The organism is Burkholderia sp. MSHR3999, assembly GCF_000833595.1.
In the GTDB taxonomy this organism is placed as follows: Bacteria; Pseudomonadota; Gammaproteobacteria; order Burkholderiales; family Burkholderiaceae; genus Burkholderia; species Burkholderia ubonensis.
On the sequence record NZ_JRFO01000005.1, the window covers coordinates 57,672 to 115,342 of the forward strand.

Genomic DNA, 57,671 nt, shown 5'->3' on the forward strand with positions numbered 1-57,671 from the left:
GCAGCGCGAGCGTTGCTGCGCACGCTTCCGACGGCGTCGCTCCGAAGCGGGACATCCACGCACGCACACGCGTGCGCTTTCCGCTACGGCACGAATGGTGCGGAACAGTACAGGAGCGGTAAGGGCGTGTCCAGTTCGGCATGATCCCGACCGCGGTGGTCAAGCCGACGCTTCCGGACGACGCATCACCGATGTAGTCACACGCCCGCTCGGCCGGACTCCTGACGGTGCGACCGGCGTGGGCTATCGGCGTGGGCGACCGGGTTGCCAGCGGCGTGCTATGCGTGCGCGGACGACTCGAACGGACTCCGCAACACGATGGTGTCGTCGCGTTCCGGCCCGGTCGTGATCAGCGAAACCGGCACGCCCGCGATCGCCTCGACGCGTTCGACGAAGCGGCGCGCCGCTTGCGGCAGGTCGCCGAGCCGCCGTTTTCCGGCGACCGTGCCGGCCCACCCGTCGAACTGCTCGTAGACCGGCTTCGCGCGGGCCAGCGCAGCGAGGCTCGCGGGCAGATGATCGATGCGCTTTCCGTCGAGCTCGTAGCCGACGCCGAGCCGGATCACGTCGAAACCGTCCAGCACGTCGAGCTTGGTCAGCGCCAGCGAATCGATGCCGGACACCTTGACGGCCTGGCGCAGCTGGACCGCGTCGAGCCACCCGCAGCGGCGCGGCCGGCCGGTATTGACGCCGTACTCGCGCCCGCGCTCCCGCAGCCGCTCGCCGGCCTCGTCGGCAAGCTCCGTGACGAATGGCCCGCCGCCGACGCGGGTCGCATAGGCCTTGGTCACGCCCAGCACATGACCGAGCTTCGATGCGCCGAGACCGGTGCCGGCGGCCGCCGCCGACGCGACCGTGCCCGACGAGGTCACGAACGGATACGTGCCCCAGTCGATGTCCAGCATCACGGCTTGCGAGCCTTCGAACAGGATCTTCCTGCCCTGGTCGTGCGCGTCGTTGAGGTCGGCCCACACCGGCCGCACGAACGGCAGCACCTTGGGCGCGAGGTCGGCGAGCATCGGCAGCATCGCGTCGCGTGACCACGAGTCGAGGCCCAGGCCACGAAACCACGCATTGTGATGATCGAGCAGCGCGTCGAGCTTGTGAGCGAGTCCGTCCGGATCGGCCAGATCGCAGACCCGCAGCCCCCGGCGGCCGACCTTGTCTTCATAGGCGGGGCCGATCCCGCGCAGCGTCGTGCCGATCGGTTCGCGGCGCAATTGCTCCTGTGCACGATCGACGGCCCGGTGAATCGGCAGGACCAGCGTGGCGTTCTCGGCGATCGACAGGTTGTCCGGCGTCACCGCGACCCCGAGCTCCGCCATGCGCGCGATCTCGGCGAGCAGCGCTTCCGGGTCGAGCGCGACTCCGTTGCCGATCACGCCCGGCTTGCCGCGCACCAGCCCGCTCGGCAACAGCGCAAGCTTGTAGGTCTTCCCGTCGACGACCAGCGTATGTCCCGCGTTGTGGCCGCCGTTGTACCGCGCGACGATGTCGGCCTGCCCCGCGAGCCAGTCCACCAGACGCCCCTTGCCCTCGTCGCCCCACTGCGCGCCCACCACCACCACATTCGGCATGCTTCGATCTCCATGTGAGAAATTTCGACACCTGGCGGTCTCCGCGAGCCGCCCGCATCGCATATTGGCGGCAGTGGTACTTGACGATCAAACGATTAAACCTGAGATACTGCGTGACATAAACTCACACGAACGGATGCAATGCGCCGAACCCTTCCTCCCCTGAATTCGCTGCGGGCGTTCGAAGCCGCCGCCCGGCTCGGCAGTTTCACGCTGGCCGCCGACGAGCTGTGCGTCACGCATGGCGCGATCAGCCGGCACGTCCAGCAACTGGAGGCCTGGCTGGGGCAGGCGCTGTTCGAGCGGTACAACCGGCGGGTCGAGCTGACGGAGGCCGGACGGGTCTACCTGGCTGAAGTCGGCGCGTCGTTCGACCGCATCGCGCTCGCCACCGCGCAGCAGCTTCAGCGAGGACGCCATGGGGTGCTGCGCGTCAGCGCGCCGGCGACCTTCTCGCTGCGCTGGCTGGTGCCGAGGCTGTCGTCGTTCCAGGTCGCCCATCCGCACATCGAGGTGCGGCTGTCGACGTCGAACGAGCCGATCGACAAGCTTCGCGACGTCGTGGACGTGATCATTCGCGGCGGCCCGCAGACGATCGAAGGCTACGTGGCCGAGGAGTTTCTTTCCGAGGTGCGGCTGCCCGTGTGTGCGCCGCGGCTTCTCGACGGACGGCCGCTGAGGCAACCCGCGGATCTCGAGCACTTCACGCTGCTGCATTCGGCGACCTATCCGGGCATGTGGCCGGAATGGCTCGCGGCGGCCGGGCACCCGCATCTCGTGCCGCGGCATTCACTCACGCTCGAGCACTTCTACCTGACGCTGCAGGGTGCGCTCGACGGGCTCGGCATCGCGATGGGCCCGATCGCGCTCGTCGCGGACGATATCGCCGAAGGCCGGCTCGTGCAGCCGTTCGACGCGCCCGTGCTGCCGCCGTGGCGCTATTTCATCTATGTGGCCGCGGCGCGCGCGCAAGACGGCGCGGTGCGCGCTTTCATGGATTGGCTGAAACTGGCGGGCGGCGCGTCGGCTCTGCGCGACGCCTGACGCAGAGATGACGCTCGGCCATGCGCGGGCGGAGTCACGCTTTCACTTCGCATGGCGAGGGCAAGCGGCGCACCGTGCCGTCATCGCACGGCGCGCGCGCCCGGAGAATGCTTACTGGCTCGCGCCGGCAGCGGCCCCTGCCTTCTTCTCTGCGTCCTGCAGGTTCTGCGGATAATTCGGATCATTGGCCGCGGGCTTGTATCCCGCGTCTTCGAGTTTCTTCAGCTCGGCATTGTTCTTCGCGCGCGCGGCCTTGCGCTCGGCCTTGTGTTTCGCGCGAGCTTCCTTGCGTGCCTGCGCCTTCGCCGCCTTGGCATCCTGCGCCTGCGCCGCGGGTTCGCTGGCCGGCGCCTGCGCATACGACGGTGCCGCGCCGCCGATGAGGAGCGCCGCAGCGGCAGCGACGAGCGTGAGCCTTCTGGTTTGGATACGCATCAGTGAACTCCTTCTTCTGATTGATTACAGATTGAAGTGCGTCGAGATATCCCCCTGCGATCGAAACGCTGATACGTCGATCGGGGCCTGTGAATCATAACTGCGTCGCTGCGCCAGTGGCGATATGGAAACCGCAGCATGGTGCATCGTCATGGTGTGACGGCATCGTTGATCGCGGTCACGTTCCCTCGATTGACGTCTTCCCATAAACGACCACCCAAAGCTTTGGGACGATTGCTCGTCCGGCCTGTTTGTCCGGATCGCGACATTCGTGAGCGTCCATGGAGCGCAGGAATGGTGAGGATTTTCGGGAGCTGCGTGCGGGATCGCCTGTGGTGAGTCACGGACGTGCGTTCGTGTTCACGTTGGGCCGTATTGCCCGGCTGATTGGTGGACGTGTCGAGAATGGATGTCGGAGATGCAAAGGTGGAAATTTGCGGTGACCTTCTCGCAGATCCGTTGTGCGTGAACTTGCTCATGCAGCTTTATCCACCGATCACCCAGTTTCATCAGGTTGCCGGGTGCGACGTCTCATGGAACCCATCGCATTGCCACAGGACATCGACACAGCAGCTACTGTGCGTAGCGTCAGCTGCGGGAATACTGGGCTGGTAGCCTCGGGCGAACGTCGAAGTGTCTCCGTTGGCTGACGACACAGCGCACCATAGACGGGAACCTGTCGACAGAAAAACGGCGTTTCCCTTCGATTCGTTCCCATAGCTTTATACGTATCGATGAATGTGAGTATGTACTCACGTCGAAGTGACCTCTTCTATGCGGAAAGGCCCGCCAGACGGTGCGATGCACGTGTCAGCTCGGCAGGAACCCTCGACGGACGTCGCTTGACTGCACGCAGGCAGCTCGTCTGGTAGCGGTTTATGGGGGTGGCTTTTTCCGAAAGCACACAGTGTGTTTACATCTTTAGAAAGCAACGTTTACTTCTTTAACTACTTTTAGAGGCCACACAGGCTTGCCTGACAAGGGTTTGACCGGTGTTCGGTACCCATTTATGGGAGGGAAGGTAGAAGGGTTTGGGGTCTCAGGTCTGTGGATTTGGGGAATTAGGTACCTCGGAATGGGAAATCGGGGCTGTGGATATGGTGGGAGGGTTCCCGGTTATGGGAATTTGCCGGTGGAATGCCGTGGGTAGCCGCCTATGGGAAGCGGCAATGGTACCCATCCATGGGGAGATTCGGACATGCTGTCGCGCGACGAATGTCCACAAGGATGATCTTTGGTAGCCATTTGTGGGGCGCTTTGAAGGTATCCGTTTATGGGAGGCGGGCCAACGTATACCGAACAGGATTCGGATACCAGGCGAGTCCTGCCTTCCCATAAACAGGATCGCTTCGATGGAAAGGGAGCCTTTTATGGGAGTGTCAAAAGGTTGCCAGCTATGGGATCGATCTGGATGCGTTACGACCTGAGCTGCGCGAACATCGAAACACATGAGGATCGAAAGGTACCCATTCATGGGGAACCGTCAAGGTTGCAAGTTATGGGGGAAAGAATGCCGGGGTGCTGCACGGCACCACGAATTCGGCGGCCGATCGTCGTTCCGTCCGTCTGGTTCCCATAAAAGGTTACCTTCGATGAGGCTCAGGGCCGGCTCGATTCGGTCGGAACTCGCCAAAGGTAGCTGCTTTTGGGAAGGGACTCCGAGAAAAGGTAGATGCTTATGGGGGCTTGCGAGCATTGCTTCACAAAAAAATCTCCTTTGTGCTCGATGAGTTAGCCACGATTGTGCAAGTGACCTGCGAGCTGGGACATTGCCGGCGGCGGCGAAAAGGTATAAATTCCGCCCTCAACAAGGTCACCTTATCCGGACACCACGATGCCGCGAAAGCCCGCAAGCAAAGGCTCCGACAAACAGGTCTCGCTGTTCCAGACGCCCGAGCCTCCCGACTTGCTGCGCAAGGCGGTTCAAGCGATTCACATCGCACCCAAGTCGGGAAAGATCGGTCTGCAGCAGCGCAAGATGTTCAGTTCGCTGATCAAGAACGCGCTTCGGCAGGAAGCGTTCGAGCCGGGCCGCACGAGCTTTTCGATCTCGATTGCCGCGCTCTCGCACGAAAGCGGGCTGAACAGCAACAACACGAAGTACGTGAAGGACACGGTGAACTCGCTCATCAGCACCGTCGTCAACTGGGACTATCTGGCCGGGGACCGCTCGACCGTCTGGAAGGCGTCGGGCCTGCTGGCCGGCGCGGAACTCGAGCAATCGGTGCTGAAGTACAGCTTCTCGGACCAGATTCGCAGCGAACTGCTCAATCCGGAGATCTACGCGCTCATCGATATGCGGATCGCGCGCGAGTTCCGGCGCTCGCATTCGCTCGCGCTGTGGGAAAACACGGTGCGCTACGAAGGAATCGGCATAACCGCGAAGATCCCGTTGCCGAAATTCCGCGACCTCATCCTGGGGCAGGACAAGGCGTCGCAGTCGTACAAGGAATACAAGCTGTTCAAGAGCAAGGTCCTGGTGCCGTGCATTCAGGAGGTCAACGAAGTATCGGACCACACGCTCGAGCTGATCGAGCACAAGTCCGGACGCAGTGTGGAGGCGGTCCAGTTCAAGGTGACGCGCAAGCAGAGCGCGGATACCGTGGAGGACGGCGACGTCAAGAACGAAGCGCTGGTCGAGGAGGTGGCCAAGTTCGGCGTCCCGCGCTCGGAGGCTCGTCGGCTGATTTCCCAGTACGGCGTGCAACGCATCAAGGCCGCGATTGCCTATACGCTCAATCGGACTACGAAAAAGAACGCGGCGCCGATCGATAATGTCGGCGCGTATTTCCGCAAGGCGTTGACGCACGGTTACACGTTGTCGGACGGCCACGCGACGGAGACGGCGACGCCGGCGAAAGAGACGGCGCAGAGCAAGCAGGAGCAGATCCGCGACAAGTATCTCGCCGCCAAGATCGATGAGGCGGGCGCGTATTTCCGCGAACTGGAAATCGATGACCAGACCAAGCTTATCGAGCGCTACAACGAAACGGTGACCGGTTCGAAGGATCTGACGTTGTCGCCGAAGAAGAAGGCGAGCAAGCTTGCGCAAACCAGCTTCTTCAGATGGCTGGCGCTGGATACCTGGGGCGAACCGACTTCGGACGACCTGCTGGAATTCCTGCTCAGAAGCAGTCTCGCAGCAAACTGATAAAAAAAACCTCGCAGCGTCCCTGCGAGGTTTTTATTTGGGCAGCTTACTTTTGTGCGGTGGGCAGCTCGGCGACGTAGGCGTCGATCACGGCCTTGAGCTTGTCGGCGAGCGCTTCCTGATGAGTGGTGTCGACGCCTTTGAGCTGCAGGTCGACACGCCCGTCGGGATACGTCTTCAATTGCCCGATCGTCCGCGATTCGATTGCGAAATCGTGGCGCACGCTGTACCGAGTCCGTCCCGCCTTTTTGTTCCCGTCGTTCTGCGCACGCAGGAAGTTCTCGAGGTCTCGCACGGACTTTTTCCGGTCGATGACGGCAGAGAGCAGGCGGTCTGCGGTCGGTTCGCCCAGCCGCTCGAAGATCAGCTTCAGGAAATAGGCGGCCTGCAGGCCGACCACGTCGTTCGCGGCGGCCATCCGCTCGAGGAGCGTGGTCGACAAGGCATTGAGCGACAGCGTCTTGCTGATGGTCGCCTTGTCCTTGCCGATCTTTTCCGCCAGCGTGTTCTGGTCCGGGAACACTTTCTCGTCGAGAAGGCGCTTCCATGCGACTGCATCGTCGAAGATCGTCTGGCGCTCGTGATCGTGGTTCGCGCGATAGGCGATCGTATAGAGCTGCTCGGGCGTGTGATCCGAGCGGAAGGTGGCGTTGATGGTTTCGTCGCCGTTGATGCTCGTGGCGCGCAGCCGGCGCTGCCCGTCGATCACGACCAGCTTGCCGGGGAACTCCGGCAGCCGGGTCACCTTGATCGGCTCGATCTGCCCTTCCCGTTTCAACGTCAGCGCGAGCTCGTGCAGGCTCGATTCCGAATAAAACACCCGGGGATTGAACGGGTTCGGAATGCAGTCCTTCACGGCAACTTTTTGCGGGGCGCCGAGATCCTCCGCATCGGCGGGCAGCGTCACGACCGCTTTGACCGCAGGCGGCGCGACAGCGGTCAGCGGCGTGACGGGCGGTTCGGGCAGCCGCGTCTCCAGCGCCGCGTTTTCCTGCGCAAGCCCGCGCAGCAGACCGGCTGCGAGATGGAGATTGCCCGTCGCCTTCTTTTCTTTCGATGTGTCTTTAGCCATGAGCGGTTCCGGTAGCGCGCGTCGACGCGATGTATTGGGCCATTTCGGTGACCAGCCTCTCGATCTCCGCACGGGCCTCCTTGAGGCCTTTCAGGTACCGATTGTGATGGTGGATGGTGGTGCCGAGCGCGAAGGTCTGTCGGTAGACCTCGCGTTGGGCGATCTGGCTGTCCAGCAGATGCTCCCCTATTTCTTCTGCTTTTAGAATTTTTAAAATCTCTTCACGCATTTTAGTTTTTCCATTGACGCTATTGAGCATCAGTGCGGAAGAAAGACTAGGGTTACGTACCGCTCGCATGGATTCGATCATGCGAATCATGGCGACGGTGCTGTACAGATCCGCGGGCGACGGTGACAGCGGTACGAGACAGAAGTCGGCGACTTCGAGCACCGATGCGATGCGCGGATCCTCGAGGTTGCCGGGGCAGTCGACGACGATCACGTCGAAATGCGCGTCCTGCTTCTTGATCTCTCCACCGATTCCTCGACCGGCCGGGGCGAGCGAAAGAACGGTCATCGGGAGTGTGTTCTCGCCGCTTGTGACCCATCTGACGGATGTGCCCTGGGGATCGGCGTCGATGAGCGCAACCTTGTTTCCACCCGCCTCGAAGGCTGCGGCGATGTTGACGGAGATGGTTGTCTTTCCAGTACCACCCTTTTGATTGCTGACGGCGATCTTGAAAGCCATTAAATTCCTCCAAGGAGTTTTGCGCAATATATGCATTTTTTGGAGAAATGTCCAGACAAGATGTTCCGTTCGAGAAACGCAGACGAGCGATGTTGTTGTCACGTGACAAGTGGCAGAACGGCCAACGTTCTTGGGGGATATCCAACAAGAGTCATGCATCTAGAGCCAATAGCAATTCCGGCCGATCCATCTTCTCAATGGAGTGGACGATCAACGAGATGATTCAAGCGTGGTGCTTGTGACTAGATTTTGGAATTTCACTCGGCCGAACGATTTTTTCGAACACCTATAACAATGCGATGCCTTGTTCAGCCAAATGATGGCCGACAGAGGATATGCAGTTGTCACGTGACAATTTGCCATGTTGATGGACGACGCGAGGTGGGCAAGTTGGTCACTCATCGTGCAAATCTTAGCGATCGAGTCGATGGGCGGCGTCGCGACCAAGTAGCGAGTTGTCACGTGACAATTGCGGTGGTGAGCGTCAACAAGCTTCGCGCCGGTTGAAATCGGCTCATGCTGGGGAGGCGAGATATCTCTGAGAATGAGCGACAGGAGAACTTGCGATGGACCAGGGCTCATCGCTTGTGGATGAGTTGTCACGTGACAACGGGCGGCTGTATTGAGGATTTGTTGTTGCGCGAGGAATGTCAGCAGGGATCGACGGGTTGCTGACTTGTAGTGGAGGCAGATTGACGATCCGCAGCAGCGTTTAGGCGCAATGGTGTCACTGTGCTCAAGCCATTGCATTGCAGCGGCCTCGATGCGCGCCTTTCGTGTTCGTTGTGTATTCCCTTCCACGGATCATGGCACGAGGCTTTTTCAAAGCGAGGCGCAGCTAGCAGGGGCCTGGAAATATGTCTCCTTGCTATGATGTGGCCCCATTAATGGTGGGCATATCCACGAAGTTGATCAAACAGCTTCTTTGCGCATACGACGCTGTCTCGAGTACTCCCATGCCGGACGATTGAACATGCGCGTAGCTCGCGCAGTTGGCGTCAGTTGCTCGATCCGGGGTGTCATTGGGCGTATTGAGGCCATCCGAGATGGTCGGACGCAGGCATCGGATAGGCATCAATCCACATCGTGAAACATCTGTGTGAAATAGGGGTATGCTCGTAAAACCATGCCTGGCAAGGGTTTCCGGGCGATTCCTCATGTTGTTTCACGCATATTCGGTGGATTCGCTGCCGAAAACAGGGGCGCATGAAGATTCGTGACGCGCGCGCGCGTCATTCCCCTGGCGGTCTGCCGTCTCGCATTTCATTTGAAACGTATTTCGTAGTTATTGATACGTGCTCGGCCGACATATTCAAAATCCTGGCTTGAATGCGATGCGATACCGTATCTGGAGGCGGATGCGCGGCGCGTGAGTTGTCACGTGACAACGCGATACCCCGTTCCTCATCCTGAGCGGCAAACAGCGATGCTTGACGAAGTCGTGGACGAAGGAGTGCCAATAGCAATGTAGCTATTGCTAATGCGCGTTTGGAAAAGAAGCGCTCGAGGAACTCGAGCTATTGGATAGAGCAGGGCAGAGGGCTACGCGGTTTGCATATCGAACTTGCCGCTTTTATCGCGATTCGGGCTGCAGGACGGCCGATACCTCGACGAACATCCACGCCCGAATTCCGGCTTCGTTTGATTTGATGCAGATGGCTATTTCGATTGAGCAGTTGTGATGCGCCCTGCCAATCGCGCGCAAGGTTGTCGCCCTGCGCGAAGTTGTGCTCGTGCCCGAGTCCGCACTTTGTGGGCGACCACGCGAAGGACGAATATCGAATGATTTGTTTTTCGCGTGACGTCGGGAACCGGGCCGCACTCACACCAAAGCACTTGATTAGCGCGCTACGCGCTATCTCGTCGCGACGAAATGAAACGTGGAATGCGAGAGGCAGAGCGATGTGGAGGCAGCCAGTAGACGCGCTGAATGCTCCGATACCTAACAAGAATTACCCGCCCGCAACCTCAGTCCCTGCCTCCTGCGGAATCCGGAATTTCAAACGAAGAACGAGAATGTCCGTCGCCACGGTCGTCTGCCCCGAGGAGTGCGGTCGTCGGGGTGAGCACGCGCGGCCGTCCACGCGCCGCCAAGCCGTTCTCCGGCAAATGCACGACGCGTCGACCAGCACATCCGAACAAGCAACGCTCACCTGGCCGCCCGCGACGCACAAATCGCCAGCCTCAGCGACTTCGCCGCTTCGACTTTCTCGTCGACGCTGCGCCACCACCGCTCGCCGCGATGTGGCGCAGCCAGTGTCAGACGTTCGCCCATGCGCGGCGTCGACAGTTCGACGCCGCGTGCTGTCGCCAGCGCCGTCACACGCTCGAACGGCTCTTGCCAGCGGTGCATCGCCAGATCGAACGTGCCATTGTGAATCGGCACCAGCCAGCGGCCGCGCAGATCCACATGCGCCTGCACGGTCTCTTCGGGTTGCATGTGGACATACGGCCATTGCGCGTCGTACGCACCCGTTTCGATCAGCGTCACGTCGAACGGCCCGAGGCGTTCGCCGATGGTCCTGAAGCCGTCGAAGTAGCCGGTGTCGCCGCTGAAGAACACGCGTAGATCGTCGTCGACGATGACCCACGACGCCCACAGCGTGCTGTTGCCGTCGAACAGGCTGCGACCGGAGAAATGCTGCGCAGGCGTCGCGGTCAGCGTCAGGCCGTCTATTTCCGCGCTTTGCCACCAGTCGAGCTGACGCACCTTCGCCGCGTCGATGCCCCATTCGATCAGGCGATCGCCGACACCGAGCGGTGCCAGGAACACGCCGGTCGTCGCGGCCAGCGCGAGCACCGTATCGCGGTCCAGGTGGTCGTAGTGATCATGCGACAGGATCACGCCGCGCAGTGGCGGCAAGTCGGCAAGCGCGATCGGCGGTGCATGGAACCGCTTGGGGCCGAGGCGCCGGAACGGCGACGCACGCTCGGCGAACACGGGATCGGTCAGCCAGAACTGGCCGCGCAGCTTGAGCAGTAGCGTCGAATGGCCGAGCCGGTACAGACTGCGGTCGGGTGCCGCGTCGAGCTCGTCGCGGGTGAGCGTATCGACCGGAAGGGCGCCCGCCGGCACCGCGCCGCGCGGCTTGTTGAACAACATGTTCCACATGATGCGGAGCATCTTTCCGAGTCCTTCGCCCGGACGCGGCGCAACATTGAGGAAGCGTTCGCCGTCGTGTTGCGGCGATCCGGCGGACGATATGCGGCCGCGTTTCGCGGCGGAGAAGCCCAACGTGCGATGAACGAAATCGGGGAACGATGTCATGGAATCCATCCGGATTAAAAATACACTGCACAGTGTAGTTTATCTTCGAGAAAAGTAAACTGATGGGTATAAAATTCGGAAATGAATACGAGTGCCACTCATCAACGTCTGACCGATCGAAAGCGGGCGGCCATCATCAATGCCGCGATCGAGGAATTTCTTGCGGCCGGCTACGACGCGACCAGCATGGACCGCATCGCGGCGCGCGCGGATGTCTCGAAGCGCACGGTTTACAACCACTTTCCGAGCAAGGACGCGCTGTTTGCCGCGATCCTGCACCAGCTCTGGGACGCATGCCAGACAGGCAGCCTGCCCGCCTATTGCAACGACGCGCCGTTGCGCGGGCAACTGCTCGAATTGCTGGCGCGCAAGCTGCGCCTTCTCAACGATGCGTCTTTCATCGCACTCGCGCGGGTCGCGATCGGCGCCGCCATTCATTCGCCGGAGCGCGCGCGCGACATGGTCGAGCGTTTCGGCGAGCGGGAGGAAGACGTGACGGTATGGATTCGCGCGGCTGCCGCGGCCGGCCGGCTCACGGCGCCGGATCCGGCCTTCGCGTCGTTTCAGTTATTGGGTGCGATAAAGGCGTTCGCGTTCTGGCCGCAGGTGACAATGGGCCAGCCGCCGCTCGACGAAGCCGCGCAGAAGCGGGTAGCCGAGTCCGCAGCCGACATGTTTCTCGCGTACTACGAGCGCAAGCGGGACGACGGCGGGACCGATCGTTGAAGATATGTGGAACCGCACTTTCTCGAGACCCCGGCGTTTGATCTACATTGGAAGCGCGCCGATGCTGATACCGATGCCGCACGGATCGCGCGAGCGAGTGCCGCATCGCGTCGTCGCGAAATGGCCGGCGCCATGCATCGGGCGGGAGACACACGAACACCGATGAAAACGCTGCTGATCGTCTATCACACGATGACCGGAGGCACGCGGCAGATGGCCGAGGCGGCCGCGAGCGCGGCGCGCGAACAAGCCGGCGTGTCGGTCAGGCTGCAGCGCGCGGACGAGACGGGCCCGGACGACGTGCTGGCGGCCGATGCGTATCTGTTCGCGACGCCGGAGAATCTCGCCGCGATGTCCGGGTTGATGAAGGATTTCTTCGATCGTTGCTATTACGCGGCGCTCGACCGCGTGAACGGGCGCCCGTACGCGACGATGATCTGCGCCGGCAGCGACGGGCAGAACGCATTGCGCCAGATCGATCGCATCGCGACCGGCTGGCGTCTCAATAACGTGGCGCCGGGCCTGATCGTGTGCACCCATGCGCAGACGACCGAACGCATCCTCGCACCGAAGACGATCGGCGCGGAAGATCTCGCGCGCTGCGCCGAACTCGGCGCCGGCCTCGCGGCTGGTCTCGCGCTCGGCGTGTTCTGACGACAAGACGCAAGACCCGGCGGACCGGGGGCGAAGCCGGCGCGGGCCTCGCACTCCCATAAACGGCTACGTTGCGCGCCGAAGCAGCCGCGGCCGCGACTTCGGCCGCACAGCTCGCCATCGCGTCGGCAACGCCTGACCGCGCAACGAAAGAGATTCGCCAGTCCGTCAGACGTGACGCGCGCGGTATACTCCTGTCCTGCGTTCCATCCGGCAGCGAGGCCGGGTGCCCGAACAGATGCGTGTGACATGCTGCTCATGCCGTATCTTCCGTGCCGGTGACGGAGTGGCCGAAAGCCGCCATCCAGAACCGTTGCGCGATGCCCGGCGCGCGGTGGAAGCCACGCTCAATATTCCTGGTGGATTGAATTTATGGGTTTTGAACAACTTGCCGCTCTGCGGGATCAACTCGCGGCGAAGGCCAAGCAGGAGCGGAATGCGAAGCGCACGAAGGCGCAGCCGGATTCCGGAACCAAGCCGTCGTCCGGCGGCAAGCCGGCTTCGGGGGCCAAGTCACCGTCCGGTGCGAAGGCGGCTTCGGGCGTGAAGGCGTCGTCCGGTGCGAAAGCGTCTTCGGGCGCAAGACCGTCGTCCGGCGGCAAGCCGTCGGCGCCGGTCGATCCGGTCGTCGTCGCGATCGGCAAGCTGCAGAAACGCTTCCCGCTGGCGTTCCCGAAGAATCCGGCGCCGAAGGTGCCGCTGAAGGTCGGCATCTGGGCGGATCTCGCCGGCCAGGCGCAGGCAGTGGGGCTGACCGAAGCCGAGCTGCGCGACGCAATGTCGACCTGGTGCCGCGGCAACCGTTACTGGTCCTGCCTGGTCGAGGATGCCGTGCGTGTCGATCTGCAAGGCAACGAAGCCGGGCGGGTGTCGAAGGACGACGCGGCGCGCGCGCGACGGCTGAAGGCGCGCGGCCCGAAGAGGAAGGGGCCCGCACAAGCCGCAAAGGCGGATGCGCAGCCGGAAAAGGCCGAGGCTCAGGCTCAGCAGGCCGAAACCGCCGAGCCGCAAACGACGGACGCCGGGACGCAAGCGGCGCCGGTCGAGCCGCAAGCAGCGAAAACCGAGTAACGCGTCGACGCGATACCGCGACCGCCGGCGTGTCATGGGCCGTCGGCGGTGCAAGCAGGGTTTTCCGTGCGGGCAATGCGCGGCACTTCCGGACTTGTCCCCATCACGCGATCCCCGCGTGCACATTCCCCGTCATCTTCCGTCGGTTTGCGCGAATGCCGTCGCGACCGTGCGACGGCGGGTTCGAGTACCCGCTCTATGAGCCCGGACAGTCGACGCGCCGACGACTTCGCTCGCACCATCCGATTCGTTATCCTGATTGATCGTGAGAATTTCCCGGCGTCGCCGATACGTCGGGGGCGCGCGTCTGTCCAACGGAAGCCGTAGCCAGCAGGAACAGCGCGTCGCAGGTGGCGCACATCCCGGAGATGCCGCTCGCTACGATGGGGTAGTGTGTGGATCGACCTGGACGATTCGGATGACGAAGGGACGATTCAGCCTGCAATCGCGTGATGCCACGCGTTCCCGATGATATACCCCTGTACCCTATATTGATTTGAGCTTCCGAGGTATACTCCCCCTCCCTATCTGGAGGCCAATGATGAGCCACACCGTCCGCGAAAAACAGAAGCTGCTCAATCGGGTCCGTCGTATCAAGGGGCAGATTGAGGCGATCGAGCGCGCGCTCGAGGAAGAGCGCGGCTGCAACGAGATCCTGCAGCAGATCACGAGCTGCCGCGGCGCGATGAACGGGCTGCTGGCCGTCGTGCTCGAGGATCACATTCGCACGCACCTCGTCGATGCCGAGCACGATGGCGGCCATGACGAGGGCAGCGCGACCGAGCAACTGATCGAAGTCGTGCACAGCTACTTCAAGTGAGACACGGCATGAGCGATTTCAAGGACGCGGCATTCGGCGCGGGACACGACCACATTTTCCTGGGCGCGGCGCACGATCAGAACGAACGCAGGACGTGGGCGGTGATTGCGCTGTGCAGCGTGATGATGGTCGCGGAAATCGTTGGCGGAAGCATGTTCGGCTCGCTGGCGCTCGTCGCCGACGGCCTGCACATGTCCACGCACGCGGGGGCGATGCTGATCGCGGCGCTGGCCTATACGTATGCGCGCAAGCATGCGGGCGACCGGCGGTTCGTGTTCGGCACCGGCAAGCTCGGCGACCTCGCGGGCTTCACGAGCGCGATCGTGCTCGCGATGATCGCGCTACTGATCGGGTACGAGGCGGTGTCGCGTTTCCTGTCGCCGGTGCCGATTCGTTTCGGCGAGGCGATTCCGATTGCGGTGCTCGGCCTGCTCGTCAATCTCGCAAGCGTGTGGCTGCTGGGCGGCGACCATCACGGCCATCATCACGATCACGCTCATGACGATCACACGCACGACGATCACACGCACGACGATGCATCGAAAACCGCATGCGTCGAGCTCGATCACGATCATGGCGACGCGCACCCGCACGCGGTCACGACGCGCGATCACAACATCCGCTCGGCATACGTTCACGTGATGGCGGACGCGGCGGTATCGGTGCTCGCAATCGCCGGCCTCGTGCTTGCACGCGCATTCGGCTGGGTCTGGATGGACCCGCTGGCCGGCATCGTCGGCGCGCTGGTGATCGCGAACTGGTCGTACGGGCTGATGCGCGACACGGGCCGCATCCTGCTCGACATGGAATCGGATCCGCGCTTCGCGCAGCGTGTGCGCAGCCTGATCGAAGGCGGCGGAGACCGGGTGACGGACCTGCACGCCTGGCGTCTCGGGCCGGGCCACATGAGCGCGGTCGTGTCGGTGACCACACTTGACGGCAGCCGCGATGCGCGTTTCTACCATGACCTTCTCGATCCCGTCGCAGGCCTTTCGCACCTGACCGTCGAAGTCGTGCATCCGCGTTCGGCGGCGTAGGCGATGGCGGTCAAGTCACCCTGCATCGACGTCTGCTCGTTCGACCGCAGCACGGGCTTCTGCGTCGGCTGCTTTCGCACGCTCGAAGAAGCGCGCGCGTGGAAGAAGATGACCGACCATCGGCGGCATCAGATCGTCAATGACCGTGCGCGGCGGCAAGCGAAACTCAAGCGCGGCGGGCCGGCCGGACAGTAGCGCAATTCGGCCGCGCGTTCGAGACCGCATCGCCGGAAACACCTTCATGGAAAGCAATTTGTCAGGAACCGGAAATGTCGGTGCGATGAAACGCACCGTCTGACGCATGGCATGTTGCAAGCAGGCGACAGATCGGCATATTGATTAAAAACGCGAATCATTATCATTTAATATTTCGAGATATTTCAGGCCGCGGGTCGGACGCCGCGGCCTTTTTCATGTCTGCCGAAACCGATCCGTCGACCGTCTTCTTTCGTATCCGATGAAACTCAACAAGAATGCCTGCCGCGCGCTCCTGATCGCGACGTCGCTCGCCGGCGCAAAAACGTCGTTTGCCCAAGCAAGCGACACGCCGGCCACGTTGCCGACGATTTCCGTCAACGCCGCCGCCGAACGCGCGGCATACGATGCGAGCCGCTCGCGTTCGGCGACCAAGACCGACATGTCGCTGATGGACGTGCCGCAGACGGTGAACGTGGTGCCGCACGCGGTGATCGAAGACCAGAATGCGACGTCGATGCAGGACGCATTGCGCAACGTGCCGGGCGTCGGCTTCTCGGTCGGCGACGGCCAGCGCGACCAGATCACGATTCGCGGCTTCAACAGCATCACTGACCAGTACGTCGACGGCATTCGCGACGATGCGCTCTACTACCGCGACCTGTCGAACGTCGAGCGCGTCGAAGTGCTGAAGGGGCCGGCCGCCGTGCTGTACGGCCGCGGCTCGGCGGGCGGCATCGTCAACCGCGTGCTGAAGCGGCCGCAGGCGAACCCGGTGCGCGACGTCGGCGTGACGCTCGGCACGCGCGGCGAGCGGCGCAGCGACTTCGACCTCGGCTGGAATGCGAACGACGCGGCGCGCTTTCGCATCACCGGCGCGGTGGAGAACTCGAACAGCTTCCGCGATCAGTTCCAGCTGAACCGTCAGGCAATCGCGCCGTCCGCGCAGTTCAAGCTGAGCCCGGACACGGTGCTCAACGTCGAGTTCGACTACCTTCACGACCGGCGCACCGCCGACCAGGGGATTCCCGCGTATCTGGGCAGGCCGGTCGACGTGCCGATCAACACGTACTACGGCTCGGCCGATGCGGCGAACAGTTCGTACAACGATGTGTCGGCGAAGAGCGCAACCGTGTCGCTCGATCATCGCTTCAGCGATTCGCTGTCGTTCCACGGCGCGATCCGTGCGTACGATTTCTCGCTCGAGCGGAAGAACTACGTGACGTTCCAGCCGATCAAGACCGCCGCGCGTCCGACCGTGACGCTCGACCAGTCGACGCGGCAGCGCACCGATCACGGCGTCGACGGCGTATTCGAGCTGACGCAGAAGACGGCGCTGTTCGGCATGCGCCACGAGCTGCTGTACGGGCTCGAGCTGTCCCAGCAGCAGAAGTTCGATACGGTCTACAACACGTCGAAGGTGGCGACCTACGATCTCTACCATCCGCAGCTCGTGAGCCTGCCCGGCGTGCCGGCCGGCACGCCCGCGCGGACGAACGCGTCGACCGTCACCGGCCTCGTCGGCGTCTACGCGCAGGACCTGATCTCGCTGACGGAGCACTGGAAGGTGCTCGCCGGCCTGCGTTTCGACTACCTGAACCAAGTCCGCCACGACTACACGTCGTCGAACGTCAACCTCGACCGCACCGATCGCGCATGGAGCCCGCGCGTCGGCCTGATCTACGAGCCGCTCGACTGGCTCACGCTGTACGGATCGTTCAGCCAGTCGTTCTCGCCGCTCGCCGACACGCTGATCAGTTCCGGCGCGTTCGCGAACGGCGCGGCGCTGGCCCCGCAGAAAACCACCGCGTACGAGATCGGCTCGAAGTTCGATCTCGGCGGCAAGGCGCTGGCGAGCATCGCGCTGTTCGACATGCGCCAGACGAACCAGCAGATCGGTGATCCGGCGCACCCCGGCTATGCGCTGCCGATCGGCACGCAGCACGTGCGCGGGATGGAGCTGGGCTTCTCCGGCGAGATCGCGCCGAAGTGGTCGGTGTACGCCGGCTACGCGTATCTGAACGGCACGGTGGACGGCTCGCCGCAAGCGACGTCGGCCGGGCTGGCGCTGTCCAGCAACACGCCGGGACTGATGCCGCGTCATAGCGCGAACCTGTGGCTGAAGCGCGAGCTGCCGTATGGCTTCTACGCAGCGGCCGGCGCGCAGTTCCAGTCGGCGCGCTACGCGTCCGCGAGCGATCTCGTCACGCTGCCGTCGTTCACGGTGTTCAACCTCGGCGCCGGCTATCGCAGCAAGAAGGTCGACGTGACGCTGACGCTCGACAACCTGTTCGATCGCCGCTACTACATCTCCGCGCACGGCAATGCCGACATGTACAACATGCCGGGCGCGCCGCGCACGCTGGCCGCCACGGTCAAGTGGCACATGTAACGCACGTGCCGCACGCAGTCGGGCACGATCGCGCGCTCACTCGAGCGACGTCATGCCCGACTGCAGATAATTCTGGATGCCGACCTTCTTGATCAGGTCGAGCTGCGTCTCGAGCCAGTCGATGTGTTCCTCGGTGTCGTCGAGAATGTGCTCGAGGATTTCGCGCGACACGTAGTCCTGCGCCGATTCGCAGTACGCGATCGCCTCCTTGCAGGTGGCCTGCGACGCCCGTTCGAGCTTCAGGTCGCATTCGAGGATTTCTTCCGTATGCTCGCCGACGAGCAGCTTGTGCAGGTCCTGCAAATTCGGCAGGCCGTCGAGCACGAAGATCCGCTCGATGAGCGCGTCCGCATGCTTCATCTCGCCGATCGATTCGTCATACTCATGCTTGCCGAGCTTGTCGAGCTGCCAGTGCCGAAACATGCGCGCATGCAGGAAGTACTGATTGATCGCAGTCAGTTCGTTCTTCAGCTGCGCGTTCAGATAGCCGATGACCTTCTTGTCGCCTTTCATAGCGGTAGTCTCCCATCAGAGCAGTGTCCACTTGCGTTGCGTCGTGCCGCTTCAACGATAGTCAGTCGCGCGTCGAATCTCAATCGGACATGGGTGTATCGGTGACGAAACGGCAAGGCGAATCAATCGCATTTCGTATGCGGCGCGCCGGTGAAAAATGACGTCAGGCCGTCAAGCAGGTGAGATACTCTGCCCACGTCGCCGCAAGCCCTGCGCAACCCGCATTCCCCAATCCCATGCACTCGAGATTCAACGCGATCGTCGTCGCACTGACCGCGGCCGCCCTGTTCGGCGCCGCCACGCCGCTGGCCAAGGCGCTCCTTGGCGCGATGTCGCCGTTCATGGTGGCCGGCCTGTTCTACCTGGGAAGCGGGATCGGGCTGGGCGCCGGCATCGTGATCCGCCGGCTGCGCCGGCCTGCCGCCCATGCCGACACAGGTCACGCGCTGAAGAAATCGGAGCTTCCCTGGCTGGCCGGTGCGATCGCAGCGGGCGGCATCGCCGGGCCGGCGCTGCTGATGCTCGGCCTGGCGAGCACGCCGGCCGCCACGAGCGCGCTATTGCTCAATCTGGAAGGCGTGCTGACTGCAGTGATCGCGTGGGTGGTATTCCGCGAGAACGTCGACCTGCAGGTGTTCCTCGGCATGGTGGCGATCGTCGCCGGCGGCGTGCTGCTGTCGTGGAAGCCGGGTGCGGCGGGCGTGCCGACGGGCGCGCTGCTGATCGTCGGCGCCTGCCTGTGCTGGGCGATCGACAACAATCTCACGCGCAAGGTGTCGGCGAACGACGCGATGGTCATCGCGTGCATGAAAGGGCTGGTCGCGGGTCCGGTCAATATCGCGGTGGCCGTGGCGGCAGGCGCGGCCTGGCCCGCCGCCGCGACGACGGCGGCCGCGATGCTGACGGGCCTGGCCGGCTACGGCGTCAGCCTCGTGCTGTTCGTCATCGCACTGCGCGATCTCGGCACGGCGCGCACGGGCGCCTATTTTTCGGTTGCGCCGCTGTTCGGCGTCGCGCTGTCGCTGCTGATCTGGCCGGAGCTGCCGTCCGTCGCGTTCTGGATTGCCGCCGCGCTGATGGCGCTCGGCATCTGGCTGCACGTGCGCGAACGGCACGATCACGAGCATACGCACGAACGGCTGGAGCACACGCACCGGCATCGCCACGACGCGCATCATCAGCACACGCACGACTTTCCGTACGACGGCGACGAGCCGCATGCGCATCCGCACGTGCACTTGCCGATCACGCATTCGCACGCGCATTTCCCGGATATCCATCATCGCCACCGGCATTAGCAGTGTTCGGTCACCTCCTCTCCATTCACGCGGAATCGTTCAGCGCGTGACGACCAGCGCCACATGCATGCCGGCCGAATAGTGGCCGGGCTTGTTGCAGATCAGCGCGTAGTGGCCGGGCGCAAGCGTCAGCGCGAGACGCCTGCGCTTGCCTGGCGCGATGTCCTCGACTTCGCCGACCTTGTGCAGACGCTGTTCCAGCACCTGTCCTTTGCGGACGGGCAGCGCGCCGTCGGCGAGTTCCGTCTTCAGCACGACGAGTTCGTGCGTCGTGTCGCTGTCCGCTGAATTCACGACGTCGAACGTGACCTTGCCGGCTTTCACGTCACGCGGTTCGAGCTGGATCGAGTCAGAGCGCAGCGTCGCCTTGACGGTCTGCTGCGCGTGGCACGCCTGCGACGCAATGCCGAGCGCAGCCATGCCGGCGACGAGCGCGGCACGACAAGCGGGGTTCATGATTGCCTCCCTGTGCGGTGAAACTTGCGCCTGTCGAAACGGGCACAGCCTGTCGAGCGGCAAGAACGGGCAAGCCGGGGCGACGGTGCGTCTCTTTTCCGATGTGCGAAGTACGTGCAGTAAACGTTCGGCCCGGACGGCTTATTCCTGGGGGCAGGCATCGTTTTCCGGCGAGCGCGATCGCGTTGGGCGGAGCGGTGCAGTCGCGGAGCGAATCCGCATTCGTTATATTCTGCTGTATATTACGAGGCCATGGAGAAGCGACGCACCGTCGAGTGACGCGCGTTCGGTTGCAGCGAGGGCGGGATGGATGAACTGGTGCAGCAGGGTCAGGACGACGGCGTTGCACGCGGCAAGCAGTCCGCGAAAATCGTGCCGCTGAGGCGGCGCGAGGATGGGCAGCGTGCGGAGCGGATCGCGCACGTGGCCGATGCGTTTGCGCGATTGCGCGGCAGCGTGTTGCGTTTCATCGCGATGCTCGACGAGCGGCAAGACGTGGATGCACCGAACGCCGGCGCACCCGACGCGCGCCGTTTCGATGCGCTGCTGCAGTCGCTCGCGTCCAGTGCCGAACGTGCGGAATTTCGTCGCCTGCCCGAGCTGCGGCGCTGCATCGAACGCGTCGGGGCGGCGGAACGATACCGCGATGTGATCTTTTTGCATTCGCCGCCGGCGAGCGATGCCGAGCTCCGCGATGCCGCCACGGTGCTGGAGCTGCTCGACGCCGAGCTCGTCGGGCTGTGCGTCGCGCACGTGCTCGCGGGTCGCGCCGAGCACCCGTTGCCGCCGGATGCGGCGTCGATGCCGCGCAGCGGGCGCGAGCGCTTCGCCTGAACCGCCAACTGATCGAGGTCCGCGATGGAGATGCCCCCGTTTCGACTGTCCCGACTGGCACCCGGCCAACCCGGTGCGAAACAGCTGCATCCGCCGCATCCACCCGAGGACCGCTGCTGCGGCCCCGCGCCTGTCACCCGTGTGGCGTCGACCCGCCGAGCGCGCCTCGCCGAACTCGATCCGCACTTCCACTGCTCGGTGATCGGCACCTGCCTGACGACGGCGGAACTGCGCAAGCTCGTGCCTCGCCATGCCGCCGTTGATCGCGAGCAGGCCACCGACCTGCAGATCCATCATGCGGCGGTCGAGCTCGCGACGCAGGGCGGCGAAGGCGCAAAGGCGCTGCACAAGGCGCTCGATCAGCGGTACGCGCTCGCGATCAAGCGCTTCGGCGCCGCGACGGATGCCGACGCGTTGCGTGCGCTATGGGCCGATGCATTGAAGACCGGCGACGTGCCGCCCGCATACTGGGCCGTCGTCACGCATCCGGCCAGCACGCCGGAACTGCGCCAGCTTGCGTTCGGCGACGTGCACATGCTGTCGCATCTGGTGGGCGCGGCCAACCGGGCCGACATCCGGCGACTCGTCGCGCTCGAAGACGAGAACGTGACGCTCAGGAGCAAGATCGAGCGTCAGCAGCACCGGCTGCGGACCTTTGCCGTCGAACGCGACGCCGAGGTGCGCGGACTGCGGGCGACGATCGAATCGCTGAGCGCGGCGGCGAGCCGCCGTGCCGAGCCGGCCGGAGACGGCCTGCATGCGGAACTCGCACGGCTGCGTGAAGCGGTGAGCGGGCGCGATGCCGTCGTCGCGCTGCATGCGAGCCGCCGCGGCGCTGCCGAGGACCGGCTGCAGGAGGAACAGCTGCGGGTGCAGGCGCTGCGCGCGCAACTCGACGCGCAGCGCGACACGATCGAGACGATGAAGCGCGAAGCGCATGCGATCGAGCGGATGGTGCTGCGCACGCTTGCTGAAGCCGGGAGCGAGCCGACCGCGCTCGCGCGCGTGCAGGGCAAGCGCATCGTGTACGTCGGCGGCCGCCCCGGCGCGCATGCGGCGATCAGGCAGCTCGTCGAATCGGCAGGCGGCTCGCTGACGGTTCACGACGGCGGCATCGAAGACCGCAAGGGCAAGCTCGCGGCGTCGATTCCCGGCGCCGACCTGATCGTGTTCCCGGTCGACTGCGTCGATCACGATTCGATGAACACGCTCAAGCGCCTGTGCGAGCGGCACCGGATTGCTTATTACCCGCTCAGGACCGCGAGCGTCGCCAGTTTCGTCGATCTGATGACGGACGACCACGACGATACGGCGCAGTCGTCCCGCTGCAGCCGTGTATCGGCGTTCTGCCTGCGGCACGGCTAGCGCCGCATCAGGTCGTCAGGACTGCATGAGATGGGTGAGGGCCGCGATCTGTTTCGCGCAATGCTTTTGCGCTTGCAGCTCGATCGAGCGATAGAGGCGGACGATTTCCTCGCCGACCGGCGTGAGCGTGCAGCCGCCGCCGCTGTGCCCGCCTTGCTCCGACATGGTGGCGGGCGACGTCAGCGAACGGTTCAGTTCGTCGATCAGCAGCCACGCCCGGCGGTACGACATGCCGAGGCTGCGCGCGGCCGCCGAGATCGAACCGTGTTCGCGCACGGCTTCGAGCAGCGCGACTTTGCCCGGGCCGAGCGCGACCGTGTCGCCCTTGCGGATGCGCATGCGGAAACTCACGCTGGGTTCGTCGGCTGCGGGCCGCTTCGCGGCGGTGGAGGGCTTGGTCATGCGCGACAGGATACACGAACGGGCCGTGCGCGCGACGGCTGCGCGGCTGCTATTGCGTGTGCGGAAAGCAATGGGCGTAGTCGTCGCAACCGGGGCATCCCGGCGCGGGGGCGGGCGGTACGCCGAGGTTGGCCGCGATTTCGCGGGCAAGAAACTTCTTCCAGCGCAGATGCGCGACGTTGCGCGCCGCCAGCGCCGGGAAATAGCGCGCCAGCATGCCGGACACCGCATCGCGTCCGTCGAGCCCGAGGTCTCGCCACAAATGATCGGGACGCAGGCACGCGTGGGCGATGATCGCGGCGACGCATTCGGCGTCGTCGCGGCGAACCGCGCGACTGGCATCGCGCAACAGCAGTGCGCTGAGCGTTGCGACGAAGTCCGCATGCACGCTGTTCCAGAGCACGATCCTGGCAGGCGGCGCAGCGATCGCAGCCGGCTGCAGGCGCGGAAAGTGGCGGGCCAGCAGCGCGGCGAACTGTGCCTGCGAAAGGCCGAGCAGCGCGAGCTCGCCACGTCCGCCGCGTGCCGCGATGAGCGTCGCGAACAGGCGGGCGTCCGGCGCATCGGCATCGGCCGTGCCGGCCAGCAGCGTGCGCCGCTGCTGCTCGCAGGCGAGCGGCAGATTGGACGGATCGGTGCAGTCGGACGCGGACATCACGGCGCCAGCTCGCGAGGGCGTCACTCGACGCCGACGATCACGCTCGATGCCTTGAAGATTGCGGTGGCGGCCTTGCCGCTGGCGAGCCCGAGATGCTCGACGCTGTCGTTGGTCACGATCGCGACGATCTGCGCGCCGCCCGGCGCGGCGATCGCCACTTCCGAATTGACCGCGCCCTTCGTGACGGACGACACCGTGCCCGCGATGCAGTTGCGGGCCGATACCTTGCTGCTGTCGACGTCGACCATCACGACGACCGACGACGCCTTGACCAGCGCGAATGCCGCGGAGCCGGCGGAAAGGCCCAGCGACGCGGCGCTGCCGTGCGTGATGACGGCGACGATGTCGAGGCCGTCCTGCGTGCGCAGCGTGATTTCGTCGTTGACTGCGCCGGCCTTGACGGCGGTGACCTGACCGGCGAAGTGATTACGGGCGCTGGTTCGCATGGTGAATCTCCGGAATGAGGGTCGCTGCCCGGCGGGCAGCGATGGACGGAAGGGATGCGCCGGACAGTTTACCGCCGACGCGAACGGCCGGCGACGTCCGGTCGCGATGGTGCGGATCACGCATCCGCGTGGCCGCGATGGCCCGGCCGCCGTGACGCGCCGCGGAGGTCATTCCCGCGCCGCCGGGTTGGCCGACGCACTTGCGGCCGGCTGCACGGCACTTTGCGCGGCCGGCGCCGCGTCCGCTTCCCAGCCGCCGCCGAGCGCGAGGAACAGCCGCACCTGATCGGCCGCGACCTGCCCTTCGGCCGCCGCGACCTGCGCGCGCACGCTCGTCAGCGTGCGGGTCGCGTCGAGATCGGAGATGAACGACTCGCGGCCGGCCAGGTAGAGCCGGTGCGTTTCGTCGGCCGAGCTTCGCGCCGATTCATACGCCGTCAGCAACGCATCCGCACGCTGCGTGTCGGCCGCGTAGGTCGCGAGGCTCGATTGCGTTTCGCGCAGCGCGTTCAGCACGACGCCGTCGAAATGCGCGAGCGCGCCGGCGCTCGCCGCTTCGGCGTCGCGCACGCGCGCGCGCTGGCCGTTGACCGGGAAGGTCCAGCTGATCAGCGGTCCGAACGACCAGCGATTGGTGACCGGCGAGAACAGGTCGCCGGCGAGGCCGGTCGTGCCCGCCGTCGCGCCGATGCTGATCGACGGATACAGCGCGCCGGTCGCGACGCCGATCCGCGCGGTGGCGGCGGCGAGCTGCCGCTCGGCCTCGCGAACGTCAGGCCGGCGCCGCAGCAGCGCGGCGCCGTCGCCGACCGGAATCGGCTGGCGCAGCTTCGGCAGGCGTTCGCACGTGCCCACCGCCTTCGGCAGGTCGGCCGGCGCGCGCGCGAGCAGCGCGGCGAGCTGATACTGCGCGACCTTGCGGCGGCCCTCGAAGCGCGGGATGTCCGCGGCGAGCGTGCGCACCTGCGTCACGCCGCGCGTCACGTCGGTCTGGTTGCCGCGCCCCGCGTCGCGCAAGCGCTGCGACAGCGCGACCCGCTGCCGCTGCAGCGCGAGCGACTGTTTCGCGACCGCGAGCTCGTCGCCGGCCGAGCATGCTTCGACGTACGCGCGCACGACGTCCGCGACGACCGTGATGCGCGCGAGATCGCCGGCCGCCTTGACGGCCTCGCTGTCCGCGCGTGCGGCTTCGACGCCGCGCCGCAGCTTGCCGAACAGGTCGATCTCATACGACACGCTGATGCCGAGCGAGCCTTCGTTCACGACCGGCAGCTTCTTGTCGAGCAGGAACTGCTCGGCCGATTCCTGTGCGCGCTGCACACCGGCCTCCGCGCCGCCGGAAAACCCGCCCTGCGCGTTGGCGACGTCCAGCGCCGCGCGCGAGCGCGCGAGGTTCGCGGCCGCGACGCGCAGGTCGGTGTTCGACTTCAGCGCGTCCCGGACGAGCCCGTTCAGCACGGGGTCGTCGTAGAGCTGCCACCAGTTCCCGGGCAGCGCGTCGTGCGACACGAGCGTGCCGCCCGCGCCGTCGAGCGCCCCGTTCGCGAGGGGCGCATTGACGTACGCCTGCTGCGGCAGATGGTAGTCGGGGCCGACGGACTTGCACGCGCCGAGTGCGAACGCGAGCGGCGCGAGCGCCGCCGCGACATGGAGGCCGCGCTGCTTCATTGCGACGCCCCCGCCGCGCTTGCCGCGCCCGGCTTCGCATTGCCGGCGCGGCGCGTGTCCGCCTCGCGCATCGATACTGTCGCGGTGCGGCCCGCGATCATCCGGAAATCGTCCGGCACGTCGTCGAGCGCGACGCGCACCGGCACGCGCTGCGCGAGCCGCACCCAACTGAACGCCGGGTTCACGTTCGGCAGCAGGTTCGCGCTTTGCGTGCGGTCGCGATCCTCGATCGCGGCGACGATGCTCTGCACGTGGCCGCGCAACGGATGCGGCTCGCCCATCACCGTAATGTCGACGGCCTGGCCGATATGGATGCCGCGCAGCTTGGTTTCCTCGAAGTAGCCGTCGACGCGGAACGAATGCTGATCGACGACCGACAGCACCGCACGCCCGGCCGGCACGTATTCGCCGGCGCGCGGCGCGCGATCGTTCAGGTAGCCGTCGACCGGGCTCGCGATCGTCGTGCGCTGCAGGTTCAGGCGCGCGGTGTCGAGCGACACCTGCGCATCCTCGACGGCGGCCTCGCCCTGCTCGACGCGGGTGCGGCTTTCCTCGACCTGCTCGCTGGCGACGAGGTTGCCGAGCTTCAGGTTGCGTGCGTATTCGCGCTTCGCCTGCGCGAGCGTCGCGCGGCGCTGGTCGAGCGTCGCCCGCGCGAGGCGTTCGGCCAGCGCGTAGCGCGCCTGGTCGATCACGAACAGCACCTGGCCGCGCTTGACCGGCTGGTTGTCGACGACCTGCACCGACGTGATGAGGCCGGACACGTCGGGCGCGACCTGGATCACGTCGGCGCGCACGTGGCCGTCCCGCGTCCACGGCGAGAACATGTAGTAGTTGACGATCCGCCACAGCACGAGGGCGGCCACGACGACGACGATCAGCGTCAGCAGGATCTGTGCAGCGGAGAACCAGGTTTTTTTCACGTTAGGTAGCCACGAGACGGTGGGACACGATCACGACGGCGGCGAGCACGAACACGTAGATGCCGAGATCGAAGATCGAACGGTGCCAGACGAGGCGATAGAAGCCGACGCGCGCGAGCCCGGCGCGGATCACGACGTTGATCAGGTACGCGATCAGCATCAGCACGAGCGGGGCCGGCACGAAGACGCCGAAGATGTCGATTTCGCCGATCATGATCGCGGTGGCCGTTGCGTTGAAGAGAAACAGGTCATGGCTGCGCCGCTCCGGATGCCCGGGGCGCCTGCCCCGCCGCCGCGGGATACAGCGACAGCCGCAGGCCGACGAGTGCATGCAGCGTGTCGCGCAGCCGGCGATGCACGACCGGCGCCGCCCGCTGCGCGGCGACGCCGCTCGCCGCCGCGGCCGCCGGCAGCGTGCGGTCGGCCACGCGGCGCAGCGCGTCGTCGATCGTCGCGAGCAGCGCGGGCGGCGCCGGCTGGCGCGCGTTCGCTTCGGCGCAGCGCGTGAAGTGCGCGGTGACGCCGGCCAGCACGCTGTCGATCGCATCGGGCACGTCGCCGTCGAGCTTGCCGCGCCAGCGGCGCAGGTCGAGCGCGTTCAGCGCGATGCGCAGGTCGCGGAAGCTTTCGATCGACGGGTGCCGATGGTCGTCGGACGCGCCGAGGCGCGGCAGCAGCTGCGTCACGCGGTCGAGCATCCGCGACGCGTGGTTGCGCTGGTCGTCGAGCGGCTGCGTCGACGCGGATCGCGCGACGTCCTCCCAGCCCGAGCGCAACAGCCGCCGCGCGGCGAGCTCCGCGCCGAACGGCCGGGTCGCGCGGGTCCAGACGAACGCGAACAGCAGCCCGGCGACGCCCGCGAGGTTGCTGTTCAGGAACACGAAGAAATCGGCTTCGTATGCGCTCTGGATGCTGATGAAGGTCGCCGTGTTGACCGCGACGAGCATCGTCACCATATTGAACTGCGGGCGCGGCAGCAGCGTGCCGACCAGGATGAAGGGGCCTGCGAACATCAGCACGAGCATCGCGAAGTCGTGCACGTGCGGCAGCACGACGAACAGGTACAGGCCGGCGATCACGACGCTCGCGCAGGTCGCGAGGAAGAACCGGAACACCATCGGCGCCGGCTCGTCGAGCGCCGCGAAGAAGCTGCACGACACGGCCACGAGCGTGACGGCGCTCGCGCCGTCGTGCCAGCCGGAGCTGATCCACAGCGCGCACGCGACGACGATCGCGCCGACCGCCGTCAGCGTCGAGAACAGCATCATCCCGCGATCGAAGAAGCGCTCGGTGCCGCCGAGCCGCCAGTGCCGGTAGCGCGGCTGCCACACGCCCGACTCGTGCGCGATCAGCGCGCGCAGCGAGCGGCAGTCCTGCCATACGTCGATCACCTGCCGCAGCCGCCACAACGCGTTCGACAGCAGCGCGCCGTCCCAGGTCGCGAGCGCGCTGTCCGGCGGCTGCAGCGCGGCGATGCGCTCGCGCAGCCGGTCCGCGGCCGGATCGTCGACGCTGCCGGCGCTGTCGCCCCTGATCGACGGCAGCGGCGCATCGAACCATCTGGCCGCGTCGGCCAGCAGCGCGTCGAGCCCGGGCGGGCGCAGGTGCAGGTCGCGCATCAGCGCGATCAGCGGATCGGCGAGCGACGAGATCAGCGGCAGGAACAGCTGCATCCGGCCGCTCAATGCCTGTGCGCGCGACAGGATGCGCGGATGCGCGTGGTCGTAGCTGAGCTGGCTCAGCAGGAATTCGAGCCCCGTGATCGTTGCCGCGAGGCGCTGCCGGCACGCGGACAGCGCCTTGCCGGCGATGTGCCCGGACAACGTCTCGCGGCCGTAGAACGCGGCATCCTTGAACCACGCGTCCGTGCGCTCGATCAGCGTCGGCGCGAGCCGGCTCGGAAAGATCGTGCTGCCGACCACGCTCGCGCAGACGATGCCGAGCACGATCTCCTCGGTGCGCGCGATCGCGACGTCGAACACCGTGGTGGGATCGGTCACGGTCGGCAGCGCGATCAGCGGCATCGAATAGCCGGCGAGCATGAACACGTAGCTGCGCGCGGTGCGGTCCGAAATCGCGAGGTAGAGCAGCGTGCCGCACCACGCGCCGACGATGAGGCTGAACAGGAACGGCGTCTCGACGAACGGCGGCACGAAGAAGATCGCGGCCGCGGCGCCGAGCGCGGTGCCGAGCGCGCGGTACAGCGCTTTCGAGCGCGTCGCGCCGACGAACGGGTTCGACACGATGTAGACGCTTGCCATCGCCCAATACGGGCGCGGCAGCTGGAAGAACAGGCCGAGATAAAGCGCCAGCATCGACGCCGCGAACGTCTTGGTCGAGAACAGCCAGTCGCGAACGCTCGGATAGGTCATGGCGCGAGATCGGCCGGCGGGGCGTGGTGCGACGCGGTGGCGTCAGGGGCGTTGAGCGCGGCCAGCACGCCGTCGCTCGTCCGACGCCATTTGCGGGCGGCGAGCACGAGCGTGCTGCTGACGGCGAGACGGAGATCGTGCAGATTGGTCATGGCCGGGATGCTGGTGGCAAGCAAATTCGATAGCAAACTATCGGTTTGGGTCATGAGTACGCCGGGCGGGCGCGGGCCTGCAAACGGCAATGTAGGGTGGGAATCGGGAAATGGTCAAGGCGTCCCGTCGAGCGCCGGCCCACCGACAGCCGCATATTCGTCTGATGTAATGGATGGGATGAGCGACGCCGGGTCGCTCGGCCATTGGGTCAGAAGCCGCTTCTTATCGCGCGCAGGAAGTCGCCGGAGGATTCGTGCGTGTTCACGGCGTTGATGATGTCGGTGAGGAACCAGGGCAGAGTCAATTGCGTATCAGGGTCGCTCACGCCGACGCTGAGCACCGGCGGTTTCGGCGTGGCGGCATCGCGCGTCGCGCAGGGGCTGGCGCGCGAGGCGCAGGTGTGCGTGTCCGGCGGGATCTGCCGGGCGATCGGCTGGGTGGCGGGCACCGATGAGCAGCCGGCAACCAGCACGACCAGGGCGACGGTAGCGCGAAGAAGCTTCATGGGATGCGTTCCATTACGTTGCTTCGACAAAATGACCGGTGACGAGTTCGTCGCTGCAGGATTGCCTCGCGATCTATTGCGCCCGCGTCGAGTCGGTCAGTGCGTCGGCCTCGCGCTTCATTTCGTCGGCTTCGGCGGAACGTCCGGTTTGGCTCAGAAGAGTGCCCAGATTCCGCAAGGTGCGAGCCTGATCCTGTCGCCAGGTCAGCGGATCGCCGTATGCGAGCTTGCGGTACAGATCCAGCGCACGGCGCCACGCGTCTTCCGCTTCGCGCGGCCTGCCCGTGCGGCTGTAGAGCACGCCCAGATTGTTCAGTATTCTCGCCTCGTCGGGCTGGTACTCGGCAGGCGCATTGCGCGAGAGCGCGTGAACGATCTGCAGCGCCTGCCGATACGCCTGCAGTGCCTTGGCCGGCCGCCGTTCAATGCGGTACAGCACGCCCAGATTGCCCAGCGTACGCGCCAGGTCGGGCTGGTAAAGCGCGGGGCTTTCGCGGGCGAGTTGCCGGCGGATCGTCAGCGCTTCCCGGTAGGCATGTTCCGCTTCCGGCAGCCGCTCGTTTGCGATATCGAAGTTGCCGAGGTTGTTCAGTGTGCGCGCAAGCGCCGGACGCCACGCGGCTGGATTGTCATGCGCGAGTGCGCGCTGGATGCCGAGCGCTTCGCGATAGGCGCGTTCCGCGTCATGCATGCGCTGAGTCGCGCCGTAGAGGATGCCGAGATCGTTGAGCGTCGTCGCGATCGCGGGCCGGTACAGGGCCGGGTCCTGCCGGGCCAGCGCGCGGTCGAGGGCGAGGGCTTCGCGCCACGCGTCCGCCGCTTCCCGCAGGCGCTGCGTGTCGCGGTACAACGTTGCAAGGTTGTCGAAGGTTTGCGCCAGCGCGGGATCGTAGGCAGAAGCGTTCACGCGGGCGAGCGCCCAGTAGATTTCGAGCGCGTGCAGCCATGCGGCTTCGGCTTCCTTTTTCTGTTGCTGCATCGCATACAGACTGCCGAGCTGGCCGAGCGTACGCGCGACGGCGGGTTGCCACGCGGCAGGCTTCTGTTGCGCAAGCGTCCGATACTGGATCAGCAGCGCGCGATATACCGGCTCCGCGCGCTCGGGCTCGTGCTGCACGAGCAGTGTGTCGGCGTAGGCGGTGGCGATGGCCACATCGTCGGGCTGCAGTGCATGGGCTTTCTCCAGGTACGGCAGCGCGTTCCATGGCATGAAGCGAAGCAGTTCGATGCTGGCCGCTTCATAGTTGCGCGCTGCGGTCAGCTGGGCGGTGCCGGGTGCTTTGGCCGCGAGCCGCATGATCAGCGCAGACGCGGCATCCAGGTCGAGGCGCTTCGCTGCCGCGTCGAGTTGCAGTTCGGCGGGGTCCCCGCTGCGCGTGATCGACAACCTGCGCAGCAGATCGTCGTAGCGTGTGTTCCATTTCGACGCTTCGGCCGCAGGGTCGATATCGGTGCGGGTCCTGATCTGCGACGCGAGGCTTTCGAGGAGGGTTTCGAGGTTGACCAACGCGGCGTCGTCTGTCGGTTCGCCGTGGCCTGACCGGGAGAAGACCGCGTGCAGCATCACGTTGGCCGCTTTCGCCAGCGCAACCCGTTGCGCGGCGGCGAGTCCGTCGCGCTGCACCGCGCGGTTCAGGCGTTCGGTGACGCTGGCGAGCGCGGGCGCGGAGACAGCGCAGCGGTTCCGCACTTCGAATCCATGCGTGACGTCGACTTCGGAAAACGACGGCACACAGGTTCCAGCCACCCCCGCAGCGGCACATGCCGTGGACAGCGCGGCCATCGCGATGCCGGACAGCGTTTTGCCAGCACTCATTTCCAGTCAGGTCTGCAGGATCACCGGGACAGCGTTGCGCGGCGCATCGCTTCGCCCGGAAAGCTGCGATGCGATCATGTGTATTGATTCTAGAGGATGTTATGAACTTTGCCGCTGATAAGGCAATATGTCGGGATGAAAACCCGCAAGCCTTATCCGAGCGATGTAAGCGACGAAGAATGGTCGTTCGTAGTGCCGTATCTGGCGCTGGTGCGAGAAGACAGTGAACAACGCCGCCACGAGCTTCGCGAGGTCTTCAATGCGCTGCGCTGGCTGATCAGAAGCGGCGCGCCGTGGCGCATGTTGCCTAATGACCTGCCCCCGTGGGAAGCGGTCTATCAACAGACGCAGCGCTGGATGCGAGCGGGCTGTTTCGAGGCGATCGTGCATGATCTGCGAGAACTGTTGCGCGTGTGCGATGGACGCAAAGCGCAACCCAGTGCCATGATCCTGGACAGCCGCACATTGCAATCGACACCGGAATCCGGTGCACGCGCCGGCTACGACGGCGCGAAGCGCCGCAAGGGTTCGAAAGTGCATCTGGCGGTCGATACTCTGGGTCAGTTGCTGGCACTGCATGTGACACCGGCCAATGAGCAGGATCGCGAACAGGTCGAGCAATTGGCGCATGCGGTACAAGAATTGACCGGCCAGAGCGTGGCGCTTGCGTACGTGGATCAGGGCTATACCGGCGAAGCGGCTCGTCAGGCAGCACAAAGCCACGGCATTGAGTTGGAGGTGGTCAAGCACACCGAGGCCAAACGCGGTTTCGTGTTGCTGCCCAGACGCTGGGTGGTCGAGCGCAGCTTCGCATGGGCCGCGCGCTTTCGACGCCTCGCGCGCGACTATGAACGCTTACCTCACACGCTGGCCGGATTCCATTTCCTCGCCTTCGCCTGTCTAATGCTGCCCAAAATCATCGACCTCATTCATATAGGTTCATAACAGGCTCTAGTGAATACCGGACCCCGGCGGCACCGCACATCGATCGACTGCTGCTTTAAAGCTCGAGCGCCATGAATCGCGTGCCTTCGATCGGGTTCTCATAGAACGGCGCGATTTCCGCGAATCCCAATCGCTCGTACAGGCGCTGAGCGAAACGGGTTTGCGCAACGGCGTCGAGAACCAGCGAGGAGAACCCCAGGTCCTTCGCGCGCCCGACCACCGAGGTGACGAGCTTTTCGCCGAGCGACAAGCCTCGCCATGCTGCGCGGACATAGAGCCGCTTGAGTTCCGCGGTTTCGCTCGAATGGCGCAGCAGGCCCGCGCAACCGGCGATCTCGCCGTCGACCTCCGCGACGAAGAACATGCCGGACGGCAGCGTATAGATCCGCTCGAACGCCTCCATCTCGGCATCGAAGCCGCGATAGGAAAGATCCATGTCGAGCCAGCGAACGTATTCGCGGATCACGGCAACGAGCGCGACGGTATCCGCGGGGAACGCGGCTTCGCGGATGACGGGCGTGTGCGTCGGCATGGCGGCAGTCAGATCCACAGGTCGTTTTCGACCGTTCTTTCGCTGGCCGTGTCGCCCGTGTTGACGACGCCGCGCGGCTCGATCAACAGCAGTTTCACTTCGGACGCCGCGTACGGCTTGTGTTCGACCCCCTTCGGCACCACGGCCATCTCGCCCGGGCCCAGCACCACGGCGCCGTCGCGGAAGTCGATGCGCAAGCGGCCTTCGAGCACGATGAATGTCTCGTCGGTGTCGGCGTGATGGTGCCAGATGAAATCGCCGACGATCTTCACGACCTTGAACTGATAGTCGTTCATTTCGGCGACGACGCGCGGCTGCCAGTGGCCGTCGATGCGGCGAATCCTGTCGAGCAGGTCGATCGTCTGGCGCTGGCCGCGATGCGCGGGCGCCTGGAGAGAAGGGTGGGACATGCCGGCTCCGTTACGGTGATGGTGTAAATGGAGCTTAGGCCGGCCGCCGGCGGGCAGTCTTGAACGATTGTGCGTGCCGGCCGCCGTCAGTCGGCGCGCGGCTGGCCCGTCATCGTCAGCCAGCGCGCGGGCGAGATTCCGTATGCGCTGCGGAAATGCCGGGTCATGTGGCTCTGGTCGGAAAAACCCGCGGCGACCGCGGCGTCCGCGAGGGGCACGCCGCGCAGCATCATCGCGCGCGCCGCTTCGAGCCGGCGCATGGTCAGGTAGCGATACGGGCTCGTTCCGTAGAAGGTGCGGAAATCCCGCGACAGGCTCCAGCGGTCCCGCCCGCTGATGGCGGCGAGCGTGTCCAGCGTGACGGGCCCGGTGCATGCGTCCTGCAGATACTCGCGCGCTCGCTGCACCGCGGCGAAATCCGCAGGCTTGCGCGTCGGCCGGGCGCCGGAGGCGATATCCAGCGCAAGCGCGAGGTCGACGATCGCGTCGTCGCGTTCGAGCGGCTCCGCGCCGTCGCGCATCCGGCTCAGCGCGGCGCGGGTCGCGTCGAACAGGCGCGGGTCGGTCGTCACGCCGCCGTCGATGAACGGCAGCGGCTTGCCGCCCAGCACGGCCTGGATCGCGGCGGGCTGCACGTAGATCATCTGATAGCGGAACCCCTCGTGCGTGCCGGCCTGGCCGTCATGGGCCTCGTCGGGATGCAGGACCATCGTTTGCCCCGGCACGCTGCTGCGCAGGCTGCGCCGATAGTGGAAGCACTGGACGCCGGCGAGGGTCAGGCCGATCGCGTAGGTGTCGTGCCGGTGCATCGAGTACGCGTTGCCGCGGAAATAGGCTTCGATGCGCTCGATGCCCTGCGTGGCTTCCGAGCGGGAAATCCAGTCGGATCGGGTCTGCTTCGTACTGCCTGTCATTGCGCTCTCCCGGCTTTGCCTGATGCTTCGGTTTCCTTGCGAATTCGCTGCGCGAGCGGGCGTCAGCCGGCCCGGCCTGCGTCCGCTTCCTGATACAGCGTGCGGAGGATCTGCGCGAAGATCGTATCGATCTCGCGCGCCACGCCCGCGCGCGTGAACGCGGCAACCGGCGGCAGCGTCCAGTCGAGCGTATACGGCACGATCGCGACGCCGGCGATGCGCACGAGCTCCTCCGCGATATCGGCGGGGACGATCGACACGGCGTCTTCGTTGGCCACGATCACTTCGCCGATCAGGCGCGACGAGTAGCTTTCGACGATCGGCACGGGCGGCGCGACGCCGGCGTGCAGGAACAGGTCGGCGATCTGCTCGCGGATCGGCGTGTGCGGCGGGCCGAGAATCCAGTCGAGCTCCGCGAGCTTGCGCCAGTTGGGCCGGCTGCGTGCCAGACGCGCGGCGAGCCGGCGGCTCGCGATCAGGCGCGGCTTCTGCTGATGCAGCACTTCGAAGCGCAACTGCGCGAGATCGACGGTCGACGACGCGCGTCCGATCACGATGTCGAGCGTGTGGTCGCTCAACTGCGCCATCAGCGCATCGCTGGTGCCTTCGTGGATCGTCATCGTGAGCCGCTGCGGCACCTGCGATTGCGTGCGCCGGATCGCCGCCGCCAGCGTGCGTCCCGAAATGAACGGAATGACGCCGATGTGCAGCCGCATCGCATGGCCGGCGACGACCGCTTCGATATCGCGGGTGAGATGGTCGAGGTCGTGCAGCATCGCCTGCGCGCGTTCGAGCACGACGTTGCCGAGCGCGGTGGGCACCATGCCGCGCGGCGAGCGGTCGAACAGCGGCCCGCCGAACATGCTTTCCAGCTCCGCCAGCGCATTGGTGACCGCCGGCTGGCTGCTCGCGAGATGCTCGGCCGCGCGCGTCAGCGAGCCGTGCTGCCGGATCTGCAGCAGCAGCACGAGGTGCCGCATTTTCAGGCGGGCGCTCAGGCGCCGGCTCACTTCCTCAATATCGAATCGCACGACTCACGAACCTTGGCCATCACGTAAACATGATGGACGCATACTAATTCAAAATGGCGCGCCCGGGACGGCTGCCTAGAATGGCGTGCTTCGATGGTCGCCGGGACGGGCCCGGCGCGTGGATGCGAGACGACACATGAACAAGACCGAACGCCAGGCCGCCCTGGAATATCACGAATTTCCGACCCCGGGCAAGATTGCCGTGTCCGCGAGCAAGCCGCTCGTCACGCAGCGCGATCTCGCGCTCGCCTATACGCCGGGCGTCGCGGTCACCTGCGAGGAAATCGCCGCCGATCCGGCCCAGGCGTTCCGCTACACGAGCCGCGGCAACCTGGTCGGGGTGATCACGAACGGCACCGCGGTGCTGGGCCTCGGCAACATCGGGCCGCTCGCGTCGAAGCCGGTGATGGAAGGCAAGGCCGTGCTGTTCAAGAAGTTCGCGGGCATCGACGTGTTCGACATCGAGATCACGGAGACCGATCCCGACAAGCTGGTCGACATCATCGCGAGCCTCGAGATGACCTTCGGCGGGATCAACCTCGAGGACATCAAGGCGCCCGAGTGCTTCACGGTCGAACGCAAGCTGCGCGAGCGGATGAAGATCCCGGTGTTCCACGACGACCAGCACGGCACCGCGATCACGGTGTGCGCGGCGTTCATCAATGGGCTGGCCGTGGTGGGCAAGGACATCAAGCAAGTGAAGGTGGTGACGTCCGGCGCCGGCGCGGCCGCGCTCGCGTGCCTGGACCTGATGGTCGATCTCGGGCTGCCGCCGGAGAACATCTGGGCGACCGACATCGAGGGCGTCGTCCATGCGGGGCGCACGGTCGCGATGGACCCGGACAAGGCGCGCTTTGCGCAGGAGACGTCGGCGCGCACGCTGTCCGACGTGATCGAGGGCGCCGACGTGTTCCTCGGGCTGTCCGCCGGCGGCGTGCTGACCGCGCCGATGCTCGCGAAGATGGGGCCGCGCCCGCTGATTCTCGCGCTGGCCAACCCGACGCCCGAGATCTTTCCGGAAGCGGCGTGCGCGGTGCGCGACGACGTCGTGATCGCGACGGGCCGTTCGGACTATCCGAACCAGGTCAACAACGTGCTGTGCTTTCCGTACATCTTCCGCGGCGCGCTCGACGTCGGCGCCACCTCGATCACGCGCCGGATGGAGATCGCGGCCGTCCATGCGATCGCGGGGCTCGCGAAGGAGGAGCCGAACGACTCGGTCGCCGCGGCCTATGGCGCGTACGATCTGGCGTTCGGCCCGAAGTACCTGATTCCGAAGCCGTTCGATTCCCGGCTGATCGTGCGGATCGCGCCCGCCGTCGCGAAGGCCGCGATGGAGGACGGCGTCGCCACGCGCCCGATCGACGATTTCGCCGCGTACGCGGATCAGCTTCAGCAGTTCGTCTACCACTCCGGCGCGTTCATGAAGCCGCTGTTCGCGGCGGCGAAGCAGTTCGTGCGCGACGGCGGCAAGGCGCGCATCGTGTTCGCCGAAGGCGAGGAGGAGCGGGTGCTGCGCGCGGTGCAGGTGATCGTCGACGAGAAGCTCGCGCGGCCGATCCTGGTCGGCCGCCCGGAAGTGCTGCTCGCCCGCATCGAGAAGTTCGGGCTGCGGTTGCGGCTCGGTGAGGACGTCGAGGTCACCAATCCGGAATACGACGAGCGCTTTCACCAGTACTGGACGACGTACTGGGAACTGCGTTGCCGCGACGGCATCACGAAGGAGATGGCGCGCGTCGAGATGCGGCGCAGGCTGACGCTGATCGGCGCGATGATGGTGCGGCTCGGCGACGCGGACGGCATGGTGTGCGGCACCGTCGGCGCTTTTCATGACCACCTGCGCTTCGTCGACGAGGCAATCGGCAAGCGGCGCGGCGCGCACGTCTATGCGGCGATGAACATCCTGCTGCTCGACCGGCGCACGCTCGCGCTCGTCGATACGCACGTCAACGACAACCCCACCGCCGAGCAGATTGCCGAGTTCACGATCGCGGCGGCGGCGCAGATGGCGTGGCTGAACCTGACGCCGAAGGTGGCGCTGCTGTCGCGCTCGAATTTCGGCTCCGGCAGTTCGGCGTCGGGCGCGAAGATGCGCGAGGTGCTCGAACGCGTCAGCGAGCAGGCGCCGGATCTCGAAATCGACGGCGAAATGCATGGCGATTGCGCGCTGGACGAAGCGCTGCGGTTGCGCATCCTGCCGACGTCGCGGCTGAAGGGCGCGGCGAACCTGCTGGTGTGCCCGAACGTCGACGCGGGGAATATCGCGTACAACCTGCTGAAGACGGGCGCGGGCAGCAACGTCGCGGTCGGGCCGTTCCTGCTGGGCGTCAATGCGCCGGTCAACATCCTGACGTCGAGCTCGACGGTGCGGCGGATCGTGAACATGGCCGCGTTGACGGTGTTGCAGGCAAACCGCGATTGAGCGCGCGGACGTTCGATGTGCAACTAACGGTCTAACCCGCCAGCGCCCGCCCGATTCGGCGGGCCGGCGGCATGACGACTTCGTTCGGGAATGCGGCCGGCACGCGCAGTGCGCGCGCGCCGGCCGCCGTCGATGCGTCAGAACTTGTGGCGGATGCCGACGACCGCGAGCTCCTGCGTATCCGTGCCGGAGTTCACGCCGTACGAGCCGACCGTCGCCGCGGCCTTCACGATCGCGCCGCTCGCGTTCAGCGTATTGCCGCTCGCCTTCTGGTAGCCGAACAGCGCGTACAGGTCGGTGCGCTTCGACAGCGAGTAGTTCGCGCCGAGGTTGACCTGGTTGTAGTGCGCGGAGGTCGGGCCCGTCAGCGACGTGTAGTTGTAGCCGACGCCCGCGCGCAGCGCCGACGAGAACTGCCAGTTGAAGTACGCCGAGCCGTTGTTGAACTTCGCGGTCTGGCTGAACGCCGACAGCGTGTCCGCGCCGTACTGCGTGTTCGAGTACGCGAGGCCGAAGGTCGCCGCGCCGAGCACGTACTGGCCGGCGACGCGCACGATCTGAATCGACTTCGCGCTCGCGAAGCCCTGGTTGATCACGGTATTGAAGAGCGTGTCCGAGCTGCTCGTCCACGTGCGCGCGCCGCTCTTGTCCGTCGTCGTGCCGCCGTTCGCGAAGAAGTAGCCGGCGCCGAGCGACAGCGGACCGTTCGCGTAGCTCAGGCCGAAGCTGTAGGTGCGGCCGCTGCCGGTTGCGCCGGCCACGCCGCCGAAGCCGTACAGCGCGGCGAACTGGAAGCCGGAGATCAGCGGGCTCGTGTACTTCACCGAATTGCTGACGCGCAGGCTGTTGTCGTAGTTGTCGAGGTCGCCCGGCGTCGAGAACACGCCGCCGAAGTAGCCGTCCTCGGTCAGGCCCTGCACGAGATCGACGACCGGATCGTACTGGCGGCCGAGCGTCACGGTGCCCCATGTGTTGCTCGCGAGCCCGACGATCGCCTTGCGGCCGAATTCGCGCTGGCCCTGGCCGAGCGCGCCGGTGCCGATGTTGAAGCCGTTCTCGAGCTGGAACAGCGCGGAGAGGCCGCCGCCGAGATCCTCGATGCCGCGCAGCCCCCAGCGGTTGCCCGACAGGTTGCCGCTGCCGAACTTGACGAGACTCGACGCGTTTGCGCCATTGGCGTCCTGTGCGTTGTGCACGTATGCGATGCCCGCGTCGACGATGCCGTACAACGTGACGCTGCTCTGCGCATGCGCGCCGGTGGCGGCGAGCGCGGCCGGCAGCGCGAGAAGGGCGAGTCGCTTGAATGATTGCATCTTCCGGTTACCCCCGTGGTCGATTGGTGTGACGAATCGCTGAACGATACGGACCCCGGACCATCAAGGAAACCAATCATTTCTCGAATGGATATGAGGCGCGGCGATCGTTGCGATCGCCGCGTGGATGGAAGGCCGGCAGGGCGCGCCGGCTACTGCGCCGCCTCCGCCGTTTCGCCCAGGAACCCGCCGCTCTGATGCGCCCACAGCGCCGCATAGATGCCGCCCGCCCGCAGCAGCTGCTGGTGCGTGCCTTCCTCGACGATGCGGCCTTCGTCGAGCACGATCAGCCGGTCCATCGCCGCGATGGTGGACAGGCGGTGCGCGATCGCGATCACGGTCTTGCCGCCCATCAGGCTGCCGAGGCTGTGCTGGATCGCGGCTTCGACCTCGGAGTCGAGCGCGCTGGTCGCCTCGTCGAGCACGAGGATCGGCGCGTCCTTGAGCATCACGCGCGCGATGGCGACCCGCTGGCGCTGGCCGCCGGACAGCTTCACGCCGCGCTCGCCGACCTCGACGTCGTAGCCTTTGCGCCCGTGACGATCGCCCAGCCGTTCGATGAAGTCCGCCGCTTCGGCGCGCGCGGCCGCGTCCCGCATGTCCTTTTCGCTCGCGTCCGGGCGGCCGTAGAGAATGTTCTCCCGCATCGTTCGGTGCAGCAGCGACGTGTCCTGCGTGACCATGCCGATCGCGCTGCGCAGGCTGTCCTGCGTCACGTGGGCGATGTCCTGCCCGTCGATGAGGATGCGGCCGCCGCCCACGTCGTAGAAGCGCAGCAGCAGGTTGACGAGCGTCGACTTGCCCGCGCCCGAACGGCCGATCAGGCCGATGCGCTCGCCGGGCCGGATCGTGAGCGTCAGGCCGTCGAACACCGGCTTGCCGTTGTCCTCGTGCGAGAAGCGCACGGTGTCGAACACGATCTCGCCGCGCCGCACGACGAGCGGCCGCGCGTCCGGCCGGTCGACGACGGCGCGCACCTTCGTCAGCGTCGTGATGCCGTCCTGGATCGTGCCGACGTTCTCGAACAGCTCGGTCATTTCCCACATCACCCAGTGCGAATAGCTGGACAGTCGGAGCGCCATCGCGATCACCGCCGCGACCACGCCCGCGCTCGCCTCGCCCTGCGCCCACAGATGGAGTGCGAGACCGGTCGAGCCGATCAGCAGCGCGGTGGTCATCACGTGATTGGTGACCTCGAACGCGCTGACGAGACGCATCTGCGCATAGCCGGTGGCCTTGAACGCCTCCATTGCGTGTCGCGCGTGGTCGGCCTCGCGCCGCGTGTGCGCGAACAGCTTCACGGTCGCGATGTTGGAATACGCATCGGTGATGCGGCCCGTCATCATCGCGCGCGCATCGGCCTGCTCGCTGCCGACCTGGCCGAGGCGCGGCACGAAGTACCAGCACGCGGCGCCGTAGCCGATCGCCCAGACGGCGAACGGAATCATCAGCCGCCACTCGAAGCTGGCGGCCAGCAGCAGGATGCCGATCAGGTAGGCGGCCACGCCGACGAGCACGTCCACCGTCATGAACAGCGCATCGCGGACCGCCAGCGCGGTCTGCATGATCTTGGTCGTGACGCGGCCCGCGAATTCGTTCGCGTAGAACGACAGGCTCTGGTCGAGCATCAGCCGGTGAAAGAGCCAGCGCAGCCGCATCGGGAAATTGATCGCCAGCGCCTGGTGCTTCGCCATCGTGTGCAGGCCGATCAGCGGCACGCTGCCGAGCAGCACGCCGGCATACGCGAGCAGCGTACCGAGATGCCGGTTGCGGAAATCGGCGGGCGTCGGGGACGACAGCCAGTCCACCACGTGTCCCATCATCGCGAAGAGCGCCGCTTCGTACGCGGCCAGCGCGGCCGACGTCAGCGCGATCAGGAACACCCAGCCGCGCGCGCCTCGCGTGCACGCCCAGACGAATGCGAAAAACCCCTTGGGCGGGGTGGCCGGGTCCTCGAGGGGAAAGGTCGGCAGGCGCCGTTCGAACCACGAAAACATCCAGTATCTCCTTGGCGCGGCGCCGGGGCGTATGCCGGAGCCGCGGATGGGGAAAAGCGCCGGCGCGCTTCGTGAGCGACGCCGTGCCGGAAGTGAGCAGGGTACTGCAGAAGGCGCCGGTCCGTTGCCCGGTTGTCGGCCGGCGCGCACGCAAGCCGCCGCAGGCTCATTGCGCGTTGATCCAGCCGGCGATCATGCCGAGCGCACGGTTGTACGCGTTCGCGTCCTCGACCGGATCGACGTTGCGCTCGGGCACGACGCCGCGGCGAGCGAGCAGATCCGTCCGGTGATCGGCCTGCCGTTGCAGGCGATGTTCCATGCGCTGACCGCGGACGACCGGCCGGAGCCGGCAGACGAGTTCGCACGCCGGTTCGTGGCGCGGGCGGACGAGGTCATGGTTGCGTCGACGAAGATCTACCCGGAGGTGCCCGGCCTGCTCGCACGGCTGCGCGAGCGCGGCGTGGCGACCGCGATCGTTTCGAGCAAGTTTCGCTACCGCATCGAAGCGATCCTCGATGTCGCGGACTTGCGTGCGTCGATCGACGTGATCGTCGGCGGCGAGGACGTGCAACGTCACAAGCCGGACCCGGAGGGGCTCGTGCTGGCATTGTCGCGGCTCGAGGTGCCCGCTTCGTCGGCGCGGTGAGCGGCACGACGTCGTTCGACGCATGGTCGAGCCTGGGCAAGGACGCGGTCCGGCGCGACCTTGGCGAGCTGGCCGACATCGTCCGCGGGCGGGCGTCCTGACTTGCGGCGAATCTGTCGGCGAATGTGCGTGCTGCACGATGACGGCGGGGCGGGTGTATGTTCGCCGGGCAATTGCGTCGCGTCTGCGCGGCTTGTATAAAAGAAGACACGCGTATCGCCGCCCGCCGTTTGCATCCGCAGCGGCGTTCGAGCGACGATCGACTATCGACAAGGAGATTCGAGCATGAACAGGATTCGCATTGTCTCGGCGGCAATGGCGGCATCGATCGGCCTTGCGCTGGCAGGCGCGCCGATCGCGTTTGCGCAGGATGCGGCGACGCAAGCCGCACCGATGGCCAAGCCGACGCCCAAGGAACTCAGCAAGGCGCAGCGCAAGGCGGCGCGCAAGGCCGCTCGGGAAAAGCGCAACCAGGATCTGGGCGCCATCGAGAAAGACGGCTATCGGCTGACCGGCGACCGGTCCAGCTATCCGCAGAACCCGCAAAACGGCGCAGGCAAGGCGGACGGCGCAAAGGCCACCAACGGCGCCGCGCCGTCGCCGGGGCAGTAACGGCCGTCGCGCTGCGCGGCAGGCGTGTCGCGCAGCGCATGTCGCATCGCCGTCGACGTCTCGCGCGAATTGCCGCAGCGTGGCGGCGGGCAGACCGATCCATTTATAATCGCGGCGATCCCGGGTCCGGACTCTCTTGCCGTCAGCCCAGCGGAAAGGTCACACCCATGAGCACCAAGCGACAGGACATCATCGATACGGCGACACGCCTATTTGCAGAACATGGCTACCACGCCGTCGGCACCGACCGGATCATCAAGGAGTCGGGTGTCGCGAAGATGACGCTGTTCCGCAATTTCCCGACCAAGAACGACCTCATTTCCGAAGTCCTGACGCAGCGGGCGCATCAGGCGCTGGCCTCCATGACGCAGGCGGTGAGCACCAGGGGAACGCCGATCGAGCGCTTGCAGGAACTGTTCGACTGGCACGGCCGCTGGTTCAGGGCGCGTGATTTCGCGGGGTGCATGTTCGTTGGTGCGTTGTCCGAATTTCATTCCGACTCGGGCGAGATCATCCGCATCTCGGTCGCACAGAAGGCGAACTTGCGCCTGTTCGTCCAGGGCCTGATGATCGACCTCGTCGAGCCGGCCGCCGCGGAGCGCGTGGCCCGGCAGATCGTGATGCTCCTCGACGGGGCGACCATCGCGGCGGTGGCCGGGGATCGCAATCACGCCGCGCAGGATGCGTGGGAAGTCGCGAAGAAGCTGATCGAGGAGCACGGCGGCGCCGCGTCGAAGCCGCGCGGCGCACGGCACGCCTGAGCGCGGCCGTGCCCCGGTGCTTCGTCAGGCAGCCTGGCCGTGCAGCATCGGCAGCGCCAGCAATCTGGCGTGCAGCGCGCTGTAGTAGGCGTCGCAGCTCGACAGCCGCCACGCGGCGCCGAACAGGATGTCGCCGGCGATCGCCGGCGACTGGTCGACGATCGGCGTGATCACGTTGGTCAGCCAGCCGTCGCCGTGAACGACGTCGATCGTGATGTGCTCGTCGTAGTAGCTCAATTCGCCTTCGCTGCCCAGCCCGACCCGTTTGCACCCGTTGACGAGTTTTTCATACTGCGCGGGGTCGAGCAGCTCGGTGATCGCCATCACACCCAGCAACTTGAAGTAATGGGCGCGATTGACGCAGGCCAGCATGAACTGATTGTGGCCCGCGAGCCCTTCCCATCCCAGCACGCTCGCGTGGTTGTCGTCGGCCGGCCCGACGCCGACGACGTTCAGCAGATGCTGGAACAGGTTCACGTGGCTTTGCGCCGCATCGCCGCGCCCCGCTTCGTCCCAAAGGTTCTGCGCCAGTTCGGTGCGCGCCTCGCTGCGCGCGCCGATCATCGCATAGAGGAGCAGGTCGAAGAAGCGCAGGTTGAGCGCGCTGTCACTCCGAAAGAACGCGACGATCTGCTCGCGCGACGCCTCTTTCTCGAGGAAGTCGAACAGAGGATGCGACACGACCGCGTGCTGCGACCACATGCGCTTGATCGCCTCGACGATCGAACGGCCGTCGGGCGCGGCAGGGGCGGCGACAGCCAGACGCCGGCCCTCGCTGTCGAGCCATGCGCGTTCGATATGGCGCCGCACCTGCGTGAGCGTCGGGTTGAACTGGTTGATCGCACGCGGCTCCGTTCCATCGCACGTGTGCAGGTCGTAAAGCGCAAACAGCGCCCCGTGGACTTCCTCCAGCGCTTGCTCGTCGCGCTGCCCGAGCGCCTTGCCGAGTTCGGATCGAACCCGGGACAACAGGCGCTGGCTCCAGTCCGGATGGGCATCGACGCGCTCGTCGAGGTCCACGGTGTCGCAAAGCAGCGAAATCGCCTGATGAAGCGGAAGCGTCAACGCGGCGTCCAGCACATTTCCTCGACTTGCGTCTTCGCATGCCGGCCCGGCAGCGGTACGCGATACCACAATTTCCTCTTGCATGGTGTGATCGTCCTTGGATTTCTTTTTAATTACTGATTTTGCGGTTGATTTTATGATTGTAATTTATTTGATTGATTTTCGTAATTGTCGATCTAATATGAAGCGGGCCGATCATACACGACGCGTCGTAATGAAATAAAAAAGGTGGCGAAGTATTGGGGGCTGCACATCATCAGTCATGCAGAAGGATGCGAGCGGAAACCCGTTTCCTCATCACACAAATCGGGCGCGCCGAATTTGGATCGACGCCTTGGTCGATCATCTCGCGCTGCTGGCGCGGGCTCGGCGGGATTCGACGCCGGCAGGGGGCGAGGCTGTCATTGCTGACTTGGGCTGTGCCCTGTTGTTGTGTTGCCTCGCCCCTGACGCTGCCCGGTCTTGCGTCTTCTCTCAGGTTCTCACTGGGCCTGCGATGCGGCTGCTCACGAAGCATTCGTTGCTTGCCTTCCCGGGCCGCCGGAAATACGGCCGAAAAGACGAGTAATCGGGGATGCGCGCGCAGACAGAATTTTGTGTATTTAAATGATACGGAGGAGTATCACGCAAATAATCGTCGAACCCGCGCGGCTTGTCAAGCAGCCGGGCGATCGGCAAGACGATGCGCGGGGCGGTAGTGATCCGGGTTCAGTGAGTGGATGGGGTCTACTCATGTCGAAAAGGCCTGCGCGTTGGCCGGTACGCAGCGGGGTGACGCAAGCCGATTCGATTGAATGTGAATTACGGATTCCGTTTGGTATTTGTGAGCGGATACCAGGCGGTCTCATCATTTGGTTGATCCAGGGGAAATGATGCGTCATGCAAAGTCACGGCGATTCGTTGACTTACCGGTCCGCCACTGCTTGAAAACGGCTGTTGCGTAAAAAGATATCTTGATTCGCTGAATCAAGATTGACGCTCGAAGTTGCCGACGAATAGACTTTTTTACCCCATATACGAATCAGGAAGAGTCATGTCCGAACATGCTTCGACATCGGCACTCGAACAGGCCGGCAGCGCATGCACGGACGCATATCTGCGTGACATCTGGCAGGCGCTGAACGGAGATGCCGATCGTCTGAACATCCTGAAGTTCACCGGCACGGGCGTGTTGCCGTCCGCCTTTCCAGTCACGGATTTCGCGTCGGCCGCGGTCGGCGCGGCGAGCGTCGCGCTCGCGGAGCTCGTGCAGCAGGCACGCGGCGCGTTGCCCGCCGTCCAAGTTGACCGGCGCTACGTGTCACTGTGGTTCGGCACGTCCTTGCGTCCGCGCGGCTGGGAAATGCCGCCGCAGTGGGACGTGATCGCGGGCGACTACCGTGCGTCCGACGGCTGGATCCGGCTGCATACCAATGCACCGCACCATCGCGACGCCGTGCTCGCGGTGCTGCGCACGCCGCTCGACAAGGCGGCCGTCGCGCAGGCGGTCACGCGCTGGCGCAAAGACGAACTCGAGGCCGCGGTGATCGAACAGGGCGGCTGCGCGGCCGCGATGCACACGCAGGACGAATGGGCCCGGCATCTGCAGGGGCTCGCGGTGCGGGCCGAGCCCTTGCTGATTCACGACACGGTGAGCGTCGAAGGGCCGCGGCCGCTGTGGACCGTGCCGGCCGCGCGGCCGCTGCAGGGCGTGCGCGTGCTCGACCTGACGCGCATTCTCGCGGGGCCGGTCGCGACGCGCTTTCTCGCGGGCTTCGGCGCAGACGTGCTGCGCATCGATCCGATCGACTGGGACGAACCGAACACGGTTCCAGAAGTCGTGCTCGGCAAGCGCTCCGCGCGCGTCGACCTGAAATCGGGAGACGGGCGCGCGGTGCTGCGGCGCCTGATCCGCGACGCCGACGTGATGGTTCACGGCTACCGGCCCGATGCGCTCGATCGCCTCGGCTTCGACGCCGACGAGCGGCGGCGGATCAATCCGGGGCTCGTCGACGTGTCGCTCGACGCGTATGGCTGGAGCGGGCCGTGGCGTGGGCGCAGGGGCTTCGACAGCCTGGTGCAGACGAGCACGGGCCTCGTCGAGACGGCGATGCGCGTGAAGGGCGCAGATCGTCCCGTTCCGCTTCCCGTGCAGGCGCTCGATCACGGCACCGGTTATTTGCTTGCCGCAGCGGCGCTTCGCGGGCTGACGCGCCGACTGGCGACCAACGTGGGCACGCGAACGCGCGGATCGCTGGCGAGAACGTCGCTGCTGCTGTCGTCGGGCGGCCTGCAGGCGCCGGAGCGCGCGCTGCTCGCCCCCGAGGAGCCGGGTGACCTGGATGCATGGATCGAGGAGACGAGCTGGGGCAGTGCGCAACGCGTGCGGGCGCCGGCGCGGGTCGACGGCGCACCGATGCGCTGGGCACACCCGGCGCGCGCACTGGGTTTTTCCACCGCGACGTGGTAACCGCATCAATCGATACGGATCGCTTACTTTCAACGCGGAGCATGAACATGAGCCAGGTAGTCGTAGTCAGCGGCGGCGGTACCGGCGTCGGTTTCGCGGCAGCACGCCATTTCGCGCAACGCGGCGCGCAGGTGGCGATCGTCGGGCGTCGCGCCGACGTGCTCGCGCACGCGGCCGAACAGATCGGCAATGCATTTCCGGATGCGCCGGGCGTGGCGCCGCTGGTCGCGGATCTGGCGGTGCCGGAGCAGGTGGAAGCGATCGTGCGCACGCTGGCCGCGCGATTCCCGACGGTCGACGCGATCGTCAACGCGGCAGGCGGGCACGTGCTGCGGCAATCTCCGCCCGACGCCTATGCGAACGGCCTCGCGGGCGTCGCGCGCCGCTGGACCGACAACTTCCGCAAGAACACGTTGTCGGCGGTGCTGTTGACGGAAGCGCTTCTGCCGCATCTGCGCCAACCGGGCGGGCGCATCGTGTTCCTGAGTTCGATCGCCGCGTTTCGCGGCTCTGGCGTCGGCTGCTACGGCGCATCGAAGGCCGCGCTGCATCCGTATACCGCCGATCTCGCGAAGGCGCTGGGCCCCAAAGGCGTGACCGTGAACACGGTGGCGCCCGGCTTCGTCGCGGACACGGCGTTCTTCGGCGCGGCGCTGTCCGACGTGCAGCGCAAGGACAAGGTGGCGGAATCGCTGAACGGCCGCGCGGGCACGCCGGACGATATCGCGAACACGATCGGCTGGCTTGCGTCGCCCGACGCGCTGCACGTCACGGGTCAGGTGATCCAGGTTAACGGCGGCGCAGAACGCAGCCGCTGATCGGTAATCGAGCGCGCTTTCTCTAGTGGCATCCCTTTCCCGCAAAGCGTATATGGATCACACCGGTTCACCGCGGAATTCCTGGGGGCGCGGCGAACCGTCGGCGATCGGCCATCTTCAGCCGTTCGCCATCCCGCTTATTTGAGCGGCCGCCCCGCCCAAACAACGGACCTTCGCGCTGGGATGGGTCAGACGGATCATCGTCCACGCTAGTCATTCGCGCTCTGCTGCGTACCGCGGTCAATGAATGACCGATCCGACGTGACACGGATGCGCTGGATCGACGGATTCCAGACGTAGCCGTCAAAGCGTTCGGGCTGGTCTGATTTCGTTTACTTCGTGCGGCGAATGTTCGTTATCAGAATAGCGGCTGAAATTCCCTTCGCCAACCATCCATCACCAGCGTATCTTTACTGTTTACAGACATGAAAGCATCCAAAATTGCTTCTTTGATATAGCCCCAAAGAAAGTAAGGGTCGATACGGAATCGAATGTCTTCATGGTCACATGCTGCCACTAACTCATTGTGAAGCTCTGATTCCGTACTCGAGGCATCGACCATCAAGAGAGCCGCCGCGACGCAAATCCTTTCTATCGGTGCCGCCGCTTCTCGGAGCTGAGATCTCAGTCGATTGCGGTAGTTACCGTCACGAAGGTAACCGATCGCAAGTGCTGCATTTGCTCGAACGAAGAAGCTATCCGAGCTCAGAAGTGATTCGAGATTGGGGAATCGACGCCCTAGGCGGGCGAGTGAAACCACCAAAGCTGGATAGCTCTCCACGCTCTGCATGCCGAGGCTTTCAAGTTCGGCAATCGCTGCATCGCGGTCGTTACAGCGCCATAAGGATCGCGAGAGGGCGCCCAGTCCTTCGGTGCGATGGTATTGGAGGTATCGAGCTAGGAGCGCTTCGGCACCAACCGCCGAATCGGCCGACGCGAGCGCCAGGAAGAGGTTCGACCGAACGTCAGGATCGCTTTCACGCTGCAGCCACTCGTCGACAGGATAGGTGGTTCTCTCAAATGCCGCTGACGCGACAATGCCAGCTCCCAAGTACCGCACACGCCAGTGAGTGTTCTCATTTGACCAATTCAGCAGTACGTGATCAACCACCGCACCGTTGTGCCGGGTAGAGAAAGCTCCTTTGAAAACTGCATGATCGATTTCCTCAGTAGCGACAGCTCCACTGGGAATGTCCTTGGAGGAGATGTCTGGCGATGGGAAAGGCGCATCTGAATGGCCTGTTTGGACAACAAGCTTGGCTACCGGTCCTTCATCGCTTCTTGCACCGCGGGAGAACGCGGCACATGCCCCCCTGAACGCAAACGTGGCAAGCTTTTCCCATGCGTACCCGTCATGATCGACGTAATCGAGGATATCACGTGCGTATGCACCAGCATTCCCCAATGCTAGCAACCGGCGCGCTGCGCGCCACCCGCTCTCGTCATTACGCAAGGAGAGATCATCCGCAAAGTCCTCCGACAACTGGTGCTTAATCTGGGAAAGGATATCGGGCGAGGACGGGATGCCAGCTAGAAGGGTCGCCGCTACTTCTGCATCACTGGACTGCCGCGGCCCCTGTAAGCGAGCAAGCAGCAACGGAGTGACCGTCTCCGCCCTGGCACCCACGTACTCGAACATTCGGCGCCGCACTTGCATTGTTGGCACCAAAAGAGGAGACCTGAATACTGCTTCCTCTCCTGCGGCTTTGCGATCGAGCAGTTCAAAAAGCGCGTTACTACCATTTACCGGGTCGCTGCTTTGGAAATCAGCCAGTATGAATTTAATGTTCCGTCGACTACGACGAACTATCTCGTAGCTGGGAGAAGCACTGTTTTGGTCGACGCGTCCAGGAATTCCATCGGGAGCATCGACTGACGAACCCATGGCAACATTCGTATCTCGATCGACCAGGTCAGCTCCGAGGATGTTTTGAGTCTCTTTTGTAGTTGTGTCTTTGGCGGGCAATAGACCATTATCGTTGAGAAACACCAGTAAGTATTGATGTACTGCGTCTTCCACGGATCTCGGCTTGCAGATACTCATATGATCAGAGCCACCAACCATCTTAGCATAGCCAAAATACCGAGCCGCACTTTCATTCGAGACAACCTTGGTTCGCGAGAACCAAGGTAGCCACCTGTAATGGACAATGAAACGATTTTCGAAAAACTCAACCCCATGAAAAGATTTAATCTTTTTTCCGTTTATCAAATTCTTAAAGCGCTCATCTAAGTCCCTAAGTATCTGATTTCCCCACTTGAGTTGCTTTCCTTGCTCATGATTGTACAGATGGATAATGTGATCGAGACTATGTTGCAGTTTCGATCCATATGAGGGCGACGCAACCAAGACTATTCCAACGTCCTTGTCCTTAAAGTCGTCCCAATATTCACACAGAAGATAGCGGGCGACGATTCCTCCCATACTGTGGCAAACAAACGTGATCTTCCTCTTGCTCAAAACTGGCGGGCGACCCAGTGAATCTGGTGTTTTAAGATAGGAAAAAAGCTGTGCCGCGCACTGCTGAAGGGGAAAGTCGCCGCTATCCACATCTGTGTGATACCCACCGAGATAAAGTCCTACGTTTCGGAATCGAGGGTCAGAAGATATCAGCGTTGGCCAATACGCAATATGGTTGGTGGCCTTTTCACACGCCAACCAGCAGTTCCGGCTGTCCGAGAGCACGCCGTGCACGAAGACCAGCACCTCGTTTGCTTCATAATTGCGGTACCACCTGTTATTAGTCTTCGGCGGGGGCAGATCTTCAATGTTCATGTGGTTTCATCTATCCGAAGGGATGGCACCCAGAATGTAGCAGGCCTCGACGGATTACCGCTCAGCGTTTAGTACGCGCAGAGGCTTGGCTCGCGAGTGACGAACGGAGCACGTGATCTGACCTTGCCACCCTATTATGTGCTTGCCGGCTGGGTCCGGCTGAACAGAACGACGCTATCAGATCGAGAGCGGTCGTGCACTGGTCGCAGCGGCGTAAATGAACTAAAGAGGATAAATTTTGGCATCGGGCTGTCGGCGCGGAGGGCCGCTTACTCCAGATAGCTGCCGCTAGGGTGACGCGGTATCGAATGGCCGAAGTGGGTCGGCAGGCGACATCCACGGAAATCCACGAACCAAACAAAAGGCCCCGCATTGCTGCGGGGCCTTCGCCGGAATCCTGCCTCCGGCGCATCACGACATCACGCCCATTCGGCCGTCACTTCGACCGGACGCAGGTCGAGCACGAGCACCTCGGCGTCCTTGCCGTCCGCGAACGTCAGCGCTTCTTCGCCGCGCACGCGCGCACCGTCGCCTTCGCCGAGCGTCACGCCGTTGACCGTCACGCTGCCGCGTGCCACATGCACGTACGCAAACCGGTCAGGCGGCAGCGCGAGCGTCGCGCGTTCGTCGCCGTCGAACAGGCCGGCGTAGATCCGCGTGTCCTGCCGGATCTTCAGCGAGCCGGCGGCGCCGTCCGGCGACACGACTAGCACGAGCCTGCCGCGCTTGTCTTCGGCCGGCAGGTTCGTCTGCTGATAGCGCGGCTGCGCGCCTTTCTCCGACGGCCCGACCCAGATCTGCAGGAAGTGCACCTGCGCTTCACGCGAGTGGTTGAACTCGCTGTGGCGCACGCCCGTGCCCGCGCTCATCAGCTGCACGTCGCCCGGCACGATCACCGAGCCCGTGCCCATCGAGTCCTTGTGCTCGAGCGCACCGTCGAGCACGTACGACAGGATCTCCATGTCGCGGTGCGGGTGCGTGCCGAAGCCGTGGCCCGGCATCACGCGGTCGTCGTTGATCACGAGCAGGTCAGAGAAGCCGACCTGCTGCGGATCGTAGTAATTCGCGAACGAGAACGTGTGACGGGAGCTGAGCCAGCCATGTTCGGCGCGGCCGCGTTGGTTTGCTGCTCGGATCTCAATCATTTTGCTTGTCCTCAAAGTCGCCGAACCGCGGAAGTGGGCTCGGTCGATCGTTGAGATGAAGCTTAAGTCAATCGAATTGACAAATAAATCGCATGGGAGATAATCACTGTCACATTCAGGTGGACAATATGGAACTGGGCGATCTCCGGATTTTTGTGGCGACGGTCGATGCGGGCAGCTTCACCGCGGCCGCCGACCAGCTGATGCTGTCGAAGCAGTTCGTCAGCCGGCGGACGATGGCGCTCGAAGCGGCGCTCGGCGTGCGCCTGCTTCACCGCAACACGCGCAACCTGGCCGTGACCGAATCGGGGCACGAGTTCTATGAACGCGCGCAGCGGATCCTCGCCGAAGTGGCCGACGCCGAGCAGGTGATGGTGGCGCGCAGCACCGAGCTGCACGGCTCGTTGAAGATCAGCGCGCCGCTGTCGTTCGGGATCACGCACCTGTCGCCGCTGATCGCCGAGTTCCTGGCCGCGCATCCGGCCGTGCGGCTCAATCTCGACCTGACCGACCGGCGCGTCGACCTGATCGGCGAAGGCTTCGACGTCGCGCTGCGCATCGGCCCGCTCGAGGATTCGACGCTGATTGCCCGCCCGCTCGGGCAGTCGCGGATGATTGCGTGCTGCAGCCCGGCCTACCTGCGCCGTCGCGGCGCGCCGGCGACGCCGGCGGACCTGGGCGAGCACGTGTGCCTGCTGTATGGGCGCGAACGGCGGGTCGGCTGGGAGTTCCGGGTCGATGGCGCGGCGCGGACCTTCGACGTGCAGGGGCCGCTCGTCGCGAACAACGGCGAAGTCGTGCGCGACGCGGCCATCGCCGGGCTCGGCATCGCGCTGCTGCCGCACTTCATCGTCGGCGCGGCGCTCGACAGCGGCGCGCTCGTGCCGGTGCTCGACGCCTACGCGCCGCCTGCGCTGCAGCTGAACGCGATCTTTCCGCAGCACCGGGAAGGGTTCGTTACGCTGCGCACGTTCGTCGCGTTTCTCGCCGAACGGCTGGGGCCGCGCGCGTCGGGCTAGCCCGACGGCGTTGGTCACGTGCGCGCCGGCACGACCAGCAGGCTCGCGAATCGAAAGGCGTTGTTGCCGAGATCCGCGTTGCGCGCGAGGCGCACGTGGTTCACGCCGGGCGCAAACGGAAAGACGTCGCCGGTTTCGTAGTAAGCGAACGCGCGGCCGTCTTCGCCCAGCAGCACGGGCTCGCCGTCGCGCGCGGCGAGCGTCGTCGAGCCGAGCACCTGCGTTTTGTCTTGCGCGAGCAGCGTCAGCGTGACGACCGCGTCCGCGGTCGTTTTGACGTCTGCGAGCAATGGAATGAAGCGGCATGCAATGGGCGCGGCGGTCCGGTTCGTCACGACGAACGTGAGGCTCTTGCCGACGAGGATCGATTTGCCGATCATGACGTCTGCATAGCCTGTTGGTGCGCCGAGCGTCGAGGAATCCGACATGCTGAAACCGCAGGTCAGGTCGAGTTCGAGACCGACATCGGCACTGCGCAATTCCGCAAGCTGCGATGCGGAAGTGTAGTGTCGCAGCGCCATGCCGCCGTACGGAATCCCGTAGCCGGAATCTTCACGACAGGTCTTGCCGGAATGCGTGCCTGGTTGGGTCAGGAACGCCGAAACGAAATAACCCGGCTCGAGCTTCGCCGCATTGCCGGGCGAGTACGACTGGACGTAGTCCGGATCGTCGATCAAATCGAGTGCGTTGCCGTATCCGTCGAGCGCGGCCGTATAGCGCGCGCCCGTGCCGTCCTGCACTTGCAGTGTGTGCAGCGTCATGTTTTCGCCAATCCGGAATATTGAGCCGCGGTTGGCCGCCTTCCATATGCAGTCGCGGCCGTCAGTCAACTCTCCCTTCGATTGATTCGCGGCGAACGAGCGCTGAATCGTGCGCAAGAAGCCCGACACGCCATCGAAGCCGCCCGTGCAGCCTTGCGCGTCGATGTGCGTCGCGCGCCCGGTGCCATCGACGAAGGTCTGATTCATTCGAACGACGAGCGCATCGCCGCCGTAGCCGCAGTGGCAAATTGCAAGCAGGTCGGTCAGGTACGACGTGCGTGACGCGAGCGTCGCGTCGGCCGTTTTTCGTACGACTTCGTTCGTGTAGATCTCCATCGAGTTGCGAAAGTCGATCTTCGTTTCGTGAAGCGTCGTGAAATAGGTTTTCGCCGCCGCGAGAAATTTCGCATGACCAAGCGTATAGAAATTGCGAACGTAATCGTTCTTCTTCGCCGGATCGGACAGCGTGTCCAGATGCTTCGCGAGCACTGCCTGCATGTCGTTCTGATACTGGAAGATCTTCGCGTGCATTTCGCGCAGCAGCGCGGTGATCGTGTCGGGTGCGAGCACGAGCTCGCGGCGCATCGACAGATACGCGCTGTACATCGACAGTTGCGCGCTCGCCGCGAGCGCGTGCATCGTCAGCCCCTGATACTCGGAGCCCTTGATCAGGAACATCGGAATCTGCGCGGTGCAGATGCTCGCGAACGCTTCGAACTTCGCCGTGATGTTGTCGATCATCGATGTGGAATAGGGCGGCGTCGCGCTTCGCATGAATGCGGTGAGGTCCTGCAGCACGCGATCGATGCCCGTCAGAACCTGTCGCATGATCTCGACGTTGTTTTTCGAAATCTCTTCCGTCGCGATGCGCCGGATCATCGCGTCTTCGTCCGGCGCGTGCTCGAACAGCGTGTTGAGCCGGCTGAACAGCAGGTTCAGCACTTCGCCGACGAGCGGGCCGGCGACCGGAATGAACGATGCGAGCGCCTTGACCGTGACTTCGCCGAATGCGATGAGCCCCGGCAGCGTATCCGCCGACAGCGCCGCACTGACGATATTCACGATCGTGGCCGGCTGGTACTGCTCGATTTGCGCGATGAGCTCGCCGAGCTTCATCCTGAAACCGGGGATCAGCAGATCGTTTTCGTCGAACGTGTGAGGCGGCGAAATGCCGTTCGCGAATTCGGCTGCCGCGGCGCGCGGTCCCGCCACGGGTGCGCCGGCGTCGTCGCCGCAGGCGGCAAGGAGCGGCAGCACGGCGCTGCAGGCGCCATACATCAGGAAGGCTCGTCGGTCGATTCGGCGTGTCATCGCGTCTCCGTGGAAAGTGACGGTGCAACGTGCGGCCGGCGCGGGTGTCGATGCGTCGGCCGGGCGACGTGCGGATACCCGGCGTGCCGGGCAACGGGAACGGATGCGGGGAGCGGCAGTTCGGGCGCTGCCTGTGTGATGGGCGAGGACGTCTCGCGTTGCGTCCTTTCGACGAGTGGCAACTGTAGCACCGTCGTTTTGGGAACGTCAATTTTCGCTGCGTTGCGGGATTCGTTGGCTTTTCTGACTCCGGGAAGCAGCGGGGCTGAGCGATTCCAGTTGAATTGTTCGTTTTAGCCGAATTCTGTTCTCAGTGTTTCCCCATTTATCAATCGGACCGCATCGGCCAGAATGCCGCGGTGCAACCTGACGAAGCAGAAGCGATCATGCGAAGGCCCGATGCGCGGGCAACGACACGCGACGGCTGATTCATACGCCGATATCGAAACGCGTCGACTCCGACGGACGAATGCTCGTGAGTCAAGCAACTGAACCGACGCCGAATATTACATCAGGATTACTGAGAATAAAAATGACGTTATCGGACTTGCCCGATTCCGTGAAGGAATTGGCCGAGTCGCGTGAGCAATGCATTCCGGAAAGGATGTGCCAGAGGGAAATTCGCATGCAGGGTTCCGGACGGAACCGGCAGGCATAGGCGTTGTTGAAGAAAAGCCAGAACCGATTGGTTGTTATTCATTGTTAGTGAGAGGTCGCTCCATGCGCGTCGAACGGGTTCCATACCGCTTAATCACTGTCGCGACGGCCGCCGTTTTCCTGGCCGCGTGCGGGAAAAAAGAATCGGCACCGCCGCCGCAAACGCCGGAAGTCGGCGTCGTCACCGTCCAGCCGGAAACCGTGCCGGTCTTCACCGAACTGCCGGGCCGCACCAACGCGTTCCTGGTCGCGCAGGTGCGCGCGCGGGTCGACGGCATCGTGCTGCGCCGTGAATTCACCGAAGGCACCGACGTCAAGGCCGGCCAGCGCCTCTACAAGATCGACCCGGCGCCGTACCTCGCGCAACTGAACAGCGCGAAGGCGTCGCTCGCGAAGGCGCAGGCGAATCTCGCGACGCAGAACGCACTGGTCGCGCGCTACAAGGTGCTGGTGGGCGCGAACGCGATCAGCAAGCAGGACTACGACAACGCGGTTGCCGCGCAAGGGCAGGCGGCGGCGGACGTCGCGGCGGGCAAGGCGGCGGTGGACACCGCGCAGATCAACCTCGGCTATACGGACGTGGTGTCGCCGATCACCGGCCGCGTCGGCATCTCGCAGGTCACGCCGGGCGCGTACGTGCAGGCGAGCCAGGCGACGCTGATGTCGACGGTGCAGCAGCTCGATCCGGTGTACGTGGACCTGACGCAGTCGAGCCTCGACGGTCTGAAGCTGCGCCAGGACGTGCAGAGCGGGCGGATCAAGACGAGCGGCCCGGGGGCGGCGAAGGTGTCGCTGATCCTGGAAGACGGCAAGACGTACTCGGAGCCGGGCAAGCTGCAGTTCTCGGACGTGACGGTGGATCAGGCGACGGGCTCGGTGACGATCCGCGCGATCTTCCCGAACCCGAACCGCGTGCTGCTGCCGGGGATGTTCGTGCGCGCGCGGATCGAGGAAGGCGTGAACGAGCACGCGTTCCTGGTGCCGCAGATCGGCGTCACGCATGACCAGAAGGGGCAGGCGGTCGCGCTGGTGGTGGGAGCGGACAACAAGGTTGCGCCGCGTCCGCTGACGACGACGGGCATGCAGGGGCAGAACTGGATCGTCGAAGGCGGCCTGCAGGCGGGCGACCGGGTGATCGTGCAGGGCATCGACAAGGTGCGTCCGGGCGCGACCGTGAAGACGGTTGCGGCCCAGCTCGCGCAGGCGCAGGGCGCCGCAGCCGCGAGCGCGCATTAACAGGGAGTCCGTTTCATGGCCAAGTTTTTCATCGATCGCCCGATCTTTGCATGGGTGATCGCCATCGTGCTGATGCTGGCCGGCGTCGCGTCGATCTTCACGCTGCCGATCGCGCAGTATCCGACGATCGCGCCGCCGGCCGTGCAGATCACCGCGAACTATCCGGGCGCTTCCGCGAAGACGGTGGAAGACACGGTGACGCAGGTGATCGAGCAGCAGATGAGCGGTCTCGACAACTTCCTGTACATGTCGTCGACGAGCGACGACTCGGGCAACGCGACCATCACGATCACGTTCGCGCCGGGCACCAACCCGGACATCGCGCAGGTGCAGGTGCAGAACAAGCTGTCGCTCGCGACGCCGAACCTGCCGCAGGTCGTGCAGCAGCTCGGCATGTCGGTGACGAAGTCGAGCAGCAACTGGCTGCTGTGGATTGCGTTCAACTCCGAAGACGGCAGCATGTCGAAGGACGACCTGACGAACTACGTCGCGTCGCACGTCCTCGATCCGATCAGCCGCATCAACGGCGTCGGCCAGACGCTGCTGCTCGGTTCGCAATATGCGATGCGCGTGTGGCTCGATGCGACGAAGCTGACGAACTACGGCCTCACGCCGTCCGACGTCACGGCCGCGATCCTCGCGCAGAACGTGCAGGTCGCGGGCGGCCAGATCGGCGGCACGCCGGCGAAGCCGGGCACGATGCTGCAGGCGACCATCACCGAGGCGACGCTGCTGCGCACGCCCGAGCAGTTCGGCAAGATCCTGCTGAAGGTCAACCCGGACGGCTCGCAGGTGCGCGTCAAGGATGTCGCCAAGGTGTCCCTGGGGACGGAAAACTACAACTTCGACACGAAGTACATGGGGCAACCCACGGCCGGGCTCGGCATCCAGCTCGCGACCGGCGCCAACGCGCTGGCGACCGTGAACGCGATCCAGGCGAAGGTGGCGGAGCTGTCGCGATACTTCCCGCATGGGCTGGTCGTCCACTATCCGTTCGACACGACGCCGTTCGTGCGCCTGTCGATCGAGGAAGTGGTCAAGACGCTGCTCGAAGGCATCGTGCTGGTGTTCCTCGTGATGTACCTGTTCCTGCAGAACCTGCGGGCGACGATCATCCCGACGATCGCGGTGCCGGTGGTGCTGCTCGGCACGTTCGCGATCATGGCGGCGGTCGGCTTCTCGATCAATACGTTGTCGATGTTCGGCCTTGTGCTGGCGATCGGTCTCTTGGTCGACGATGCGATCGTGGTGGTGGAGAACGTCGAGCGGGTGATGGTCGAGGAGGGCTTGTCGCCGAAGGAGGCGACCAAGA

48 protein-coding genes and 2 pseudogenes (1 of these 50 only partly in view) are annotated in these 57,671 nt (G+C 64.8%); 22 read left to right on the forward strand and 28 right to left on the reverse strand.

Annotated features, from left to right (window positions below; translation table 11 throughout):
- Positions 1-278: 278 nt before the first annotated feature.
- On the reverse strand, positions 279-1,577 hold the full coding sequence (locus KY49_RS14350) for an adenylosuccinate synthase (protein ID WP_042585339.1): 1,299 nt from the start codon (positions 1,575-1,577) through the stop codon (positions 279-281).
- 141 nt (positions 1,578-1,718) lie between these two features.
- On the opposite strand from KY49_RS14350, the gene gcvA reads away from it, so the two are divergent.
- Positions 1,719-2,621, forward strand: a complete 903-nt coding sequence (gene gcvA / locus KY49_RS14355) for a transcriptional regulator GcvA (RefSeq protein WP_042585340.1) — start codon at positions 1,719-1,721, stop codon at positions 2,619-2,621.
- Between the two features lie 111 nt (positions 2,622-2,732).
- Here the strand turns inward: gcvA and KY49_RS14360 are convergent, their stop codons facing one another.
- Together KY49_RS14360 and KY49_RS37315 are read right to left on the reverse strand one after the other, a co-directional pair.
- On the reverse strand, positions 2,733-3,056 hold the full coding sequence (locus KY49_RS14360; RefSeq protein ID WP_042585341.1) for a hypothetical protein: 324 nt from the start codon (positions 3,054-3,056) through the stop codon (positions 2,733-2,735).
- 149 nt (positions 3,057-3,205) lie between these two features.
- Entirely contained in the window at positions 3,206-3,535 is a 330-nt protein-coding gene (locus KY49_RS37315) for a hypothetical protein (protein ID WP_156162532.1), read from the reverse strand.
- 1,355 nt (positions 3,536-4,890) lie between these two features.
- Between KY49_RS37315 and KY49_RS14365 the strand changes: the two genes are divergently transcribed.
- Positions 4,891-6,207: a replication initiation protein gene (locus tag KY49_RS14365; protein WP_042585342.1), complete on the forward strand. Its 1,317-nt coding sequence runs from the start codon at positions 4,891-4,893 to the stop codon at positions 6,205-6,207.
- 46 nt (positions 6,208-6,253) lie between these two features.
- On the opposite strand, the gene KY49_RS14370 is transcribed toward KY49_RS14365, so the two are convergent.
- The 3 genes from KY49_RS14370 to KY49_RS14380 all read right to left on the reverse strand — a co-directional run bounded on the left by KY49_RS14370 (position 6,254) and on the right by KY49_RS14380 (position 11,235).
- The gene (locus KY49_RS14370) at positions 6,254-7,279 is read right to left on the reverse strand and encodes a ParB/RepB/Spo0J family partition protein (RefSeq protein ID WP_042585343.1); all 1,026 of its coding nucleotides are present in this window, start codon (positions 7,277-7,279) and stop codon (positions 6,254-6,256) included.
- A complete protein-coding gene (locus KY49_RS14375; RefSeq protein WP_042585344.1) occupies positions 7,272-7,967 on the reverse strand; it encodes a ParA family protein in 696 nt (231 codons plus the stop codon). The genes KY49_RS14370 and KY49_RS14375 overlap by 8 nt, the downstream gene beginning before the upstream one ends.
- Positions 7,968-10,116: 2,149 nt before the next feature.
- Positions 10,117-11,235, reverse strand: coding sequence for an MBL fold metallo-hydrolase (locus KY49_RS14380; RefSeq protein WP_042585345.1), 1,119 nt, complete (start codon positions 11,233-11,235; stop codon positions 10,117-10,119).
- Positions 11,236-11,316: 81 nt separating this feature from the next.
- Between KY49_RS14380 and KY49_RS14385 the strand changes: the two genes are divergently transcribed.
- The 7 genes from KY49_RS14385 (at position 11,317) to KY49_RS14415 (ending at position 18,130) form a co-directional block, all read left to right on the forward strand.
- Positions 11,317-11,961: a TetR/AcrR family transcriptional regulator gene (locus KY49_RS14385; protein WP_042585346.1), complete on the forward strand. Its 645-nt coding sequence runs from the start codon at positions 11,317-11,319 to the stop codon at positions 11,959-11,961.
- A 162-nt stretch (positions 11,962-12,123) separates the two neighbouring features.
- Complete coding sequence (locus KY49_RS14390; RefSeq protein WP_042585347.1) at positions 12,124-12,615, forward strand: NAD(P)H-dependent oxidoreductase; 492 nt, start codon at positions 12,124-12,126, stop codon at positions 12,613-12,615.
- A gap of 372 nt (positions 12,616-12,987) precedes the next feature.
- Positions 12,988-13,686 (forward strand): ProQ/FinO family protein, encoded by a 699-nt coding sequence (locus KY49_RS14395; protein ID WP_042585348.1) that lies wholly within the window; start codon positions 12,988-12,990, stop codon positions 13,684-13,686.
- A gap of 541 nt (positions 13,687-14,227) precedes the next feature.
- A complete protein-coding gene (locus KY49_RS14400; protein ID WP_010097112.1) occupies positions 14,228-14,506 on the forward strand; it encodes a metal/formaldehyde-sensitive transcriptional repressor in 279 nt (92 codons plus the stop codon).
- 8 nt (positions 14,507-14,514) lie between these two features.
- Positions 14,515-15,543 (forward strand): CDF family Co(II)/Ni(II) efflux transporter DmeF, encoded by a 1,029-nt coding sequence (gene dmeF / locus KY49_RS14405; protein WP_042585349.1) that lies wholly within the window; start codon positions 14,515-14,517, stop codon positions 15,541-15,543.
- A 3-nt stretch (positions 15,544-15,546) separates the two neighbouring features.
- Positions 15,547-15,738, forward strand: coding sequence for a DUF1289 domain-containing protein (locus KY49_RS14410; protein ID WP_042585350.1), 192 nt, complete (start codon positions 15,547-15,549; stop codon positions 15,736-15,738).
- Between the two features lie 262 nt (positions 15,739-16,000).
- Positions 16,001-18,130 carry a TonB-dependent receptor gene (locus tag KY49_RS14415; protein WP_042585351.1) on the forward strand — a complete coding sequence of 710 codons (2,130 nt, stop codon included), beginning with the start codon at positions 16,001-16,003 and terminating at the stop codon, positions 18,128-18,130.
- Between the two features lie 36 nt (positions 18,131-18,166).
- Here the strand turns inward: KY49_RS14415 and bfr are convergent, their stop codons facing one another.
- Complete coding sequence (gene bfr / locus KY49_RS14420) at positions 18,167-18,643, reverse strand: bacterioferritin (protein ID WP_042585352.1); 477 nt, start codon at positions 18,641-18,643, stop codon at positions 18,167-18,169.
- 236 nt (positions 18,644-18,879) lie between these two features.
- Between bfr and KY49_RS14425 the strand changes: the two genes are divergently transcribed.
- Positions 18,880-19,941 (forward strand): DMT family transporter, encoded by a 1,062-nt coding sequence (locus KY49_RS14425; RefSeq protein WP_042585353.1) that lies wholly within the window; start codon positions 18,880-18,882, stop codon positions 19,939-19,941.
- 39 nt (positions 19,942-19,980) lie between these two features.
- Here KY49_RS14425 and KY49_RS14430 read toward each other — a convergent pair whose 3' ends face one another.
- Positions 19,981-20,397, reverse strand: a complete 417-nt coding sequence (locus tag KY49_RS14430; protein WP_042585354.1) for a cupredoxin domain-containing protein — start codon at positions 20,395-20,397, stop codon at positions 19,981-19,983.
- A 306-nt stretch (positions 20,398-20,703) separates the two neighbouring features.
- On the opposite strand from KY49_RS14430, the gene KY49_RS14435 reads away from it, so the two are divergent.
- Together KY49_RS14435 and KY49_RS14440 are read left to right on the forward strand one after the other, a co-directional pair.
- Positions 20,704-21,231: a hypothetical protein gene (locus tag KY49_RS14435; RefSeq protein ID WP_052495703.1), complete on the forward strand. Its 528-nt coding sequence runs from the start codon at positions 20,704-20,706 to the stop codon at positions 21,229-21,231.
- Positions 21,232-21,255: 24 nt separating this feature from the next.
- The gene (locus KY49_RS14440) at positions 21,256-22,596 is read left to right on the forward strand and encodes a DUF2325 domain-containing protein (RefSeq protein ID WP_042585355.1); all 1,341 of its coding nucleotides are present in this window, start codon (positions 21,256-21,258) and stop codon (positions 22,594-22,596) included.
- 15 nt (positions 22,597-22,611) lie between these two features.
- Here KY49_RS14440 and KY49_RS14445 read toward each other — a convergent pair whose 3' ends face one another.
- From KY49_RS14445 to KY49_RS14485, 10 genes and pseudogenes are all read right to left on the reverse strand, one after another.
- Positions 22,612-22,998, reverse strand: coding sequence for a winged helix-turn-helix domain-containing protein (locus tag KY49_RS14445; RefSeq protein ID WP_230461533.1), 387 nt, complete (start codon positions 22,996-22,998; stop codon positions 22,612-22,614).
- 49 nt (positions 22,999-23,047) lie between these two features.
- A complete protein-coding gene (locus tag KY49_RS14450; protein WP_042585790.1) occupies positions 23,048-23,653 on the reverse strand; it encodes a nitrogen fixation protein NifQ in 606 nt (201 codons plus the stop codon).
- A gap of 23 nt (positions 23,654-23,676) precedes the next feature.
- Entirely contained in the window at positions 23,677-24,102 is a 426-nt protein-coding gene (locus KY49_RS14455; RefSeq protein ID WP_042585356.1) for a TOBE domain-containing protein, read from the reverse strand.
- Between the two features lie 168 nt (positions 24,103-24,270).
- Positions 24,271-25,770, reverse strand: coding sequence for an efflux transporter outer membrane subunit (locus KY49_RS14460; RefSeq protein ID WP_042585357.1), 1,500 nt, complete (start codon positions 25,768-25,770; stop codon positions 24,271-24,273).
- Positions 25,767-26,693: an efflux RND transporter periplasmic adaptor subunit gene (locus KY49_RS14465; RefSeq protein ID WP_042585358.1), complete on the reverse strand. Its 927-nt coding sequence runs from the start codon at positions 26,691-26,693 to the stop codon at positions 25,767-25,769. Before KY49_RS14465 ends, KY49_RS14460 begins: the two co-directional genes overlap by 4 nt.
- Position 26,694: 1 nt before the next feature.
- A complete protein-coding gene (locus tag KY49_RS14470; protein WP_042585359.1) occupies positions 26,695-26,907 on the reverse strand; it encodes a DUF1656 domain-containing protein in 213 nt (70 codons plus the stop codon).
- 34 nt (positions 26,908-26,941) lie between these two features.
- Positions 26,942-29,065 (reverse strand): FUSC family protein, encoded by a 2,124-nt coding sequence (locus tag KY49_RS14475; RefSeq protein WP_042585360.1) that lies wholly within the window; start codon positions 29,063-29,065, stop codon positions 26,942-26,944.
- Positions 29,066-29,094: 29 nt separating this feature from the next.
- Positions 29,095-29,217 (reverse strand): annotated as a pseudogene (locus tag KY49_RS37320) (MarR family transcriptional regulator); the annotation flags it as partial.
- A 209-nt stretch (positions 29,218-29,426) separates the two neighbouring features.
- Positions 29,427-29,723: a hypothetical protein gene (locus KY49_RS14480; protein ID WP_042585361.1), complete on the reverse strand. Its 297-nt coding sequence runs from the start codon at positions 29,721-29,723 to the stop codon at positions 29,427-29,429.
- A 73-nt stretch (positions 29,724-29,796) separates the two neighbouring features.
- Complete coding sequence (locus tag KY49_RS14485; RefSeq protein ID WP_042585362.1) at positions 29,797-31,539, reverse strand: tetratricopeptide repeat protein; 1,743 nt, start codon at positions 31,537-31,539, stop codon at positions 29,797-29,799.
- A gap of 135 nt (positions 31,540-31,674) precedes the next feature.
- On the opposite strand from KY49_RS14485, the gene KY49_RS14490 reads away from it, so the two are divergent.
- The gene (locus KY49_RS14490; protein ID WP_042584131.1) at positions 31,675-32,484 is read left to right on the forward strand and encodes an IS5 family transposase; all 810 of its coding nucleotides are present in this window, start codon (positions 31,675-31,677) and stop codon (positions 32,482-32,484) included.
- A 55-nt stretch (positions 32,485-32,539) separates the two neighbouring features.
- Here the strand turns inward: KY49_RS14490 and KY49_RS14495 are convergent, their stop codons facing one another.
- The 4 genes from KY49_RS14495 to KY49_RS14510 all read right to left on the reverse strand — a co-directional run bounded on the left by KY49_RS14495 (position 32,540) and on the right by KY49_RS14510 (position 35,371).
- Entirely contained in the window at positions 32,540-33,016 is a 477-nt protein-coding gene (locus KY49_RS14495; RefSeq protein WP_042585363.1) for a GNAT family N-acetyltransferase, read from the reverse strand.
- An 8-nt stretch (positions 33,017-33,024) separates the two neighbouring features.
- Complete coding sequence (locus tag KY49_RS14500; RefSeq protein ID WP_042585364.1) at positions 33,025-33,426, reverse strand: cupin domain-containing protein; 402 nt, start codon at positions 33,424-33,426, stop codon at positions 33,025-33,027.
- A gap of 86 nt (positions 33,427-33,512) precedes the next feature.
- A complete protein-coding gene (locus KY49_RS14505; protein ID WP_042585365.1) occupies positions 33,513-34,340 on the reverse strand; it encodes an AraC family transcriptional regulator in 828 nt (275 codons plus the stop codon).
- A 62-nt stretch (positions 34,341-34,402) separates the two neighbouring features.
- Entirely contained in the window at positions 34,403-35,371 is a 969-nt protein-coding gene (locus KY49_RS14510) for a LysR family transcriptional regulator (RefSeq protein WP_042585366.1), read from the reverse strand.
- 136 nt (positions 35,372-35,507) lie between these two features.
- Here KY49_RS14510 and KY49_RS14515 point away from each other — a divergent pair, with 136 nt between their 5' ends.
- Complete coding sequence (locus KY49_RS14515; protein ID WP_042585367.1) at positions 35,508-37,793, forward strand: NADP-dependent malic enzyme; 2,286 nt, start codon at positions 35,508-35,510, stop codon at positions 37,791-37,793.
- A gap of 137 nt (positions 37,794-37,930) precedes the next feature.
- Here KY49_RS14515 and KY49_RS14520 read toward each other — a convergent pair whose 3' ends face one another.
- Positions 37,931-39,106, reverse strand: a complete 1,176-nt coding sequence (locus KY49_RS14520) for a porin (protein WP_042585368.1) — start codon at positions 39,104-39,106, stop codon at positions 37,931-37,933.
- A gap of 152 nt (positions 39,107-39,258) precedes the next feature.
- Entirely contained in the window at positions 39,259-41,103 is a 1,845-nt protein-coding gene (locus KY49_RS14525; RefSeq protein ID WP_042585369.1) for an ABC transporter ATP-binding protein, read from the reverse strand.
- A 46-nt stretch (positions 41,104-41,149) separates the two neighbouring features.
- On the opposite strand from KY49_RS14525, the gene KY49_RS35690 reads away from it, so the two are divergent.
- From KY49_RS35690 to KY49_RS14540, 3 genes are all read left to right on the forward strand, one after another.
- The gene (locus tag KY49_RS35690) at positions 41,150-41,749 is read left to right on the forward strand and encodes an HAD family hydrolase (protein WP_231636423.1); all 600 of its coding nucleotides are present in this window, start codon (positions 41,150-41,152) and stop codon (positions 41,747-41,749) included.
- A 285-nt stretch (positions 41,750-42,034) separates the two neighbouring features.
- Entirely contained in the window at positions 42,035-42,361 is a 327-nt protein-coding gene (locus KY49_RS14535; protein ID WP_042585370.1) for a hypothetical protein, read from the forward strand.
- 38 nt (positions 42,362-42,399) lie between these two features.
- Positions 42,400-43,122 (forward strand): TetR/AcrR family transcriptional regulator, encoded by a 723-nt coding sequence (locus tag KY49_RS14540; RefSeq protein ID WP_231636424.1) that lies wholly within the window; start codon positions 42,400-42,402, stop codon positions 43,120-43,122.
- A 24-nt stretch (positions 43,123-43,146) separates the two neighbouring features.
- Here the strand turns inward: KY49_RS14540 and KY49_RS14545 are convergent, their stop codons facing one another.
- Positions 43,147-44,187 carry an iron-containing redox enzyme family protein gene (locus tag KY49_RS14545; RefSeq protein ID WP_059858946.1) on the reverse strand — a complete coding sequence of 347 codons (1,041 nt, stop codon included), beginning with the start codon at positions 44,185-44,187 and terminating at the stop codon, positions 43,147-43,149.
- Positions 44,188-45,220: 1,033 nt separating this feature from the next.
- Here KY49_RS14545 and KY49_RS14550 point away from each other — a divergent pair.
- Positions 45,221-46,636 (forward strand): CoA transferase, encoded by a 1,416-nt coding sequence (locus tag KY49_RS14550; protein WP_042585372.1) that lies wholly within the window; start codon positions 45,221-45,223, stop codon positions 46,634-46,636.
- A gap of 47 nt (positions 46,637-46,683) precedes the next feature.
- Positions 46,684-47,454 (forward strand): SDR family NAD(P)-dependent oxidoreductase, encoded by a 771-nt coding sequence (locus tag KY49_RS14555; protein WP_042585793.1) that lies wholly within the window; start codon positions 46,684-46,686, stop codon positions 47,452-47,454.
- 358 nt (positions 47,455-47,812) lie between these two features.
- On the opposite strand, the gene KY49_RS37325 is transcribed toward KY49_RS14555, so the two are convergent.
- Both KY49_RS37325 and KY49_RS14560 read right to left on the reverse strand, forming a co-directional pair.
- Positions 47,813-50,230, reverse strand: a complete 2,418-nt coding sequence (locus KY49_RS37325) for an esterase/lipase family protein (RefSeq protein ID WP_156162533.1) — start codon at positions 50,228-50,230, stop codon at positions 47,813-47,815.
- A 419-nt stretch (positions 50,231-50,649) separates the two neighbouring features.
- Positions 50,650-51,375, reverse strand: coding sequence for a pirin family protein (locus tag KY49_RS14560; protein WP_042585373.1), 726 nt, complete (start codon positions 51,373-51,375; stop codon positions 50,650-50,652).
- Positions 51,376-51,503: 128 nt separating this feature from the next.
- Between KY49_RS14560 and KY49_RS14565 the strand changes: the two genes are divergently transcribed.
- On the forward strand, positions 51,504-52,394 hold the full coding sequence (locus tag KY49_RS14565) for a LysR family transcriptional regulator (RefSeq protein WP_042585374.1): 891 nt from the start codon (positions 51,504-51,506) through the stop codon (positions 52,392-52,394).
- 14 nt (positions 52,395-52,408) lie between these two features.
- Here KY49_RS14565 and KY49_RS14570 read toward each other — a convergent pair whose 3' ends face one another.
- Positions 52,409-54,466, reverse strand: coding sequence for an insecticidal delta-endotoxin Cry8Ea1 family protein (locus KY49_RS14570; RefSeq protein ID WP_082062383.1), 2,058 nt, complete (start codon positions 54,464-54,466; stop codon positions 52,409-52,411).
- Between the two features lie 720 nt (positions 54,467-55,186).
- Between KY49_RS14570 and KY49_RS14575 the strand changes: the two are divergent.
- Together KY49_RS14575 and KY49_RS14580 are read left to right on the forward strand one after the other, a co-directional pair.
- Positions 55,187-56,353, forward strand: a pseudogene (locus KY49_RS14575) (efflux RND transporter periplasmic adaptor subunit); the annotation flags it as partial.
- A gap of 21 nt (positions 56,354-56,374) precedes the next feature.
- A protein-coding gene (locus KY49_RS14580) for an efflux RND transporter permease subunit (protein WP_042585376.1) crosses the window boundary here: on the forward strand, positions 56,375-57,671 show its beginning. 1,904 nt of this gene lie beyond the right edge of the window; the window shows 1,297 of its 3,201 coding nt (coding positions 1-1,297); its start codon is at positions 56,375-56,377; the stop codon falls past the right edge of the window.

Coding starts and splice junctions, on each gene's coding strand:
- KY49_RS14350 (WP_042585339.1), bottom strand. CDS start 1,577: ATGCCGAATGTGGTGGTGGTGGGCGCGCAGTGGGGCGACGAGGGCAAG.
- gcvA (WP_042585340.1), top strand. CDS start 1,719: ATGCGCCGAACCCTTCCTCCCCTGAATTCGCTGCGGGCGTTCGAAGCC.
- KY49_RS14360 (WP_042585341.1), bottom strand. CDS start 3,056: ATGCGTATCCAAACCAGAAGGCTCACGCTCGTCGCTGCCGCTGCGGCG.
- KY49_RS37315 (WP_156162532.1), bottom strand. CDS start 3,535: ATGAGCAAGTTCACGCACAACGGATCTGCGAGAAGGTCACCGCAAATT.
- KY49_RS14365 (WP_042585342.1), top strand. CDS start 4,891: ATGCCGCGAAAGCCCGCAAGCAAAGGCTCCGACAAACAGGTCTCGCTG.
- KY49_RS14370 (WP_042585343.1), bottom strand. CDS start 7,279: ATGGCTAAAGACACATCGAAAGAAAAGAAGGCGACGGGCAATCTCCAT.
- KY49_RS14375 (WP_042585344.1), bottom strand. CDS start 7,967: ATGGCTTTCAAGATCGCCGTCAGCAATCAAAAGGGTGGTACTGGAAAG.
- KY49_RS14380 (WP_042585345.1), bottom strand. CDS start 11,235: ATGACATCGTTCCCCGATTTCGTTCATCGCACGTTGGGCTTCTCCGCC.
- KY49_RS14385 (WP_042585346.1), top strand. CDS start 11,317: ATGAATACGAGTGCCACTCATCAACGTCTGACCGATCGAAAGCGGGCG.
- KY49_RS14390 (WP_042585347.1), top strand. CDS start 12,124: ATGAAAACGCTGCTGATCGTCTATCACACGATGACCGGAGGCACGCGG.
- KY49_RS14395 (WP_042585348.1), top strand. CDS start 12,988: ATGGGTTTTGAACAACTTGCCGCTCTGCGGGATCAACTCGCGGCGAAG.
- KY49_RS14400 (WP_010097112.1), top strand. CDS start 14,228: ATGAGCCACACCGTCCGCGAAAAACAGAAGCTGCTCAATCGGGTCCGT.
- dmeF (WP_042585349.1), top strand. CDS start 14,515: ATGAGCGATTTCAAGGACGCGGCATTCGGCGCGGGACACGACCACATT.
- KY49_RS14410 (WP_042585350.1), top strand. CDS start 15,547: ATGGCGGTCAAGTCACCCTGCATCGACGTCTGCTCGTTCGACCGCAGC.
- KY49_RS14415 (WP_042585351.1), top strand. CDS start 16,001: ATGAAACTCAACAAGAATGCCTGCCGCGCGCTCCTGATCGCGACGTCG.
- bfr (WP_042585352.1), bottom strand. CDS start 18,643: ATGAAAGGCGACAAGAAGGTCATCGGCTATCTGAACGCGCAGCTGAAG.
- KY49_RS14425 (WP_042585353.1), top strand. CDS start 18,880: ATGCACTCGAGATTCAACGCGATCGTCGTCGCACTGACCGCGGCCGCC.
- KY49_RS14430 (WP_042585354.1), bottom strand. CDS start 20,397: ATGAACCCCGCTTGTCGTGCCGCGCTCGTCGCCGGCATGGCTGCGCTC.
- KY49_RS14435 (WP_052495703.1), top strand. CDS start 20,704: ATGGATGAACTGGTGCAGCAGGGTCAGGACGACGGCGTTGCACGCGGC.
- KY49_RS14440 (WP_042585355.1), top strand. CDS start 21,256: ATGGAGATGCCCCCGTTTCGACTGTCCCGACTGGCACCCGGCCAACCC.
- KY49_RS14445 (WP_230461533.1), bottom strand. CDS start 22,998: ATGACCAAGCCCTCCACCGCCGCGAAGCGGCCCGCAGCCGACGAACCC.
- KY49_RS14450 (WP_042585790.1), bottom strand. CDS start 23,653: ATGTCCGCGTCCGACTGCACCGATCCGTCCAATCTGCCGCTCGCCTGC.
- KY49_RS14455 (WP_042585356.1), bottom strand. CDS start 24,102: ATGCGAACCAGCGCCCGTAATCACTTCGCCGGTCAGGTCACCGCCGTC.
- KY49_RS14460 (WP_042585357.1), bottom strand. CDS start 25,770: ATGAAGCAGCGCGGCCTCCATGTCGCGGCGGCGCTCGCGCCGCTCGCG.
- KY49_RS14470 (WP_042585359.1), bottom strand. CDS start 26,907: ATGATCGGCGAAATCGACATCTTCGGCGTCTTCGTGCCGGCCCCGCTC.
- KY49_RS14475 (WP_042585360.1), bottom strand. CDS start 29,065: ATGACCTATCCGAGCGTTCGCGACTGGCTGTTCTCGACCAAGACGTTC.
- KY49_RS14480 (WP_042585361.1), bottom strand. CDS start 29,723: ATGAAGCTTCTTCGCGCTACCGTCGCCCTGGTCGTGCTGGTTGCCGGC.
- KY49_RS14485 (WP_042585362.1), bottom strand. CDS start 31,539: ATGAGTGCTGGCAAAACGCTGTCCGGCATCGCGATGGCCGCGCTGTCC.
- KY49_RS14490 (WP_042584131.1), top strand. CDS start 31,675: ATGAAAACCCGCAAGCCTTATCCGAGCGATGTAAGCGACGAAGAATGG.
- KY49_RS14495 (WP_042585363.1), bottom strand. CDS start 33,016: ATGCCGACGCACACGCCCGTCATCCGCGAAGCCGCGTTCCCCGCGGAT.
- KY49_RS14500 (WP_042585364.1), bottom strand. CDS start 33,426: ATGTCCCACCCTTCTCTCCAGGCGCCCGCGCATCGCGGCCAGCGCCAG.
- KY49_RS14505 (WP_042585365.1), bottom strand. CDS start 34,340: ATGACAGGCAGTACGAAGCAGACCCGATCCGACTGGATTTCCCGCTCG.
- KY49_RS14515 (WP_042585367.1), top strand. CDS start 35,508: ATGAACAAGACCGAACGCCAGGCCGCCCTGGAATATCACGAATTTCCG.
- KY49_RS14520 (WP_042585368.1), bottom strand. CDS start 39,106: ATGCAATCATTCAAGCGACTCGCCCTTCTCGCGCTGCCGGCCGCGCTC.
- KY49_RS14525 (WP_042585369.1), bottom strand. CDS start 41,103: ATGTTTTCGTGGTTCGAACGGCGCCTGCCGACCTTTCCCCTCGAGGAC.
- KY49_RS35690 (WP_231636423.1), top strand. CDS start 41,150: ATGGGGAAAAGCGCCGGCGCGCTTCGTGAGCGACGCCGTGCCGGAAGT.
- KY49_RS14535 (WP_042585370.1), top strand. CDS start 42,035: ATGAACAGGATTCGCATTGTCTCGGCGGCAATGGCGGCATCGATCGGC.
- KY49_RS14540 (WP_231636424.1), top strand. CDS start 42,400: ATGTCGCATCGCCGTCGACGTCTCGCGCGAATTGCCGCAGCGTGGCGG.
- KY49_RS14550 (WP_042585372.1), top strand. CDS start 45,221: ATGTCCGAACATGCTTCGACATCGGCACTCGAACAGGCCGGCAGCGCA.
- KY49_RS14555 (WP_042585793.1), top strand. CDS start 46,684: ATGAGCCAGGTAGTCGTAGTCAGCGGCGGCGGTACCGGCGTCGGTTTC.
- KY49_RS37325 (WP_156162533.1), bottom strand. CDS start 50,230: ATGAACATTGAAGATCTGCCCCCGCCGAAGACTAATAACAGGTGGTAC.
- KY49_RS14560 (WP_042585373.1), bottom strand. CDS start 51,375: ATGATTGAGATCCGAGCAGCAAACCAACGCGGCCGCGCCGAACATGGC.
- KY49_RS14565 (WP_042585374.1), top strand. CDS start 51,504: ATGGAACTGGGCGATCTCCGGATTTTTGTGGCGACGGTCGATGCGGGC.
- KY49_RS14570 (WP_082062383.1), bottom strand. CDS start 54,466: ATGACACGCCGAATCGACCGACGAGCCTTCCTGATGTATGGCGCCTGC.